This is a genomic window from Bradyrhizobium sp. 482_C4_N1_8 (genome assembly GCF_052075965.1).
Taxonomy (GTDB): domain Bacteria; phylum Pseudomonadota; class Alphaproteobacteria; order Rhizobiales; family Xanthobacteraceae; genus Bradyrhizobium; species Bradyrhizobium barranii.
Window position 1 is genome coordinate 6,290,373 of the sequence record NZ_CP197231.1, and the last position, 57,671, is coordinate 6,348,043.

Sequence of the window (57,671 nt, forward strand, 5' to 3'; positions counted from 1 at the left end):
GACGCCCTCGCCGCCGACGACGGCCATCGGCGCGGCTTCGCCCGCGTTCAGCCCGGTTCGCAACAATCTGCTCATCGCAATCCCCTCACTCCGCGGCCGCGGCGCCATAGCCGCCGCCGCCGCACATCTCGATCGTGACGAGATCGTCTTGCTGCAACACCAGGTTCGACTTGCCGTCGATCGCAACGTTTTCGCCCTTCCGCACCAGCGAGATGCGGCAGGCCTTGCCAGCTTCGCCGCCCTGCATGCCGAACGGCGCAATCACCATGCGCTCGATGCAGGTGGTCAGGTGCATCGAAGGCGCGAGGATGCGATAGGTGCGAACGGAGCCGTCACCGCCGCGATGGGCGCCCGCGCCGCCGGACTGCCGGCGAATGGCCTGCTGCTCCAGGCGGATCGCGTAGCTCGCCTCGATCACCTCGACCGGCGTGTTCGACGTATTGGAGAGATGCACGCGCGTCGCCGACATGCCGGCCCGATCATGCCGCGCGCCCTCACCACCGCCGTGAACCTCGTAGAGCATCTTCCACGAGCCGTTCTGCCGCGGCTCGGCAAAAAACAGCACGCCCGCCGTGGTCGCTCCGCCCGCCGACAGACGCTCAGGGATGGTGTCCTGCATCGCGCGAAAAATCGCATCGACGATGCGCATGGACGTCTCGTGGTTGCCGGCGGCCACGGACGCCATCCAGCCCGGCTCCAGGATCGAGCCCGGGCGCGTGATGATGGTCAAAGGCCGGAGCGCGCCCGCGTTCTGGTGCATGTCGCGCCCGCTCATGATGCGTGCGGCATAGGCGACAGCTGAGCGTGCCATGAACGGCGTCGTGTTGCAGAAATTGGAGACGCGATCGCAGCTTCCGGAGAGGTCGAAGGTCGCCTCGTCGCCGCGAATGGTGATTTTCACATGGATGCGCGCAGGTGCATTGTTGACGCTGCCGTCGTCGAGATAATCCTCGCCCTCGTAGACGCCATCAGGCAGGTCGCGGAGCGCCTCCCGCATCTCGATTTCGGAGAGATCGTGCAGCCGCGACTGCGTCGCCGTGAACACCGCCTTGCCGTGCTCGCGGCAAAGCTCGACGATGCGCTTCTCGCCGGCCTTGGTCGCGGCTATCTGGGCGAGCAGATCGCCCTCGCAGGACTCGGGATCGCGGACGTTGGCCTTGAGCAGCTGTACGATCGGCGTGTTGACGCCGGCTGACGTGGCGATCAGCACCGGCGGAATCCGCATCGCCTCCTGGAAAGTGTCGATCGCCTTGGCAAAATAGCTGCCCGGCCAGGTGCCGCCGATGTCGGGCCAGTGCGCGAGGCTCACCGCAAACGCCACGATCTCGCCGTCGACGAAGACGGGACGCACGACCTTGACGTCGTTGAGGTGATTGCCTCCAAGCGCGCCGACATTATAGATCACGACGTCACCGTCGTTCAGGCTGTCGCGCGGCATCACCTTCAGCAACTCGGGGATGGTGTAGGCCATCGCGCCGAGATGGATCGGGATGTCGCGGCCCTGCCCGACCAGGCCGCCGCGGCCATCCGTGATCGCGGATGACAGGTCGCCGGCCTCGCGCAGCAGCGGCGAGCGCGCCGAGCGCGTCATCACCAGGCTCATTTCCTCGGCCGCGGCCGAGAGCCCGTGCCTGATAACCTCGACAACGAACGGATCGAGCTTCATGCCGTCCTCCGCGTCAGGAACAGATTGCCTGATACATCGGGTTTAGCTTGCCAGCCCGGCGGGACCACCACCGTTGACCACGCGTCCTCGATGATCGCGGGGCCGCTGACGACATCGGTCAATTTGGCGCGATCAATGATGGCGGTTGGGATATCGTGGAGGCCGTCGAATGAGCAGGCGCGCTTGCCTGACGACACCGCCCTCACCGCAGTCGCCGGCCGGCTCACCACCGTCGTCGACGGGCGCCGCGCTTGCACGCGCACGGATTCGATGACGCAGGGCTCGCTGGTCGCATAGCCGAACAGTTCGTGATGCCGCGCCAGAAAGTCCTTCTTCAGCTTGGTCACGTCGAGCGGCAACGTGAAGGGCACCGGAATGGCGTCATTCTGCGCCGCGTAGCGCATCAGCGCCACAAGCTCGACCTGGATCTCGGCCCTCGCAACGCCGTTGGCGATCAGCGGCGCCGAAGCATCGTCCATCAGCGTCCCGATCCGCTCCGACACGCGCGCGAGATCGATGCCATCTAGGGCGGCGCGTAGCGTCTGCTGCTGGAGAAAGCTGAAATCAGCGGTGAGACAGCCCAGCGCCGAAAAGGCGCTGGATGCGCTCGGCACCACGACCTCTGCAATCCCGTAGAGATCGGCAAGGCCTGCGGCATGCATCGGGCCGCCGCCGCCGAAGGCGAGCAGCGTGCAGTCGCGTCCGTCGATGCCGCGTTCGACCGTGACGCGGCGAAGCGCGCGGGCCATGGTCGCGTTGGCGACCTTGATGATGCCGAGCGCGGTTTCGGTCAGGCTCAGCCCCAAGGCGCGCGCAATCGGCTCGATGACGCGTTCCGCTGCCTTGATGTCGATGCCGATGCGGTCGCCAAGCTTGGTCTCGGGATTGAGATAGCCGAGCACGGCGTTGGCGTCGGTAATGGTCGGCTCGGTGCCGCCGCGGCCGTAGCAGGCCGGCCCCGGCTCGGAGCCGGCGCTCTCCGGCCCGACCGTCAGGCCGCCGGGACCGTTTCGCACGATCGATCCGCCGCCGGCCCCGATGGAATGGACCGCAAGCATCGGCTGACGCAGCGGCTTGTCGCCTAGCATGCGGCCGTCGGTCATCTCGGCCTGGCCGTCGACGATCAGGCAGACGTCCGTCGTGGTGCCACCCATGTCGAAGGTGAGCATGCGCGATGTACCGAGCTGGCGCGCGATGCTGACCGATGCGGAGACGCCGGCCGCCGGCCCCGACATCGCCATCACCAGCGGCCGCCGCTTCACGGCTGAGATCGGGACCATGGCTCCGGCCGAATGAAACACCTGCAAGCCGGCGCCGATCGGCAACCGCTGCTCCAGCTCGCTGAGATACTCCACCGCGATCGGCATCGCGGCCGCGTTGAACACAGTCGCCGACGTCCGTTCGTATTCGCGCGCCTCGGGATTGACCTCGTGCGACAGCGAGACGTGGGCGACGACGCCCTTGAGCCGTTCGCCGAGCATCTTTTCGTGGACGGGATTGGCATACGCGTGAAGCAGCGCCACGGCGACGCTCTGCACGCCGGTCTGCTTCAGCCAGGCCACCAGGCGCTCGATCTCGGTCTCATCCAGCGCCTTCAGCACCCGGCCTTCGTGATCGAGGCGCTCGGCGAGCCCAAAGCATCGTTCGGGCGGCACCAAAGGCGGTGATTTCGGCGGAATGTCGAGACGATAGAGATCGCGGCGGCGATAGCGCGCGATCTCGAGCACATCGGCGAACCCTTCGGTCGCGACCAGCGCGACCTTCGGCAGCCGGTTCTCGACGATGGCGTTGGTGACGCGCGTTGTGCCGTGCACGAAGCGCTTGACCTCGCTCTTGCGCAGGCCCACCGCCTCGATCGCTTCCAGCATCGCCTGAACCGGCGCGTCGGGGCGCGACGGCACCTTTGCGATCCGCGCCTCCGCGGAGTCGCGCCTGATGGCGATGATGTCGGTGAAGGTGCCGCCGATATCGGTGCCGACTTCCCAGTGATTTTCGGAGGAACTCATGTGCGGGGTCAGTTACGGATGACGTCCGAACCGGACGCCGGGTGCTTGCCGTCCATCGCAACGTCCAATGCCAAACCGAGAGCGCTCATCATCATCCCCTGTCATGCCACCGCCTGCGAGCGTGCGACAGAGCGATGGGCTCGGGATAGGGCCAGAGTTGTCGCAAACCACTAGACCAGCGCAGGACCGGCATCACGCGGTGCAACACCGGCTGCACGTTTTGGTGCAGCCATGCCCGCGCAGAGAGCACACGAACGCCAACCGTTCCGCGCGACAAACGTGCAGTGCACCACGGATTTCTCCGTGCAAATCGTGACGCCCGCTGCACTGCAATCGGAGCACTCAAAAACGTCTGTCTAATTTCCAGGCGGTTGAACGGCGATGCGGGATAGTCGCATGCCTACGAGCTATGCACGACGGTCGGCTCAGCTTCTCTTTATTGTACGAACAGTAAGGGAGGATATTGGCGGGTCCGATGATGCACTGCGGCAGCCGCTGCCGATACAAGCCGCGATTCTCGCAAGCAGCGGCGAGGCATCTTCGACCCGCAGCCGCCCGTAGCCGAACACCAGGCCCTGCCGCGTCGGCTGCTCCAGAAAGTTTTGCGAGAGCGGCTGGACGTGGATGCTGGCCTGCTTCAGGACCGCGGCCGCCTCGCGGTCGCTCATGCGTGCCTGCATTGCTTCAGTGAACAGCGCCACCAGATGCAATCCGGTGACGGCGGAGGATACGGTGAGATCGTCAGGCATCAGCGCTGTGATCGCATCGATCAGTGCCTTCCGGCGTGCGGCGTAGATCCGCCGCATCCCGCGCAGATGCCGCAGCAGGTGCCCTTCCCGCATGAACTCGGCCAGCGCGAGCTGACCGATGCCGGAGGTGTGCACATCGATACGCGCGCGGCCCCTGGAAAAGCCTTCGATGAAATGCCTGTTGGCGACGATGTAGCCAAGCCGCAAATTCGGCATCATGATCTTCGAGAAGGTGCCGAAATAGATCACCCGCCCCTCGCGATCGAGCGAGCGCAACGAGGCGATCATGCTGTCCTGGTGCCTGAACTCCGAATTGTAATCGTCCTCAATCACCCAGACGTCGTTCTTGTTGGCCCAATCGAGCAGCTCGAGCCGCCGCTCCAGCCCCATGCTGACGCCGAGCGGATATTGATGCGACGGCGTGACCACGATCAGCTTCGCGCCCGGCGCGCGCCGGATCCCTTCTGAGACGACGAGGCCCTTGTCATCGACCGGAATGGGAACGAGCTTCGCGCCAGCGGCCGTCAGCGCCCACCGGGCCTCGACGAAGCCGGGCTCCTCGACCCAGACCTCGTCGCCGGGATCGAGGATCATCCGGCTGCAGAAATCAAGCGCGCCCGATGTGCCCGAGGTGACGACGACCTCTTCCGGCGAGCAAACGAGCCCGCGCACCGAGCCGAGGAAATTCGCGATCTCGCTCCGCAAGCGCGGATGGCCTTCCGAGGGAAGATCGAGACACTCCTGCTCCCTTGGATTTTGCCAGGACTGGCGCAGCAGGCGCGACCAGTCCTTGAATGGGAAGGTCGAGATATCAGGCGCGCCCGGGCTGAATTCCGACGGCCAGTTGGTCTCGTAGTCGAAGGCAAGCAGCGAGCGCCAGCGCTCCGACATGTGGGCGGGCTTGGCCGTAGACGAGGTCGCGGACGCAGGCTCGGCATGTGGGGTCGCCACGGACGCCACCATGACACTTCCGCGCGGCATCGATTCAAGATAGCCCTCGGCGTAGAGCAGATCCCAGGCGGTCAACACCACCGTGCGCGAGCAGCCCAATTCGCGCGCGATCTCGCGGGATCCCAAAAATTGCGTTCCAGCCGGAAAGACGCCGCGCAAAATGCCGTCGCGGATGTGCGCCGCGATCTGCAGATGCAGCGGCACCGCCGAATTCCGGTCGATATGCATCCCGGCAAGGGACACGCGCTTGCTCGGGTGACGGCTGTTGTCCATGTCTCGCCCGTCAGGCAACGCAGGTCCTATCCACCGTCATTCCGGGGCGCGCCGCTTGGCGCGAGCCCGGAATCCATTTTCCCTCTTTACGCGCGGCGCGATGGATTCCGGGTTCGCGCTTCGCGCGCCCCGGAATGACAACGCGACTTTTCTTTACGCGCTCGCCTGCGTCACGAACTTCGTGTTGAGATAACCCTCGATCGCCTCGAGGCCGCCTTCGGAGCCGTAACCGGAATCCTTGATGCCGCCGAACGGCACTTCCGGCAGCGCGAGGCCATGGTGGTTGATCGAGACCATGCCGCTCTCGATATCGGAGCCGATCGCCTGCATCGTCTTGGTCGAGGTCGTATAGGCATAGGCCGCAAGGCCGTACGGCAGGCGGTTCGCCTCGGCCACCACCTCGTCATAGCTGCGGAACGAGGTGATCGGGGCAAGCGGTCCGAACGGCTCCTCGTTCATAATGCGGGCATCGCGCGGCACGTCGGTGATGACAGTCGGCTCGAAGAAGAAGCCTTCGTTGCCGATGCGCTTGCCGCCGGCCTGCACCTTGGCCCCGCGCTGCACAGCGTCGGAGACCAGACCCTCCATCGCGTCGACGCGTCGCGGGTTCGCCAGCGGACCCATGCGGGTGTCCTTGTCGAGGCCGTTGCCGACCTTCAGGCTCTTGGCGGCGGCGACGAACTTGTCGACGAAGGGCTGATACACGCTCTCATGCACCAGGAAGCGCGTCGGCGAGACGCAGACCTGGCCGGCATTGCGGAACTTGTTGGCCGAGAGAATCTTGGCGGCGTTGTCGAGGTCCGCGTCCGCGAACACGATTGCCGGCGCGTGGCCGCCGAGCTCCATGGTGACACGCTTCATGTGCAGGCCGGCGAGTGCGGCCAGATGCTTGCCGACCGCGGTCGAGCCCGTAAAACTGATCTTGCGGATGATCGGGTGCGGAATGAGATATTCCGACACTTCCGACGGCACGCCGAACACCAGCTGGACGACGCCGGCCGGAATGCCCGCGTCGGCATAGGCGCGCACCAGCTCCATGCAGCTTGCCGGGGTTTCTTCCGGGCCCTTGACGATGATCGAGCAGCCGGCGGCAAGCGCGGCCGAGATCTTGCGGACCGCCTGGTTGATCGGGAAATTCCAGGGCGTGAATGCGGCGACCGGGCCGACCGGCTCCTTGGTCACGAGCTGGGAGACGTTGCCCATCCGCGGCGGCACGATGCGGCCATAGGCGCGGCGGGCTTCCTCGGAGAACCAGTCGATCAGGTCGCCGGCGAGCATGGTCTCGCCCTGGGCTTCCACGACCGGCTTGCCCTGCTCCATGGTCATCACGGGTGCGATCTCGGCGGCGCGCGAGCGGATGATGTCGGCGGCCTTGCGCATCAGCTTGTAGCGGTCGAACGGCGAGGTCTTGCGCCAGATCTCGAAGCCGGCCTTGGCGGCCTCCAGCGCGCGGTCGAGGTCCTGGCGCGAGGCGTGAGGGGTCTTGCCGATCGGCTGGCCGGTGGCGGGGTTGAGGATGTCCTCCGACTTGCCGGAAGTGCCGTCGGTCCACTCGCCGGCGATGAACATCTGAACTTTCGGGTACATCCCTGGTGTCTCCTGCATGATTTCGGCGGCGATCAGCATTGGCGCCCGGCCGCCTCATAAGTGAGCGCAGAGCTACACCGAAAGGCGGCCGGCGAAAAGAGATCAATGATGCCGCAGCAGCGCGAGGATGGTATGCGCAACAGACGACATGGCGTCGTCCCGATGCGGTTATTTTTCCGTCACACCAGGCTCGACTTGCCGCGGCTGAGCACCTCGCCCGCACCCTTGTCGCCGACGATCCTGCCCTGCTCGTACACCACGCGGCCCCGCGCGATGGTGGTGACAGGCCAGCCGGTGACGTCAAAGCCCTCCCACGGCGTATAGTCCGCGCCGTGGTGCAGGTCGGCCTGCTGAATCGTCTTTGTCAGCTTCGGATCCCACAGCGCGATATCGGCATCGAAGCCGACGCCGATCGAGCCCTTGCGCGGATAGAGCCCGTAGATCCGCGCATGATTGGTCGCGGTCAGCTCGACGAATTTCTGCAAGCTGATACGCCCCTTCGACACGCCCTCCGAGAACAGGATCGGCAGCCGGGTCTCGACGCCGGGGATGCCGTTCGGCACCCAGCGGAACGAGGTGCGGGAATTCGGCGTCAGCTTACCCTTGGGGTCGTCGTAGCGGAACGGGCAGTGATCGGACGAGAAGGTCTGGAACACGCCGGTGGTGATGCCTTCCCAGATCGCCTGCTGGCTTTCGGCATCGCGCGGCGGCGGCGAGCAGACATACTTTGCGCCTGACATGTCCATGTTCAGGCCTTTCATGTCGTCGGCCGTCAGCGTGATGTATTGCGGGCAGGTCTCGGCATGCACCGGCAGTCCGCGCTGCTGGGCCCAGCGCACCTGCTCCATCGCCTCGCGCCCGGAGACGTGCACGATCATGATGGGGACGCCGATCACCTCGGCATGGCTGATGGCGCGATGCGTCGCCTCGCGCTCGACGGCCTGCGGCCGCGAGGTGCCGTGATAATAGGGCGCGATATGGCCCTCGCGTTCGAGCTTCGCGGTGAGGAAGCGGATCGCGTCGTAACCCTCGCAATGGACCATGACCAGCGCCTCCTCGCGGCGCGCGACGTCGAACACTTCCAGCAGCTGCTTGTCGCTGAGCACGAGGTCGTCATAAGTCATGAACACCTTGAACGAGGTGTAGCCATCCTTGACGAGAGCCGGCAGCTCCTGCCCGAGTACGACTGCGGTGGGGTCGGAGATGATGAGGTGGAAGGCGGTATCGATGTAGCATTCGCCCTCGGCGAGCTTGCGGTAGTTCTCGACGCAGGTGCGCAGCGACGTCCCCTTCTCCTGGAGCGCGAAGGGCAGCACCATGGTGTTGCCGCCGGCCGCCGCCGCGCGCGTTGCCGAAGCAAAATCGTCGGCCATCACGACGTCGGGTCCGGAGGCCTGGGAGATGTGGACGTGGCTGTCGATCCCGCCCGGCAGCGCCAGCAGACCCGTCGCGTCGATCTCGCGCGCCGCACCTTCAATGCGGTCGGCGATGCTGACGATGCGCCCGTCGCGAATGCCGATATCGGCGCGAAACTCGTCGCTGGCCGTCACGATGGTGCCGCCGCGAATGGCGAGATCGAGCTGCGTCACAGGTGTCTCCGTCACTTGATGATCGCTGATGTCTGGAAGATCCGGCCCCACGCCGCAAGGGCCGCGATGTCGCCACCGGCGAGCTCGAGCGTCCGCCACAGCGTGACCGCGACCGAGTCCAGCACGGCGATGCCCAACTCCCGTTCGAGTGCGGCAGCCAGCGCGGCGCCGTCGAGATTGGTGCAGAGAATGACGACGGCATCGGCACCGTCCGCCGCGACCGCGCGGATCATGTCGGCGATCGTCGCGGGCGTGACCTCACCGAAGGAAAAATTATCGCGCAGGCCGAGATGCCGCTCGGCGTGAGGGGCGATCCCCTCCTCGGCCCAGCCATCGCCGATCCGCCGTTGCACGTCGTCCGTATAGGGTGAGACCAGGCCGACACGTCCGGCGCCGAGCGCGCGGACCGCGTCGATGCAGGCGAGCGTGGAGGTCGTCGCCGGGACATGGGTCCGCGCCGCGATCGCTTCGCACAGGCTCCGATCGCGGTCGATACCGAGCCAGCTTGCCGATGTGCCGTTCCAGGCAATGGCATCGACCTTGGCGTCCGCCAACAGATCCGCCACCGGCAGCATCACCGAGGCATCGAACTGGTTCAGCGCCGCGGCATCGAGCGCGATCTCGGTAACGCGGAAGCGCGAAAAATGAGCGGTGACGCCGGCCACGCCATGCAGCATGGAATTGGTGACGGGCTCCAGCACCGAGTTTGACGACGGGGTCATCATGCCGAGGCGCTTGCGCTGAATTGACATCGATCACGATCGCCCCATTGAGAGAGCGCACCGCTGCGCCCCCTCGGACGATCATCCGCGCCTGCCATCGCCCGCGCAACCCGCAATTTGCATGGCGCATATGATTTGCTCGATACGCAGCTCAAGCCGCGAACGTCGACCGCAAGCGCCGCCAGCCGATCACGATGCCGGTGACGGAAAATGCCAGCCCGAGCAAGCAGAGCCCGACGACCATGATATCGCGCAGACGCGGATGCGCCATGAGAACGGGAAAATCGAGCGTGTGAAGCGCGCCATAGAACCAGCGATAGGCCCGCCGCGAGGCATCCAGTCTTTGCAGCACGCGGCCGTCGGCACCGTCGATGTCGAACCAGAGGTCGCCGCATCGGGAGCGATAGACGGGCGCTCCGGGGACAGCCGAGTGCGCGGGATAGTCGTCATTGTCGGCAAGAACGGACGGGGCGCCACAGTCCGGCGCAAGGCGCGTCGTCAGGTCATGGACATCCTTCTCGCCGAGGAATGCCACCGGCCCGCTGCGGCTCGCCTCCGCCGTTTTGGTCAAGGTCTGACTGGCGAGGCCGATCCGGTCGCGCCGGTAGACGACACCGCTGACGGCGAACCATTCGACTTCGCGAGCCGACGGCTGACCGACCGGAGAGGCCGTCGTCCAGTCAGGCGTGGCATACACCACGCCCGCTTCGGTCGGGGTCAGCTCCCCACGCGAGAACAGCCGGCCGTGATCCATCGAGAGCCAGCCACTGAAACTCCAGGTCAGCACGAAAACGGTCGCGACGAGACCAATGATGTGATGCAGTGCGTGCCACCCGCGATAAGGCGACGAGACCCGACGCCCTCGAATCCTGATCCTGGTAATTCCGAGCACCGCGCCGAGCGTCGCGGCGATAAAAGCCACCAGCGACAATGTCGAGACCACCTGATCCCAAAGGGACCAGTTGCTCCTCAGGACCGTCGGATAGATCCAGTGCAGGACGCTGCCGGCCCAATTCCACCCGCGCTCGCTGCGGGTCGTATCCAGCACGACTTCGCCGGTGCGCGAGGAGACATAGGCCTCGGTTCCGGCCGCATCGCCAAGAGCGACGCGCAACAGAGGCCGGTGTCGATCAAAGCCGTTGGGTACGCTCCATTGATCATAATCCGCGCCCGAAATCATCGCCGCCCGCGCGGCATCGAGCCCGCGTTGCCGGGCATGATCCCGCGCGATACCGACCGCGACGTCGGCGGACGTCACCGATGCATCCCGTCCGTCGGAGGCATGGACCGCGCCCACACGCGACCGGTCCGACACGACATAGACCGGCCCGTCGCTCCGCTGGACCAGGCGAACGCGCGTGGCGTCCGCGATCTCGCTCGCGGCGACGGCATCCGCGACCGTAATCCTCACCTCTCCGCGATCAACCGGCGTAAGTCCGGAAAAGCGCTCCGCCTCCGTCAATGACGGAAACGGGACAAAGTGCATCACGATTCCGCTCGCGAACCACATCGCGAACAGCAGGCAGAACGCGATCCCGAGCCAGCGATGCAGCAGCACGATCGCGTTCATCATGTGGTCAGCGCCCTACCATTTGAACGCGGCCGAGAGCTCATAGGTCCTGGGCGCACCGAGCAGGATCTGGTCGGGATAGAACGGATCGCCCCAGATCGCGTAGCGCTTGTCGGTGATGTTGCGCACGCGGAAGCCCAGACGGGCCTGGTCGACCGCGTTGAACACCGTCTTCGGGATGTCGACGAAGGCGTAGACGTCGGCGACGGTGTAGGCCTTCATCGTCACGACGTTGGCATCGGTGTTGTAGCGGTCGCCGACATAGCGGCCCGTGATGCCGAGCTCCACCGGCCAGGGCGTGAAGAACCGGTACGACGCACCGGCATTGGCCACGACACGCGGCACGTTCGGCGGCGTGTTGCCGGAGAACGAACCACCGGCAAAATTGTAGTCGGCATAGCGTGCATCGACATAAGCGATGTTGCCCCAGAGCCGCAGGGGATCGATCGGGCGTACGGCCGCGGCGAGCTCGACGCCCTTCGACTCCTGCCGGCCTGCGATGTTGAGCTGCATGCCGCCGGCCGCTGCATAGACGTTCTTGCGCAGGATGTCGTAGGCCGAGAACGACCACTCCGCCCTGTTGTCCCAGAACAGGTGCTTGACGCCGGTCTCATAGGTGCGCGCGGTGGTCAGGTCGAGCGGCTGGGTCGGGCCGAGCAGGAAGATGTTGTTGGCCGAGATATCGGCGCCGGTCGCATACTGGCTGAAGAAGGTCAGGCCCGGAACGGCCTCCCAAGTGTAGCCGATACGCCCCGTCGTCGGGACCCAGGACGTCGAGAACGGGAAGTTCGCCTTTTCCAGCCCGGCGGAGTCGGTCGAGTTGCGGTCAAGCCCGATATGCTCGACGCGCAGGCCGCCGACCAGCGCGAAGGTTCGCGTGAGCTTCAGCCGGTCCTCGAACGACAGCGCTTCGTTGTCGATGCGCGCGGTCTGTTGCTGCGTCGTGAGCAGGCCGTAAAGGCCACGGTCGGGATTGACGAGCGAGACGTAATCGTCCGGGAAGTTGGCCGCGCCTGGCCTGACGAAATCGAGATAGCTGGACGAAAGTGTCGTGACCAGGCGGTTGTCGAAGCCTGCGATATTAGCGTCCCAAATCAGGTCGGTAATGTTGCCGACAAGGCGTTGGCTATGTGCAACATAGAAGCGCTCGCGATCGACCATGTTCGAGTTGGGCAGGCCCGTACTGGCATTGAAAGCCTCGATCTCGTTGTTGAACCAGGTACGCTCCGCGCCATAGGCATAGGCTTGGCTTTTCAGCGTCAGGTCAGGCGCCAGCTTCAGTTCGAAGCCGCCGCGCAGCCACACCTCTTGTGCCACGTTGCGGTTGTCGAGAACGTTGTAATTGGTGTTGAAGGTACGATCGTCGATCGTGATCGCACCGAGCTTCGTTTTGTTGAAGTTCGAGACGTAATTGCCCGAAACAATGCCGCTCGTCGCATGCGAGCCGCTGAAGGCGATCGGTACCAGCGGTGCGCCCCAATAGGCCTTCGAGCGATCTTCCCGGTACTCGATCGCGCCCCAGATCTTGAGGCTGTCGGAGATGCGGTAATTGAGCTGGCCAGACACATCCAACGTCTTGGTATTGGTGTCGTCGGCAAAGCCATTGAGCGAGGCGCGGCTGATGTCGAAGCGGTAGTCGAGCCCCTGCACGTTAGTGCTGCCGCCCGAGCCGTAATGGACGCCGAACGAGTTGAGCGAATCCCAGGAAAAGTCAGCTTCATTCCGGATCGGCCCGGTGTGTGGCTGCTTCGTGATCAAGTTGATTGCGCCACCGGCGGCACCTTCGCCCGACATCAGCGAGGCCGGACCTTTCAAAAATTCCACGGCTGCGAGATTGGCCGTATCCGTGATCCGCGAGGTCATGTTCTGCGGACCGATCTTGATGCCGTTGTAGAGCATGTTGATCTGGCTGTTGGTGAAGCCACGCATGGAGAAAGCCGCGGGCTCGGCCGGATTGTCGCCGGAGGTGACACCGACCGCGCCCTGCGCAACCTCCGACACGGTGCGATAGCCCTGCTCCCGCATGGTCGCGGCCGAGATGACTTCGACGGTCGCGGGTGTCTCCTGCACGGTCAGGCCGAGGCGCGAGGCGCTCTCGGCAACCACATTGGTGTTGAGCGGCGTCTGCGCCGCCGCGGTCGGCACGACGGGCTTGGCCGCGGCCGATGCGGCCGCTGGCCTGCGCGATGCTGCGCGGCGTGGGCTCTGCGCGTCCCGGGCCGCCGGCTTTGCCGGTTTGCGGGATTGGGCGGGCGACACCTCGACCGGCGGCAGCGGCTCGCGGGCCTGCTGCGCCACGGCGGCAGGCAGATCGAGGGTGGCAAATGACGTAAGCGCGGCGGAAGCGAGCAGGAAGCAACGCGGTCGTACAAGACGAATGGAAGACACAGTTCGGGACCTCGGTGTGACGTCAGTGGCACGTCACCGCGAACCAAGGTCCCATCTTCCGGCTTATGAGCCTTCCGATGAAGCCGAATGTCTGTACTCCCCGACCGACATCTTCGCGTGTGACCACGGCTGACGGCAGGTCTCCTGGCTCGCGGGTCAGTACCTTGCATCGCCTTCCCGGGACCGAGATACCCAGTGGCTCGTGACGCAAGATTCGCCGCTTACAGTTGCGGGGGCAGCCGCGGCATTGGGGACAAAATCCCCGCACCGCATTCCCTTTTCATCCCCACTCGGGGAAACCGTCAAAGCCATCTAGGATTACCGACAAGACAGAGTCAATGTGCCGGTGCGACGTTATTACCACAGCGACCAACTTCCCTGGAGATAGGCATGGAAGGCGAGACCTTCCTCTGGCTGATACGGCATGCGCCCGTCGACGGCGCCAAAGGGACGATCCACGCAGCCGACGCGCCCGCCGATCTCGGCGATCGCGTGCAGCTGGAGGCGTTGCGGCAGAGGCTTCCGCCAGATGCTGCGAGCTTGGCGAGCCCGGCGCGACGTACGGTTGAGACGGCGCGCGCGCTGGGACTCGAACCCGCGTTGGTGCCCGAATTCAGTGAGCAGGATTTTGGCGACTGGACCGGCCTGCGGCATGACGAGCTCGCGGCGACCGGCGGCGAGGCCTATGCGCAGTTCTGGAGCAATCCGGCGCGCGGCCGGCCGCCGGGCGGCGAAAGTTTTGAGGATCAGGTCGCGCGCGTCCGGCTGGGTCTCGCGCAAATCGGCGCCGGCTCAGCAACGCTCGTCGTGCACTCCGGCACGATCCGCGCCGCACTCTGCATTGCTCTGGATCTGACACCACAAGCGGCCCTGCGCTTCGTGATCGATCCGTTGTCACTGACCCGGATCGACCGGCTCGCCACCGGCTGGCGCGTCGTCGCGGTCAATCAGCGCGCGGCTTGAGCTGGATCAGGCCGGGCGATCCGGCACGTTGGCCTGCGCGAAGGTCGCCATGCCGTTGTGAAGGCTGCACGCGAGCCGCACCAGCGGCAGCGCGATGGCGGCACCCGATCCTTCGCCGAGCCTGAGATCGAGGCTGATCAACGGCTGCACGTTCAGCGCGCGCAGCACCAGCCGATGCCCCTGCTCCGCCGATTGATGCGACGGCAGCAGGAATGGCTGGCACGACGGGTTCAGCCGCACCGCCGCCAACGCGGCCACGGATACGATGAAGCCATCGATCAACACGGGAATGCGGGCTTGTGCAGCCGCAATGATGGCGCCGCAGATCGCCGAGATTTCGAGGCCGCCGACGGCGCACAGGATCTTTTCCGGCGAAGCACCTGCAACGCCATGCCGCACGATCGCAGCGTCGATCACGCGCGCCTTGTGCGCACGGCCGGCCGCATCGACGCCGGTACCGCTGCCCGCGATCTCCTCGGCACTGATGCCAAGCAGGCTCGCCGCAATCGCCGCCGACGTCGTGGTATTGCCGATGCCCATCTCGCCGAAGATCAGGAGATCGGGCCTGCCGGCGTCTGCGCGCGCGACTGCGCGCTGACCGGCTTCGAAGGCGAATGCCAGCTCCGTGGGGGTGAGCGCGGCTTCCACGCTGAAGTCGCGCGTGCCGCTGCGCGGCTTGTCGGTGACGATTCCTGCCATCTCCTCCTGTGCCAGCGTACCGGCGTCGACGACCTCAAGGTTTGAGCCAAGCTCACGCGCCAGCACCGAGATCGCGGCACCGCCCGAGGCAAAATTCGCCATCATCGCGATGGTCACTCCTTGCGGATAGGCCGACACGCCCTGCGCGACGATGCCGTGATCGCCGGCGAAGACGATGATCGGCACCCGCGCGGCACGCGGCTGCTCGGTCGCCTGCAGGCCCGCAAGCTCGACCGCAAGCTGCTCCAGCCGGCCGAGCGCGCCAGCCGGCTTCGTCAGTTGCGCCTGACGCGCGAGCGCCGCCTCGCGATGGACAGCGGAGACATCGGGGCATTTCCGGGTGACCCATTCAGGGAGCATGCTGCCTCGCTTACGGCCTGCGCTTGAGAATGTAGCTGTCCATGATCCAGCCGTGCCGCTCGCGCGCATCCTGTCGCGCGGCGATGATGTGCGGGCCGATCTCGGCCAGAACGCCCGACATGACGATCTGATCGGGCATGCCGAGATAAGCGCCCCACCAGATGTGCAGCCCCGCAGGATCGAGCGACTGGAACGCCGTGCCGCCGTCGAGCATCACCACCACGGTATCGACGCCTTGCGGCCAGCCGCCCTCGCGCAAGCGGCGCCCCGTCGTGACGAGGAAGGGTTCGCCGATGTCGTTGAGCGGCAGCGCATGCGCCGCGCACAGCGCCTGGATCGAGGTGATGCCGGGCACAACTTCGATATCAGGCAAGGGATCGAGCCGCCGCGCAATGCGCAGCGAGGAATCGTAGAGCGAAGGATCGCCCCAGATCAGCAGCGCGACCTTGCCATCATCACCGAGATGGCTGGCGATCGTCTGCGACCAGGCCGCGGCCACGGCCTCGTGCCAATCGTCCACGCCCTTGTGATAATCCGCTTCACCGGCATCGCGCACGGGAAGATCGAACTCGGCAATGCGCGTCGTTTGATTGGTGAGCACATCCGCGCAGATCGTCCGCCTGAGATCTGCGAGATCGGACTTCGCCGTCCCCTTGCGCGGGATCAGGATGAGATCGGCCGCGTTGATGGCTTGAACGGCGGCGCGCGTGAGCTGCTCGGGATCGCCGCAACCGATGCCTATCAGGGAGAGCGTGAGCATCGTGAGTGCGAAGGGCGGCCATCACGGCCGCCCGTTCGCTTGTCTCTCTCAAGCCGCGTTATGCAAACGCGGGGTAACGAGGCCGGGCGCGGTGACGCCGCGCAGCGACTTCGCCAGCGCCAGCACACCGAGGTCGGCCAGCGGCTCGATCACGATGACGAGCGCGTAGGAGGCCGCGAAGGTCGCGATGTTGACGAGGTTGGTCGCACCGAAGCCCGAGCCATAGAGCGCCCAGAACGCGACCCAGGCGATGACGCCGGCCTGATACGTGGTCGAAAGCGCCAGCGCCTGGCGATACCTGAGATCGACATAGGCGGTGTTGCGGGCAATGATCCGCGCGGCGATCGCCTGGATCCCGAACAGCGGCACCAGCAGCGTGGTGACGTTCATGCCGAATTGCGGCAGATCGGGCGGCTCGAAGAAGATGCCCTGGAACAACAGTCCGAACGCAAGGCCGAAGGCCGCGGGCGCTGCCCCAAACAGCAGGAACAGGGTCGAGCCGAGGATGAAGTGCACCTCGGAGACGCCGACCGGGAAGTGCGGCAGGATCTCGAAGAAGACGAACACGAGGCCCGTGGTGGCGAGCGTCCGCGCCGCGAACGACGTGATGCCCTGCTCGCGCACGGTCTCGACCGCGAGCTTCAGCGCAACGCCGCCGACGGCGATGCCGGTTGCGTAACTCAACACGAGCTTGGCGCCCGATACGACTCCGGGTTCGATATGCATGGTTCAGTTCCTTCCTGCCGTCACACCCGACGGCCTTGGCCACAAGACATGCACGGCCGGTCTCCTGGCTCGCGGTTCACTGGGGTTCTCCGGCCTTCCCGGGCCTTGCGGCCCAGTGGCTGATCGGAGTCCCTCACCGCTTACAGTCGCGGGGGCGGCTGGGGTTTTGGGCGGCGCAACTGTCCGCCCACCCCCATTCCCGATTATGCTCCGGCGGTTTGCGCCGCCTCGAGCACCATGCATCTCCTGTGTGCCCCTTTCGCCAGCCGGGCGTCAAGGGGCGAAGGGCGGCCGGGACGGTCATGACGGATAATCCCCGGCCAGTGCGCCGAACAGGATCACGGCGGCCGTCGAGGCAGCGCCGCCCCGCGCAAGTTGCTCGGCCAGCTCGGCAATGGTGGTGCGGACCAGCCGCTCGTCGGGACGACCGAGGGATTCGGCGAACAGCGCCGGGGTATCAGGCGCGAGGCCGTGCTCGATCAATTTTGCGACAAGCGCCGGAAAGGTGCGCCGGCCCATATAGACCACGGTGGTCGCTTCGGGATCAGCCAGCGCCGCCCAGTTCAAATTCTGCGGCAGCTCGCCGGTGACATCGGCCCCGGTCACGAACTGCACCCGGCGCGAGGTGTGGCGCCGGGTCAGGGGAATGCCGGCTTGCGCAGCGGCGACACAGGCCGAGGTGATTCCGGGAATGATCTCGTAGCCGATGCCAGCTTCGCGCAGCGCCTCCAGCTCCTCCTCGAGCCGGCCAAAGATACCCGCATCGCCCGATTTCAGCCGCACCACACGGACACCAGCCGCGGCATAGTCGACCAGCAGGCGGTTGACGTGGTGCTGCTTGGTCGAGGGCCGCCCTGCCCGCTTCCCGACCGCGACGAGATTGGCGCCGGGCCGGGCCAGATCGAGGATCGCACCGGAGGCGAGGTCGTCATAGAGCACGACGTCGGCATCGCGCAGCCGCGCGGCACCTTTGAGCGTGAGGAGCTCCGGGTCGCCGGGGCCGGCCGAGATGAAAGTGACAAAACCGCTCACCGATCCTCCGCGATCAGATGGAAGAACGTGCCGGTGGCATGACCGCGGCGCGAGCCGGTCTCGGCGATGACCGCGCCTGTTGCATCGTGCACGACCGCCAGCGGCGTATCCGGCTGCGCGATAATCGTCGAATAGTGGAACTCATGACCGCGCAGGCGCGCGCCGGCCTGATGGCCCGGCATCGGCGCGGCGAGCGCAGCGAGACGATAGCCGAGATGCATGCGGCGCTTGGCAAAGCTCGTCTCCAGTCCGAGCAGGCCCGTCATCTCATGACGGACGCCGTCGGCGTCGGTCAGAGCGGTTCCCAGCACCATGTAGCCCCCGCATTCGCCGTGCACCGGCCGTTTGTCAGCGAAGGCACGCAGACCGTCGCGAAAGCGAGCATTGGCCGCGATCTTCCCCGCGTGCAGCTCAGGGTAGCCGCCGGGCAGCCAGCAGACATCGGCACTCGCGTCAGGCGCTTCATCGGCAAGCGGCGAGAAGGTCGATATCTCGGCGCCCGCCGCGCGCCAGGCTTCCAGCATGTGCGGATAGATGAAGGAGAACGCGGCATCGCGGGCCAACGCAATGCGCTGCCCGGGCGGCGTCACATTCATGCCGTTTGCCGCCGGTTGCGGCGACCAGCTCGCTGCCGATCGCAGCACCGCATCGAGATCGACATGCTCGGCGACGAAGCGCGCGGCTTCGTCGATCAGCTTGCCGATCTCGGCCTGCTCCTCGGCCTGCACCAGGCCGAGATGCCGTTTCGGCAGGCTGATCTCGGCATGGCGCGGCAGCGCGCCGAACACGGCGATGCCGGCGTCGTTGAGTGCACGCCGCACGAGATCTTCATGACGTGGGCTGGCGACGCGGTTGAGCACCACGCCGGCAAGGCGCACACCGGCGCGATAGTCACGAAGGCCTGCGGCGATCGCCGCCGCCGTCTGCGCCTGTCCGGAGGGATCGATCACCAGCAGCACCGGCCAGCCCAGCATCTCAGCAATGTCGGCGGTGGCGCCGGTGCCGGAGACGCCGCGCGCGGCGACGCCGTCGAACAGGCCCATCGAGCCCTCCGCGAGCACGACATCGGCATCAGTGCCGCGACCGACGAGATGAGCTATCGCCCCGCGATCCATCGCCCAGCTATCGACGTTGACGGAAGCGCGCCCCGTCGCAGCGGCATGGAAGGCGGGATCGATATAATCGGGCCCGCTCTTGAAGCACTGCACGTTCAATCCGCGATTGCGCCAGGCGCGCGCCAGCGCCAGCGTCAGCGTGGTCTTGCCGACGCCGGAGGCCGGCGCGGAGATGACGAGCCCTGCCGGCATCACGATGCCTCCGGAAAGCGCGGATCGGCACCGACCGGCCGATAGCGGCGGTCGTAGTCGACGGCATAGAGACGGCTCTCGTCAAAATCCGCAGCACCAAGCGTCTTGCCGACCAGGATCAGCGCCGTGCGCTCCATCTCGGTGCCGACGGCGGCATCGAGCGTCGCCAGCGTGGCGCGAACGATGCGCTGGTCCGGCCAGCTCGCACGCCAGACGATCGCGACGGGGCAATCCGCGCCGTAATGCGGCGTGAGCTCTGCGACGACCTTGTCGAGCAGATGGATCGACAGATGGATCGCGAGCACCGCTCCGGTGGCGGCGAACGCTGCGAGCTTTTCGCCCTCAGGCATCGCGCTGGCGCGGCCCGGCGTGCGCGTCAGCACCACTGACTGGGCAAGACCGGGCAGCGTCAGCTCAGCCTCTAGTGCAGCTGCTGCAGCCGAGAAGGACGGCACGCCCGGCGTGACCGTGTAGGGAATACCGAGCGCGCGCAGGCGGCGAAGCTGCTCGCCCATCGCCGACCAGATCGCGAGATCGCCCGAATGCAAGCGGGCAACATCCTTGCCGTCCGAATGCGCGGCAGCGATCTCCGCGATGATCTCGTCGAGCGACAGCGGTGCGGTGTTGACGATGCGGGCGCCGGGCGGGCAATGCGCCAGCACGCCCTCGGGCACCAGCGAGCCCGCATAGAGGCAGACCGGACAGGCCGCGATCAAGTCGCGTCCGCGCAACGTCAGCAAATCCGGAGCGCCCGGCCCGGCACCGATGAAGTGCACCGTCATGCGCCGTCTCCTTCCGCGATCGCGGCGGTCGCGGTGCGATCCCGCGAGACCGCCCGCGTCGCAATCAATCGCGCGCGAGGGCCAGCCGCAACGAGCGCAGCGGCTTCAGCGACCGAGCCCGTGCCGAACTTTTCCGCGACGAGTTTTGACTGCGTCGGCGTGTGGATGTTAGCCAACGCTTCAGCCGAGACTGCCTTGATCGGCACGCCGCATTCGCGCGCGAGCTGTTTGAGCGGCTCCGCTTCCGCCTTGTCGCTAACAGTCGCGACCGCCGCAAGGCCCTCGGGACCACCGGCCGCCAGCAGCGCCTCGCGCAGCGAAGCCAGCGTGACATCCTTCTTGAATCCGAGTCCGGCGACTTTCATCGAACCGCACTCCATTGCACCACGGGCCGCGACGCTTCCCAGGACCGGTAGCGGCCGAGCGGCGCGGCATGGGCAATCTCGACCCGCATCAACTCGCCGCCATGGCGCTGGTGCAGCTCGCCGAGCAGCGCTTCCGTTTCCAGCGTCACCGCATGCGCGACGAGCCGAGCACCCGGCACAAGCCGTGACCAGATGGCATCGAACATCTCGATATCGAGACCGCCACCGATGAAGACCGCGTCCGGCGCTTCCAGTCCGGCAAGAGCTTCGGGCGCGCTCCCCGTGATGACGGTGATCCGATGCGCCAATCCGAACGCTGTTGCATTGCTGCGGATATTCGCGGCACGATCCTCGCGCGCCTCGATGGCGCTCGCCGTCCCGCCGCACAGCGCCCATTCGACCGAGATCGAGCCAGAACCCGCGCCGATATCCCACAGCCGCTCGCCGGGACGCGGCGCCAGCGCCGAGAGCGCCAGCGCGCGCACCGGCCGTTTGGTGATCTGGCCGTCGTGAGCAAAGAGATCGTCGGACAGGCCGGAGCTGCGGGGAATGCCTTGCCCGCCCCTCGCCTCGACGGCCACTGCGACCAGGTTTTCGGCGAGATCGCCCGCAAAGCCGTCGGCACGATGCTCAGCGATGCTTTCGCGCGCCCCGCCGAGCGCGGCGAGAGTCCAGAACGCCGAGGCGCCCCACCCGCGCTCGCTCAGCCATTTGGCGAGATCACCGGCCGCCTTGCCGTCACGCATGAGGCAAATGATGCGCGCACCGGGCGCCAGATACGGCACGAGACGCTCGAACGGCGCGGCATGAAGCCCGAGACAGGCAATGGCTTCGAGGCGCCAGCCGAGCCGCGCGGCGGCGAGCGAGAAGGTCGATGGCGCCGAATGCGCGATCCACTCGTTGGCATCGAGCTTCTCGGCGAGACTTGCACCGGCACCGTGCCAGAACGGATCGCCGGAGGCGAGTACCACCGTCGGCCGGCCGCGGCAGCTCACCACGATGTCTGCGTCGAACGGCACCGGCCACGGGCGACCGCGCCCCTCCACATCAGCAAGCGCGAGATGACGCTCGCCACCAAAAACAGTTTCTGCCTTGGCAAGCGCCTTTCGGCTTGCCTCGGACAGCCCGGCAAGGCCATCTTCGCCGATACCGATGATGGTCAGCCAGGGATCAGCCATGACGCGCGCCCTCATTCTGGGCGGAACCGCCGATGCGAGCTTGCTCGCCGCGGAAGTCGCACGCGCGCGCATCGACGCCGTGTATTCCTATGGCGGTCGCACTCGCGCGCCCGCCGATCAGCCGCTGCCGACCCGCATCGGCGGCTTCGGCGGCGTGAGCGGGCTTGCGGACTATATTCGCGGTGAGCGCATCACGCATGTGATCGACGCCACACATCCCTTCGCTGCCGAGATGAGCCGCCACGCGGTCCAGGCGTGCGCGCAAACGGGCACGCCGCTGATCGCGCTCGAGCGCGCGCCTTGGACGAAGGCGCCCGGCGACAACTGGATCGAAGTCGCCGACGTCACCGCCGCGGTCGCTGCGCTGCCCGAGACGCCGGCAAAAATGTTCCTCGCCATCGGCCGGCAGCACATCGCGCCATTCGCGAGCAAGCCGCAGCACACCTACACGCTGCGGTTCGTCGATCCGCCCGAAGCACCGCTGCCTTTCGCTGCGGACGTGATCGTGTCGCGCGGGCCGTTCACGTTCGACGGCGAGCTCGAGTTGATGCGCACGCGCGGCATCGCATGGATTGTCGCCCGCAATTCCGGCGGCGACGGCGCACGCGCCAAGATCGACGCGGCCCGCATGCTCGGCCTGCCCGTGATCGTGATCGCGCGGCCCGAGTTGCCCGATCGCCAGCGGGTTGAGAGCGTGGCCGAGATCATGCAGTGGCTCGGTCATCGCGCCTGCCTCGGGGCATAGACCCAGCGGCCGACGCGGCGCGTCTGCGAATTGCCGACGATCACCAGCGTGCGCATGTCGGCCATCTCAGGCGTCGCTTCGTTCAGCGTGACGGTCTCGATCCTTTCATCGGCGGCGCTGATCGCGCGCGCGAAGATCACGAGGCGCTCGCCGCAGCCGGCGTCCTTCAACAACGCAAGCGCGCGGCCAAAACCCTCCGGCCGGCTTGCCGAGCGCGGATTGTACATCGCAATGGCAAAATCGGCTTCCGCGGCCAGCCGCAGGCGCTTCTCGATCACCGCCCACGGCTTGAGATTGTCCGAGAGATTGATCGCGCAGAAATCATGGCCGAGCGGCGCACCAGCGCGCGCGGCTGCCGCCAGCATCGCTGTGATACCAGGCAAAACGCGAATGGGAAGCTCGCGCCATTGCGGCGCCTGTTCGAGCGCCTCGAATACGGCCGACGCCATCGCGAAGACGCCGGGGTCGCCGGAGGAGACGACGACGACCTGCCCGCCTTCGGCCGCAAGCCGCAGGGCCTCGCTTGCGCGCTGCAGCTCTTCGCGATTGTCAGAGGGGTGCAAGGTGAGCCCTGCCCGCGGCGGCACGCGCGCAACATAGGGCGCATAGCCCAGAATGTCGGTGGCGGCGGCAAGGGCGGCGGAGACCTCGGGCGTCACCAGCGCATCGCTGCCCGGCCCGAGGCCCGCGATGGTCAGCGTGCCCGTCATTCGGCGGCGTCCAGATGCCGGCCCTTGCCGTGCACGAGCACGATCGCAAAATATGGACAGTCGGCGGCATCGATCTCGGCGAGCCGCACCACGCGCTCGCCCGGCATGGTGCCGCGCTCGACCAGCCAGGCATCGTCCAGCCGGCCGGCGGAAGCCAGCGCGCGACGCACCTTTGCGAGATTGCGGCCGGTCTTCATGATGACCAGCGCATCGGAATCGCGCATGCGCCGCTCGAGTTCGTCTTCGGCGAGCGTCCCCATCAGCACCGTCGTCACGTCGTCGCCAAGCGCGATCGGCTGTCCGACGCCGTTCCAGCAACCGACCATGCCGGGAATCCCCGCGATCACCTCGATCTCGACACGGCCTTGCAGGCGCGTGTGCAGATGCATGAAGGAGCCGTAAAAGTAAGGATCGCCCTCGCAGAGCACGACGACATCGACCGCCCGCGAAAGCCGCGCCAGCCGTTCCGCCCATTCGTCGTAGAAGCTGGCGAGGAGCTGCACATATTCCGGGCTATCGAAAGCGAGCTCCGTCGTAACAGGATATTCCATTGCGTATTCGGTGACGTCGGAAGCCAACATGCCTTCGACGATCCGCCGCGCCTGGCCGGGCCGGCCCTTCTTGCGAAAATAGGCGACATGCTTCGCAGCCCGCACCGTCCGATCGGCGCGCACGCTCATCATATCAGGATCGCCGGGGCCGAGACCGCAGCAGATGATGCGTCCCATGGCTATTCGCTCCGGCTCGCCAGTGCATTCACGGCGGCGACCGCGATCGCGGAGCCCCCGAGGCGGCCCTCGACTGTCAGCGCCGGCACCGGCGGATCGGCGATCAGCGCAGCCTTGGATTCGGCCGCGCCGACGAAGCCGACGGGACAACCGATGATCGCCGCAGGCCGTGGGCAGCCCGGGTCCTCGAGCATGTTGAGGAGATGAAACAGCGCGGTCGGCGCGTTACCGATCGCAACGATTGCGCCGTCGAGATGCGGTCGCCACAACTCCAGCGCCGCGGCCGAGCGCGTGTTGCGCATGGACTGCGCGAGCGCGGGAACGGCTTCGTCGCCGAGCGTGCAGATCACGGCGTTGGCCGCAGGCAATCTCGCGCGCGTAATTCCTTCCGAGACCATGCGCGCGTCGCACAGGATCGGCGCGCCCTTCTGCAAGGCCGCGCGTGCGGCCGTCACCATGCCTGATGTGAAGCGGATATGCGCCTCGAGGCCCACCATGCCGGCGGCGTGGATCATCCGCACCACGACCTGCTCCTCGTCCGGCGAAAAGCGCGCAAGGTCCGCTTCAGCCCGGATGGTAGCAAAAGACTGCCGATAGATCGCCGCACCGTCGGTCTCGTAGGTGTGCGGCATCAGTGGCCTCCGACCAGGATGGAGGGATCGCTGACGATGTCGGCACCATTGAGGCCGCGCAGAACCGGCTCATCGCGAGTCGAGCCGTCGCGGACGAGATCGAATCCGGCGCTGGTCGCAACCAGCGTCACCGCGGACGCACCGGAACGCGCGCAGCCCTTGGCGCAGCCGGAGACGTGCAGCCGCGTATCGAGGGCGATGCGCGGCGCAAGGGCGGAAGCGAGCGCGCGGGTATCGGCATGCGCCTCGCGGCAGCGCGGAGCGCCGCTACAAGCGATGACGCGCAGCGCCGGATCATACGGCTCGGTGATGAGGCCTGCCCCACTCGGCATCTCGCGCTTGCCCTCGCTCAACACCATCCGCCATGGCGTCATGCGCAGCGCATGTCCGCACCCGGAAAACTGATGGAGCGTCGTGTGCAGCATCTGCCCGAACGCGACGCCGACCAGGGCGCCATGCGGATAATGACCGGGTCGTGACGCCGCCATGACCGGAGCAGGCTCGGTTTCGCCGCTCAACGACTCCGGCAATTCCGCGCCGGCCGCGACATGAGCTGCCATGCGCCCTCGCCCGCCCTTCGCGCCGCCGGACGTGATGAACCAGTTGGCGAGCGCGAGCGCCGTACTCACGGCCTCACCGCGCGCGACGGAGCGGCCCAGCCTTGCGCCATCGGCCCGCACCACGAGCCGGCCGCCGCGATCGCGTTCGATGCGCACGTCGGCGGAATCGCCGGCGAGTACGCGCGACTTTCCATCGTCGATGGCGAAGCCGAACTTTGTGGGAAGATCGAGCGTGCTGTCCGCGAGCGCTTCCTCAAGCTCCGCGGCGAGCGCCTGTGTCTCGTCACCGCTGTTCCAGAACGGCGTCACCAAAATGTTGCGCCGGGCTTCGATGTCGGAATCGGGGTCGAGCAGCCGCAGCAACGCGAGTCCATCGAGCAGCCGGCGATGGCCCTGCTCGCTGACGCCTCTGATCTGGAGGTTGGCGCGGCTCGTCACATCGATGAGACCATTGCCGTAGCGTTCGGCGAGCTCGGCAAGGCCGGCGACTTGGGCGGCTTCAAGCCTTCCGCCGAACGGGCGCACGCGAACCACGAGCCCATCGCCCGATTGCATCGGGCGCAACGCGCCGGGACACCAGCCCTTGATCGCGGCCGCACTCATGAAGCCTCCTTCAGCGCAGCCGCGATCGAATTGCGGCGCGTTCGCCAGAGCGAGGCTTCGTGCAGGCGTGTGAAGCAGGTCTCCATCGCGGCGAGCGCCGCCGGATTCTCGCGGGCCATGAAGCTGCGGACATCGGCGTCGCCGAGCGTCGCATCGTAGTAGAGATCGAACAGATGCGGCGGTACGGCGCCGGCCAGATGCGCGAAGGCGGCCATGTGCTCCAGCGTCGCGGTAATCTCGGCGGCGCCGCGAAAACCATGCCGCATCATGCCGGCGATCCAGGCCGGATTGGCCGCGCGTGCGCGAACGACACGGGAGATTTCCTCGGTCAGCGTCCGCGCGTGCGGCTGCTCGGGCCGCGTCGTATCGAGGTGATAGAGCGATGGTCCTGCCGCACCGAGATGCGCTGCGGCCGCCGCGATGCCTGCTTCATGCGCGGCGTAATCCGCGGCGAGCAGAAGATCGGTCTCCGGCAAGTCCTGGACGTGCACGAAAGCATCGGCGGCTGCGAGCCGCGTCTCGATGCCGGCACGATCCGGCTGCATCGCACCGTCCGCCGAGAACGCCCAGGACGATGCCGAAAGCCAGGCTTCGCCGGCGGCATCACGCGTCTCGGCCGTGAAGGCATCGGGGATCGCGGACAGGCCGACGCCATATTGTCCGGGACGCGGCGCGAACACGCGCGAGGCGCGGTGGCGATAGGGATTCTCGTCGCCCTCATCCTCGCGCGTTGCGAGCGTCTCGGCGGCGGCCTCGAACAATTGCGCAAGGCCGGAGAAGACATCGCGGAACAGGCCCGACACGCGGAGCGTGACGTCGATACGGGGGCGCCCGAGCTCGGCCGGCGCGATGATGTCGTAGCCGGTGACGCGGCCGGAGGCGTGATCCCAGTGCGGCGCAAGGCCGGCAAGATGCAGCGCCATGGCGAACTCCTCGCCGGCGGTCCGCATCGTCGCCGAGCCCCAGAGATCGACCACGAGGCCTTTCGGCCAGTCGCCGTGATCCTGCAAATGGCGACGCAGCAGCTCTTCCGCAAGCCTGATGCCTTGCGCATGCGCCGACGGCGTCGGCACCGCTCGCGGATCGACGGCAAAGAGATTGCGCCCCGTGGGCAGAACGTCCTGGCGTCCGCGATACGGCGAGCCCGACGGCCCCGGCGCAACGCGCTGCCCCGCGAGGGCGGAACGCAACGCATCGCGCTCCGCGTCGGCGCAAGTGCCGCGGCCGAACACGTGCAACCCGTCGCCGAACTGGCTCTCCTTGAGATCGCAGACGAAGCGATCGATCCGCGGGATCGCTTCCGCCGGTGCAGCCGATGCATCGAGACCGAGATCGTCCTCGAGGCCCGCCGCACGCGCTTCGTCGCGAATCGCGGCGATCAGACGCTGACGTCTGGCGGGGTCGAGGCCATCGGCGGTCGAATATTCGTCCAGCAGACGTTCGAGCCGGCGTAGGCCGTCCGGCACCGCGGATTGTTCCAGCGGCGGCGGCAGATGGCCGATGGTGACGGCACCCAAGCGCCGCTTGGCCTGCGCGGCCTCGCCGGGATCGTTGACGATGAAGGGATAGATGACCGGCAGATCGCCGATCAGGGCTTCCGGCCAGCAATGTGAGGACAGCGCCACGGATTTTCCGGGCAGCCATTCCAGCGTGCCATGGGCGCCCATGTGCACAACGGCATCGATGGCCTGCCCGCGGAACCAGAGATAGAACGCGACATAGGCATGGCGCGGTGTGCGGGCAAGATCGTGATAGTCGGCATCGCGCGTGGTCGCATCGCCGCGCTCGGGCTGAACCGCGATGATCGATCGGCCACTTGCGACGGCTGCGAATTGAAATGCACCGTCGCGACAGCTCGGGTCATCCTCCGGCGCGCCCCAGGCCTGCGCGAGATCATCCTGCAAGGCTTGCGGCAGGCGCGAGAGCGCCGCGCGGTAGTCGGCGACGCTCCAGGTCAGTTGCTGCTTCAGCAACGTTTCGCCACGTGCGGAGACCGGCACAACATCGAAGCCGGCCTCTGTCAGGTCAGACAGCAATGCCTCCACCGACGCCAGCGCATCGAGCCCGACGGCATGCGCGATCTGATGCGGACGGCCCGGGTAGTTCGAGAGCACGAGCGCCACCCGCTTCTCGGCGGCTGGCGTCGCCGCGAGGCGCCGCCAGGCCGCAACGCGCGCGGCGACGGCCTTGACGCGCTCCTCGTCGGGCCGGTGCGCCAGATGCGAAAATTGCAGATCGGGATCACGCTCCGCGGCCGATTTGAAACTCACCACGCCCGCGAACAGGCGGCCGTCGACCTCCGGCAGCACCACATGCATCGCGAGATCGCCGGGCGACAGGCCGCGCAGCGACTCCGCCCAGTCTTCGCGCCGTGCCGATGAGAGCGCGACCTGGAAGACGGGACATGATGCAGCATCGAACGGTGTCGTGCCGTCGTCGCCCATCGCCGAGAACGCCGTCGCGTTGACGATCGCAGCCGGAGGATTCGTCGCGAAATAGGTCCGCAGCCAGTCCGCAACGCCCGGAGCCTTCAGCGAGGTGACGAACGCGCCGTACGCGTCAAAGCCGCGCTCGCGCAGCGCCGCGATCAGGGCGTCGACCGGCCCGGTATCCGCGGCGGTGAGATAGGAGCGATAGAAGGTCACGAACGCGAGCGGCTTTCCCTCGCCTGCCATCGGCGCAGCAATGACGCCACGCGCGGGATCGTAAAAGCCCATCTCAGGCAGGTTCATCTCGCCGACGACCGGGCCTGCGTAAAGGCCCGAGGCCAACGCGAGCTGCGCGATCGCGGCCTGCGCTGCAACAGGACCGCCGGTGTCACAGAGCACCTTGAGCCGGCGCAGCGTCGAAACCGGCAGGGTCGAGTAGGCATCGAGCCGCGTGTCGTCGCGGCCGTCGGCCGGCAGCACGGCCAGCACGATATTGCGGTCCTTCGCCAGCTGCTGCAGGGCCGCGAGCCCGTACGGCCAATAGGATTCACCGCCGATCAGGCGCACCAGGATGCCGCGTGCCTGCGACAGCGTGCGCTCGACATAGGTGTCGACCGACAACGGATGACGCAGCTCCGCGAGATTGGCGAGCCGCAGCGACGGCAGGCTGTTGCGGCCGCGCCGCCAGCCGGCCGCGAACGCGGCAAGGTCGGAATCCGAGTACGAGAGCACCACGAGATCGGCCGGGTCCTGGCCGATGTCCCTTGGCGTCGCAGTCTCCTCGAGACCGCGGCTCTCGCGGAAGACGACGTGCATCAGATACCAGATCCTGAAAGCCCAAGTCCGACCTTGATCGCGGCCTCGTCGATATCGCCGTGCTCGCCGATCACGACGAGCTTCGACTGCCTGAGAGCTGCGCCCCAGGGCTTGTCGAACTGGTGGCGCACGCGCTCGCCGACCGCTTGCAGCAACAGGCGCATCGGCTTGCCCGCGACCGCGATATAGCCCTTGACGCGCAGCACGTTCTGCTCGCGCGAAAGACGCTGCACCGATGCGACCAATGCTTCGATGTCGGTAACCTCCGGAAGATCGATCACGACGGAGGCGAAATCGTCGTGCTCGTGATCCTCCTCGCCGTCGTGATGCGAGGGGCGCGCGGCGAGATCGTTCTCTGCGGCAGCGCCGAGGCCAAGGATGACACGCGCATCGATCGCGCCATCGGTGACGGATAGCATCGGCACGCGGCGCGGCATCTCCGCGGTGATGGCGGCTTTGGCGGCTTCGATCCCTGCGGGCCCCGCAAGATCAGCCTTGGTCAGCAGCACGATGTCGGCGCAGGCGATCTGGTCCTCGAACACTTCCGACAGCGGCGTCTCGTGATCGAGATTTCCATCCGCCGCGCGCTGCGCTTCCACCGCAGCCGGGTCCGGCGCAAAACGGCCGGCGGCGACAGCCTCGGCATCGGCGAGCGCAATCACGCCGTCGACCGTGATCCGCGAGCGGATCTCCGGCCAGTCGAACGCCTTCAACAGCGGCTTCGGCAGCGCCAGGCCCGAGGTCTCGATCAGGATGTGATCGGGCCGCACCGGCCGCGCCAAGAGCTTTTCCATGGTCGGAATGAAATCGTCCGCAACGGTGCAGCAGATGCAGCCATTGGCGAGCTCGACGATGTTCTCCTCCGGGCAGTTGGCATCGGCGCAGGATTTCAGGATCTCGCCGTCGACGCCCTCGCTGCCGAACTCGTTGACGAGCACCGCGAGCTTCTTGCCGTCAGGGTTTGCGAGCAGATGCTGGATCAGCGTCGTCTTGCCTGAGCCGAGAAAACCGGTGACCACCGTCACAGGGACTTTTGCGAGCGAGTTCATTCGGCGGCCTCCGGCAACACGGCAATGGGGGGAATGCGGGCAAGCGACTGCTTGCGGAAGATTTCGGGACGGCTGCGCCAGGGCACGAGGCCATCGGGCGCGGCGGCATAGGCCGCAGCACCCGCGACCACGTCGCTCGCATGGGCCTCTGACAGACGGCCATAGACATAGGACCAGCGGCCGGGCGCGCTGAGCGCAACCGAGCAACCCTGGCTGCATGCCGACAGGCATTCAACGGGAACCACATTGACGCCCTCAGGCACGCCGGCGTCGAGGATCGCACCATGCAGGCGCTTGCCGGGCGTCGTCTCACCCTCGTCGAGCGTCTGGCCGGCACGGCAGGTAATACAGACGTGAAGTGTGACGGTCATCGCCTCTTCCAGGATAAACAGCGGGAGGCGAAGAGGCACACGGACCATTCCCCCGAAGGTCCGTTTCCCCGTCGCGGAACACCCCGTCCGCCGGTCCAAAACTCGTCCGCGCTGGCAGGTCTCCCGGCTTGCGGAGCAGGGCTTTTGGCCCTTCGATCCCCGCCTTCCCGATCCCCTGCGGGGGATCAGTGGCCTCGGGCATCTCTCCGGTCACGGTCGCGGGGGCGGCTGCAGTTTGGAGCCGAATCTTGTCGATTCGGACCCTATCGCATTCCCTCTTCGCCTGTCATAGGACAGGAACCAACGCCGGGCCACCATTTGCCCCCGGCCGCCTCTTGTCAAGCCGAAGGACCCTGTCAGATGACGCCTGAACCGGATACCCAAACGGCCGAGGAAACCGACGCCCGCCACGCCGCGAAAATGGCGAAAATCAAGGTCGCCCGCGACAAGATCATGGCGACCAAGAGCGGCGAGAAGGGCCTCATCATCGTCCACACCGGCGCCGGCAAGGGCAAGTCCTCCTCCGCTTTCGGCATGATCGTCCGCTGTGTCGCCCATGGCTTCCCCTGCGCGGTCGTGCAGTTCATCAAGGGCGCCTGGGACACCGGCGAGCGGCGCCTGCTCACCGGCCATTTCGGCGAGCTCTGCCAGTTCCATGCGATGGGCGAAGGTTTCACCTGGGAGACGCAGGACCGCGCCCGCGACATCGCCGCGGCGCAGGCCGGCTGGGCGAAGGCCAAGGAGCTGATATCAGATTCCAATCTGCGCATGGTCGTGCTCGACGAGATCAACATCGCGCTGCGCTACGACTATCTCGACATCGCCGAGGTCGTCGACTTCCTGAAAACGCACAAGCCGCCGATGACGCATGTCGTGCTCACCGGGCGCAATGCCAAGGACGAGCTGATCGAGATCGCCGATCTCGTCACCGAGATGACGCTGGTCAAGCACCCCTTCCGCTCCGGCATCAAGGCGCAAGCCGGCGTCGAGTTCTGACGACGCCAGATTCTGAAAACACCATGGCGCGCGCATTGATGATCCAGGGGGCCGGCTCGGACGTGGGCAAGTCGCTCATCGTCGCCGGCCTCGCCCGCGCCTTCACGCGGCGCGGCCTGCGCGTGCTGCCCTTCAAGCCGCAGAACATGTCGAACAACGCGGCCGTGACCGTCGACGGCGGCGAGATCGGCCGCGCGCAGGCTCTGCAGGCGCTCGCCGCCGGTGTCGAGCCGCACACCGACATGAATCCGGTGCTGCTCAAGCCCGAGACCGACGTCGGCGCGCAGGTGATCGTGCAGGGAAAGCGCATCGCGGCCGCGCGGGCGCGCGAATATGCGGCGATGAAACCGTCGCTGATGGGCGCGGTGCTGGAAAGTTTCGAGAGGCTGAAAGCGCGCGCCGATCTGGTCCTGGTCGAAGGCGCCGGCAGCCCGGCCGAGGTCAACCTGCGCAAGGCCGACATCGCCAATATGGGCTTTGCGCGCAAGGCCGACGTGCCCGTCGTGCTGGTCGGCGACATCGACCGCGGCGGCGTCATCGCCCAGCTCGTCGGCATCAAGACGGTGATCGACCCCGACGATGCCGCGATGATCGAGGGTTTCGTCATCAACAAGTTCCGCGGCGACCCCTCGCTGTTCGACGACGGCTACAAGCTGATCGAGCAGAAGACCGCGTGGCGCGGCCTCGGCGTACTGCCCTGGTTCGCGCGCGCCGGCGAGCTGCCGGCCGAGGATGCGCTGGGGCTGAGCGACGCGCGCAAGCCAGGCCAGTGCAAGATCGCCTGCCTCGCGCTGTCGCGGATCGCCAATTTCGATGATCTTGATCCGCTGAAACTCGAACCTGGCGTCGATCTCGTGATGGTGCGGCCGGGCGAAGCCATCCCCGGCGACGTCCGCCTCGTCATCATCCCCGGCTCGAAATCCACCCGCGGCGATCTCGCCTTCCTGCGCGCGCAGGGCTGGGACATCGATCTCCTGGCGCATCATCGCCGCGGCGGCCATGTGCTTGGCCTCTGCGGCGGCTATCAGATGCTCGGGCGCAGCGTCGCCGACCCTGACGGCATCGAAGGTCCCGCAGGCGATACGCCGGGTCTCGGACTTCTGGACGTCGCCACAATGATGAGCCCGCAGAAGACGCTGACGCGCGTCGCGGCCGTGCATGCCGCCACGGACCAGCCGATCGACGCCTACGAAATCCACATCGGCCGCACCGACGGACCGGATCGCGCGCGCCCGTTTGCGAAACTGAATGGGGAGCCGGAGGGCGCGATCTCGCGCGATGGCCGCGTGCAGGGCAGCTATTTGCACGGCCTGTTCACGTCGGACGATTTCCGCAAGGCGTATCTCGCAAAGCTCGACATTCCGGCAGGCGACGAGCCTTATCACAGCAGGGTTGAGAGCGCGCTCGATGCCCTCGCCGATCACATCGAACAGCATCTCGACGTCGGCGGCCTGCTCGCGCTAGCGCGCTAGCGCCTCGGCAAGGCGCGTCCATTCGGCTTCGCTGCCGGGAAGCCCGAGGCGCAGCCATGCCGGCTCTTTCGCGAATACGCGCGACCAGATTTGGCTACGCGCCAGTTTCTCCTGCGCAGCAAGCGCATCAGGCGTCTCGTAGAGACGAAACAGCGGCGCACCACCGACGAGCCGCCAGCCTTGCGACTGCACGATGTCGTCGAGGCGGGCACAGTCGCGTGCGAGCCGCGCTGACGTCGCCTCGGCCCAGGCGTCGTCACGCAAGGCGCGGCAGCCGATCGCGATCGCCGCTCCCGACACCGGCCACGGACCTGACGCCGCCGCGAGCTTGGCGATGTCGGCCGCATTGCCGAGCGCAAACCCAAGCCTCAGGCCGGCAAGACCATAGAATTTGCCGAAGGAGCGCAGGACCAGCAGTCCAGGCCGATCCGCCTCGGATGCGAGCGACAGCTGCGGGGCAGCATCGGCAAAACTCTCGTCGATGACGAGACGGCCGACGCGCGGCAGCAGCGCCAGCAAATCCTTTGGCGCAAAACGCCGGCCATCGGGATTGTTGGGATTGACGACGACGGCGAGATCCGCGCCCGCCAGCGCGTCGAGCTCGCCGACCTCCTGGACATCCCAACCCGCAATCGACAAGACCCCGGCATATTCATTGTAGGTCGGCGCAAGGATGCGCGCGCGGCCGGCTGGCGCCAGTTGCGGCAGCAATTGAATGGCGGCCTGCGCACCACCCATCGCGACGAGCGGCGCGCTTGTGCCGTAAGCGTGCTGCGCGGCCTGATGCAGGCTCTCGATCTCGGCCCGCGACGGCAGCGCGTTCCACGCGCGCGCGCTCACCTCGCCCACGGGATAAGGCAGGCGGTTGATCCCGGTCGACAGATCGATCCAGTCCTCCGCGCGCCCGCCAAATCGCTGCTGGGCCAGATCGAGATTTCCACCGTGCTCGCGCATGCCCCGTTCTTTCACGCGAAGGCCAGGATCGCAAGGATGCCGGCGAGCAGCAGCATGGCGCGGCGGTAGATCGTCAACCCCCGGCTGATGTCCGCGGCAAGCGGATCGCGCGCGCCATCGTTGAGCCAGGGTTCGTTGGTGATGCTGCCGTGATAGATGCGGGGGCCGCTGAGCCGCACGCCAAGCCCCCCGGCCATGGCCGCTTCCGGCCAGCCGGCATTGGGCGAGCGGTGACGGCGGGCATCGCGCGTCATGCACGACAGCGCCTCCGAGCGCCGCGACGCCAACAGGACGAACAGAAAGCCGGTCAGCCGCGCCGGAATGAAGTTTGCGACATCGTCGATCCGTGCCGCGGCCCAGCCAAAAGCTTCGTGGCGCTCGTTGCGATGGCCGATCATGGAGTCCAGCGTGTTGATCGCCTTGTAGCCCAAAATGCCGGGCAGTCCGAACAGCGCGCCCCAGAACACCGGCGCCACGATGCCGTCGGAGGCGTTTTCCGCAAGGCTCTCGATAGCCGCGCGCGCGATGCCGGCTTCGTCGAGCGTTGCGGGATCGCGTCCGACGATGCGCGAAACCGCATCGCGCGCAGCAGCGATGTCGCCGGCCAGCAACGGCTTCGCGACGGCAGCGACATGATCATGGAGCGAGCGCAAGGCGACCAGCGGCCAGGCCAGCACACCCACGAGTATGATCTCCATCCATCCCCAGGGGAGCAAGGACTGAAGTACCCAGCCGATTGCGACCGAGATCGCAATCACCAGAAGCGCTCCAGCCACGCCCGCAGCACGGCGAAATGCCGGCGGATCGGAATCGCGATTCCAGGCGGCGTCGATGGCGCCGATCAGCCGGCCCAGCCAGGTCACGGGATGGCCGATCCGCGCGAACAGCCACGACGGCCAGCCCAGCAGGGCATCCACCGCCATCGCCACCGCCATCGCCCCTGCAAAACCCACGCCCACCTCCTGTCCCGCCCCTGTTGCGCAAAGCGAAGGCGGAGCGCAAGCCCCCGGCCGCCTGATTTCGGCTTTGTCTTTGGCCGCGATTGGTGATTAGTCAGGCCCACAGGAGACCTTTATGGCCGTCATCTTGATCACCGGCGGAGCACGATCGGGCAAGAGCGCCCACGCGGAAAAGCGCGCGCGCAGCTTTCCGGGCCAGCCCATCTACATCGCGACGGCCGAGGCGCTCGATGCCGAAATGGAGGTGCGCATCGCCAAGCATCGAGCCAAGCGCGCGGCCGTCGACTGGATCGAGCGAGAGGTACCACTCGATCTCCTGCAAGCTCTGATCGAGACCGATGGCGCCGGCCCAAGGCTGGTGGATTGCCTGACCTTGTGGCTCTCCAACATCATGCATGCGGGGCGTGACTGGGAACACGAACTCATGAAGCTCGCCGCTTTCATGGGCGGCCAGAAGAGCCCCGTCATTTTCGTCACCAACGAGGTCGGCCTCGGTATCGTCCCCGACAACGCGCTGGCGCGCAGCTATCGCGACGCCGCCGGAATCATGAACCAGGTCATCGCGGCGGTTTCCGACGAAGTCGAGTTCGTCGTGGCCGGCCTGCCGATGAAACTGAAATGATGCCGCGCGCCGAGCTTTTCAAAGAGATTATCGCCGATCTCAGGATGGCGGCATCGTTCGTGACGATCCTCCCCGTCGCATCGTCGAAGTCCGCGGCTGACGGCGCCGTCGCGCGCGCAACCTGGGCACTCCCCGTCGCGGGGCTGCTGGTCGGCCTCGCGGGCGCCTTGGTCTACAAGGTCTCCAGCCGGTTCGGACTGACACCGAACCTCGCCGCCCTGCTCACGCTGGCCGCGACCGCGCTCATCACCGGCGCGCTGCATGAGGACGGCCTTGCCGATACCGCCGACGGGCTCGGCGGCGGCCGGACGCGCGAGCGCAAGCTCGAGATCATGCGCGACAGCCGGATCGGCACCTATGGCGTCTGCGCGCTGATCCTGTCGTTCGGTCTGCGCTGGAGCGCGCTCGCGGCGATCGCCAATCCCTGGGCCGTCGCGCTCGCGCTGTGCGCCGCGCACACTGCCGCCCGCGCGGGCGTGCCGGCTTTCATGTCGCTGGTCCCGCCGGCACGATCTGATGGACTGTCGGCAAGCGCGGGATCGCCGCCGGGCCGCAGCGTCGCCATCGCTTTCGCTGCTGGAACGCTCGCCCTCGCCCTCGCGCTCGGGCCTGGCAAGGCGCTGGTCAGCCTGATCCTGCTGTCGCTCGCCGGCTTGATGCTGGCGCGGCTTGCCATCCGCCAGATCGGCGGGCAGACCGGCGACATCCTCGGCGCATTCGAGCAGACCGGCGAGATCCTCATTCTGCTGGTGGCGGCATCCTTCCGGATGGGAGGCTGATCTCATGGTCGAGTTCGACGACACCTTCCGCCAACATTTGCGCGAGCTGTTCGTGTGGCGCCGCGACGTGCGCCGCTTCCGCGCCGATCCGCTGCCGGCCGGCACCATCGATCGCCTGATCGAGACCGCCTGTCTCTCGCCCTCGGTCGGCCTGAGCCAGCCCTGGCGCTTCGTTGTCGTTGAAGATGCCGCACGGCGCCGCGCCGTGATCGACGACTTCAGGGCATGCAACGCCGATGCGCTGAATGCCTATGCCGGTGAGCGCGCCGCGCGCTATGCGACACTAAAGCTGTCCGGTCTCGAACAGGCCCCCGGCCACCTCGCCGTGTTCGCGGACAAGGCGAGCGACATCGGCCACGGGCTCGGCCGCGCGACCATGCCGGAGACGACGGAATATTCCGTGGTGGCCGCGATCACCGCGATGTGGCTCGCGGCGCGCGCCGACGGCATCGGCCTCGGCTGGGTGTCGATCCTCAATCCGCAGCGCGTTCACACCACTCTCGACGTGCCTGAGACCTGGAAGTTCATCGCCTATCTCTGCATCGGCTATCCGGAAGTCGAATGCGACCAGCCGGAGCTCGAGCAGGCGAAATGGGAACACCGGCGCGGCGCGGAGGAATTCACGCTGCGGCGTTGAGGCGCCCCCGCTCCATCCTCCGTCATTGCGAGCGTAGCGAAGCAATCCAGGCTGTCTCCGCGGAGGGATTCTGGATTGCTTCGTCGTACCAGCGCAAAATTGCTTTGCAATTTTGTCGCGGGCTCCTCGCAATGACGACGGAGAGAGAGGCGGCTTGTCGCTACGACCTGCTCTTGCCGGCGGCAGCCGCCACCGGCGCAGGGCTCTCCTGCTTCTGGAACATCAACAACGGTCGGAAGATGACGCGGCCATAGGCCTCGTAATGGTTCTGGGTCGAGACGGCCATCTTCAACGGCGTCGCGTAATTCGCCTCGAACGTCATGAACGACGCATAGGTCCATGAGAAGCCGACGCCGACCGAAGCGAGCTCGGTAACCCCCGGGAATGTCGAATAGACTGCGCCCCAGTCGGTGAAGATGTAGGTGTCGAACCCCTTGAGCCACGACGACCAATTGTAGTGCAGCTCGGCGTTGAAATAATAGCCGCTGTCGCCGGATGCGGAGTTGGAGGGATAGCCGCGCACGGTGGTGGGACCGCCGATCGAGAATATCTGGTCGCCCGGCAGCAGCTTTTCCTGCGTGTACTGCCAGCTCGCCAGCACATTGGCGCTGAAATTCTGCGGCCCCGCCGCGCTGGTCGCGATCAGCGAGCCGGTATAGGTGTTGAACGCGCGGTTGTTGCCGAGCACATAATCATGCCAGGTGATGTAGTTCACCGCCGGCGAGACCGTGATCGAATAGGTGTTGCCGGAATTGGTCACTGACAGCCCGGCGGTGGCCTTGTCGTAATGGTCGTCGGTCACGGAGACCGTGGCGAAGCGGCTGACCGTCTTGCCCTCGGTCTCAGCGGCGTTGAGCAATATCAGCCAGTTCTGCGTCACCCAGACCGGCTGGCTGAAATTGACCGCGGCCTGGCTCGAGCGTCCGGTGACGTCGAGCGCGACGAACGGTCCCTGGATGATCTTGATCTTGCCTTCGGTATAGCTGACGCCGACGCGGCCACCCCAGGGATTGACCGGAATGCTGTAGGCGGCGTTGCCGTTGAGATTGCCGTCGGCGCGGACGCCGTAGAAGGTCAGGCGGTCGTCGACGCCGAACAGGCCGTGGCGCTTGTAGAAGGCTCCGCCCTCCCAGCGCCCGGTGTTCTCCGCGCCCTGGTTGTCGGTGAAGAGTTGCAAGGTGTCGACCGGCGGCTCGATCACGGCGAACTGGAGATCGGTCAGGCCAAAACTCGTGCCAGGCTGGAGCAGCGCCTTGATCTGCACGTCGTTGGTCCGGTTGAACCAGATCACGTCGCGATTGAGTTTTGGAACGTCGAGGACCTCGCCTTCGGGCTCCTTCACGCGCTGAAGGATGTAATCGGTGCGGGTCTGCTTGTTGCCCTCGATGGTCGTCTTCTGGAGCCGGCCCTCGGTCAGCTTGATCTTGACCACACCGCCCTTTGCATCCTGGTCAGGCAGCGTCGCGATGCCCGTGACGATGCCGCGCTCGGTGTAGATGGCGTTGATGTCGGCAACGAGCTGCAATAGCGCAGCGATGTCGACGTTCTTGCCGACATATTTCTTCGCGATCTCGTCCAGCTCTGCCGGCGTGATGAACTTGGATGCGTCGAACTCGACCTTGCGCAGGCGGAATTTCGGCCCCCCCGGCTTCAGCAGCTGGGACTTTTCCCGCTCACCGCCGATCACCGCGGGACCGGTGAGCTTGGGCGGCGCGCTCTGCCGTTCGAGCTGGCGGCGCTGCCGGTCGACGTCGTTCTGGATCACGCCGGGATTGATCGAGGGCACTTGCGCGCGCGAAGGGGCGATGCAGCAAGCTGCAAGCCCCACCCCCAACGCGGCCCCCCAAATCCGCATCCCGAATCTCGTTACCATGCCTGTGCGAGACGGCCAACGGACGGCTTCGCCGTCTCGACCGCCGCATCCTTCCAGCCCGGGCGACCCACGCGCTGCCCCTGACGGCGCAGCTTGCGCAGGTCGCTCAGTCCCTCGATGTTGACGGCGGGACCGGAGCCGATGGTCTCGACCGGACGCGGCGTCAGCAGCGCATCGAGCCGCGCCTGGCCGGAGAGACCGAGCAAATAGAACGTCCCGCCATCCTTCTTCGCGAGCCAGGTCTCGATGCTCTCCTTGCCCTCGCCGTCGACCGGGATGTTGCGCACCATGCTGGCGCCGGTGAAGTCGTAGCAGCAGGTGTGCGTCGGCCCGTAATTGGTGACGCTCGCCGAGACGTCGCCGGTGTAGAACACCACATAGGCGTTGCTGACATTGGCGTTGCCGACCTGGCTCATCGTGAACACGCCGCCCGGCTGGTAGAGCTGGAGCGTCGGCCCGTTGGTCGGCGCCAGCGTCCGGTTGTTCAGGAACACCTGCTGGGTGGCGGTGGTGAGCATGAGCTGGCCCGGGACATAGCCGTTCAGGATCGTGACCGCATGCGCGTCGGTCCAGAAGTTTGCGTCCACCACCCTGAACTGGTTGACGATGATGCTGTCCGGATCGATCGAGATGTTGGCGGATTTCGCGACGCCGCCGTTATAGCCGGTGATGTTCATGATCAGCGGGATCGCGGGATTCGAACGGATCTGCTCGCCCCTGACGTTGATCGTGTCTGCCGCCAGGTCGAGCTCCCTCACGACGCTGACCCAGTTGATCGTCAGGTCACCCGACGACGTCATCTTGACGATGTCGCCACTGATCCGGTCGAACGAGACCGATCCGGCCACATCGAAACGCGTCTCGCCGTTGGCGGTGATCGATCCGCCGCGGAGCGAGCCCGTGTCGGACTTGACGTAGAGGTCGCCGGCATCGCCCGGGATACCGGTCGTGGTAAGCTGGCTGAAGACGATATCGTTGACGGCATGCAGGGTCTGCGTGCCGCCGCTGATGGCGGTGCCAACGGTGATCCCTCCGGCCGTCGCGGTGACGTCGAGCGTGCCGCCCGCGCTAAGATTATCCCAACGAACGACGGTGCCGCTCAGGACTGCGTTGCCGGTCGTGGCCGTGAGGTTATGACCGGTGTTGGTCCCCGCCGCGATCAGCCTCGCCGAGCCATTGGCAGAGACCGAGCCGAGCGTCGGCACGCCGCCTGACATCACCGTCTGCGCGAGGATGAAGCCGTTGTCCGCGTTGACGTTGATGCTGCCGGCGTCGCCGTTGATGCCCGTCGTCGTCAGCGCGTTGAACGTCACGTTGTCATGGGCGTGGATGGTCTGCGTGCCGCCGCTCTGCGCGGTCTGGAACGTGATGCTGCCCTGGCTTGACGTCACGCCCAGCGTCGTGCCGACATTGAGGACATTCCAGTTGACCGGACCGCTCGCGGTCAGCAGGCCCGAGCCGGTCGTGGCGGCGAGCGTGTTACCGGTGATGGTCGTGGCCGCAAGCAGCGTCGCCGAGCCGTTGGCCGAGACCGAGCCCTGGCTCGTCACGCCGCCAGACGTCACCGTCTGCGCCAGGATGAAGCCGTTGTCGGCGGTGACGTTGATGCTGCCGGCATCGCCGGTGATGCCGGTCGTCGTCAGCGCATTGAACGTCACATTGTCATGGGCGCGGATGGTCTGCGTGCCGCCGCTCTGCGCGGTCTTGAAGGTGATGCTGCCCTGGCTTGCCGTCGCGCCCAGCGTCGTCCCGGCGTTGAGCGTGTTCCAGTCGATCGGGCCGGTCGCGGTCAGCACGGCCGAGCCGGTCGTGGTGGCGAGCGTGTTGCCGGTGACGGTCGTCGCCGCGAGCAGCGTCGCCGAGCCGTGGGCCGAGACCGAGCCCAGCGTGGTCACGCCGCCCGACGTCACCGTCTGCGCCAGGATGAAGCCGTTGTCGGCGGTGACGTTGATGTTGCCGACGTCGCCGGCATTTCCGGTCGTCGTCAGCGACTTGAACGTCACATTCTGGGTCGCGTGGACCGTCTGCGAGCCGCTGCTGTCGGCGGTCCCGATGACGATGCTGCCGTTGTTCGCGACGGCAGTGAAGCTGCCGCTCGCGCCGGTCGCCGTGCCCGCCAGCACCTGGTCGAGCGTCAGCGCGCCGGTGCCGATGATGTCCACGTTGCCCTTCACCGCGGAGAGCAGGCTCGCCTCGGTGTCGGTCAGCGCCTTCAGGTGGATGCCCCCGGCGCTCGCGCTCGCCGACAATTGTACGGCGTTGAAGGCGAGCCGGCTCGTGGCACTTCCGATACCGTTCGATGCACTCAGCGACAGCTCGGCGCCCGCGCCGGATGCGACGAACTTGGTCTGGCCGTCGCCATTGTCGATGATCGCGCCCAGCGAAGCCACGCCACCGGCAGTGACGATGATCGAGGGCGCGTTCGAAGCCGCCGCATAGGACAGCGACGAATTCAGCTGGCCGATCGTCGTATCGCCCGTGGTGGTCACCGAGATCAACCCGGCCGCGTTGATGGCCGAATAGGCGCCCATCGTCAGCGTCGCGGCAACCAGGGTGACGCCGTCCGAGCTGCTGGCCGCAACCACCGGCGCAGCGCTGGTGCCAGCCCCGAAATTCATGCCGCGGTTGGCGAGCAGCTGCATCAGGCCGCCGCTGGTGATGTCGGCATTGACGGTGAGCCCGCCGCGCGCAGCGTTGAGGGTCAGCGCGCCGCCGGCCGTCAGCGTCCCATAGGTGCCGCTGGTGCCGACCATGAGATCGCCAGTGACGGCGAGGATGCTGAGGTCGCCGACCGCAGAGCCGGTCACCGCGCCGGAGATATTCACCTGCAGCGGCTGGAAGGTCGAGCCGTTGAAGCCGATGTTGCCGCCGGCGCGCAGATCGAGGTCGGCGCCCAGGATGTGGATCGCCGTACGATCGGTGAAGCCGGCCTCGGCATAGATGCTGCCGGTCGCGGCGAGCTGGATCGCATTGCCGGCGGCGATGTTGCCGAGAATGAGATCGCCGGTGGTCTGCTTCAGGTAGATGCCCTGCGCCGACGAGACCTGGTCGAGCTGGTCGTTGGACGGATCTGCGAACGCGATCTGGAGCGCGTTCGTATTGCTCGCGGGGTTGCTTCCGGCGGTCCCCGAGGGGGCACCGACATTGCCGTGCTCGGCGATCAGGGTCAGGTTGCCGATATCGCCTGATATCACGGCCCCGCTTGCGTTGGCGGAGATGCTGTTGACGGCGTCGAGCTTGACGTCGCCGCGGCCGGTCACCTCGATGCCGTTGGCCTGCGCGGCCGCGATCGGGCCGTAATTCGCGGTGACGCCGCCGAGCGCGAGGCTGTTCTTGCTGCCGAGATAGATATTCGTCAGCGCCTTGGCCGAGATCGCGATCGGGTTGTCGACGACGACGAGGTTCTGCTGCGACAGGCTGACCGTATAGGTCGTGACATGGGTCGTCGGGTCCGTGACCGCGCCGACGGTGAGCTGGCCGGGACCGGCGGTGGCGAGCAATCCCCTCTGCTCCGGCGTCAGCGACGAGGAATCGACGCTGGTGAAGGAGAACGTCTGGGGCGCTGCCGAATTACCGACCGAGCCGCGCGGCGCGTAGAGCATGATCTGGTTGGCGCTGACATTGGCGACGACGTTCTCGTCGATCGGCGGCGGCGCCGCGCCGACGGCCGACGACGACACCGTGTAGGCGAGCTGGCTCTGCGTCCACTGCGAGCCCGCGGTGATGATGCTGTAGACCCGCTCGGTCGATGCGAGCGTGTAGCTGTAATTCACATTATAGGCGCCAAGCGCCGTCTGCAGCGCCGTATTGCTCGGCATGCGCTGATTGGCTGTCGCCACGCCGTCGAACAGCTTGGTGAACAGGGTCGACGACAGCGAGCTGCCGAACACGGTCCCCAGCGGATCTGTGGGCGCGCTGCCCAGCAACGTCGTCAGCGAGGTCCTGAGCTCGTCGGTGCTGATCTTGCCGAGCAGGAACTGGTCCCTCAGGAACCGCGTCGTGGCCTCGGTCTTCATCTGCGTCGTCGTGACGTTCGCGGGATCGATGCCGAGCTTGGCAGCCACCTGCGCCCGCAGCACCGTCTGCCCCACCGAGGTCGGGTTGTAGGTGCTGCCGTTCGGGAAGGCGATGTTCTTGAGCTGGAAGTAGTCGTTGTAGGCCGACGTCACCATCGACTGGTAGCTGTTGACGGCGTTGGTGGCGGCATTGCCGCTGAGCAGGTCGAGGCTCGCCTGAACGTCCTGAAGATGCTGGCTCTGCGCCTGGGTCAGACCAACCGCCGCCCGGCCGTTCAGGATGTTGGCCGGGTTGTTGTCGGAGCCCGCCGCCTCAAGGAAGACCGGGCCACCGGTCGACTGGACCGTGCCGAGGCGCAAATCGCCCTTGGACTGGATGATGTAGGTGCCGGTGGCCGAGGCGCTGTCGAGAACACCACCATCGACGCTGCCGTTGGCCTGAATCGTCCCCGTCGCCTGGATCACCAGCGGATTGATGTTGGTCAGGGTGGATGCACCATTGACGACGGCGCTCTTCGCGCCGATCGCACCGGAGGTGGAGTTGATCTCGATGTTCTTGCCGATCACGACGGGATTGGCGACGTTGTAGGCGGACGCCGAGTTGATGTCGCCGGTCGCCGAGAGGAAGACGCTGCCCTGCGGCGTCGCGCCTCCCGAGTTCACCTTCACCTGGTTGATCGACAGCGCGCCGATGGCCGAGATCGCGATGTCGCGGTCGATCGAGCTCGCGGTCAGGCTGCCGCCATAGAGCTGCACCTGGACGGGCGCCTTGGTGGTGCCGAGCGTGCCGATACCGCCGTCACCCCGAAGCGTCACGCTCGTCCCCGAGATCACCGGGTTGTTGGCATTGGCGGCGACCGTGATGGACGAGTTGGCGCCGGTGGCGGCAAGCGTCGTCGTGCCCTGCTGGTTGTTGATCGACCCGTTGATGACGATGCCCGAGGTCGAATTGACCACGACGTCGCTGCTACTGCCGCCGATGAACTTGATGTTGATCGGGTTCGACGCCTTGACCGTGTTGGTCAGCGTGAGCGTCAGGTGATCATAGATCGCCTGGTACCAGTTGTACTGGGCGTCCGCGCCGCAGCACGCGTTGGAATGGGTGTTGAGTCCAACGGGGCTCCCATCCGGGTTCACGCCTCCCGCCCAGTGATAGCTGCCTGTGGCGGTGGTGACTTTCTGATAGTTGCTGCTCTGCGTGCCTGAAACCAGGTTGGTCGAGCGGGTCCAGTTCTCGCCGGTGACCTGATTGGGCGTGAAGCTCCAGCCGTAGTCGAACTGCGTGCTGGTGGGTAGACGATCCAGCGTCGCGGTGTCGACCCATTGATAGAGCATGTTCTCCTGCGTCCGGTACTGGACGCCCGCCGTACCGGTCCTGGCCGTAAGCATCGACGGGTCGATCGCGGCCGCAGTGACACTGTTGGTCTCGTACCGCGACACCTGCTGACTGCTTGCAGCCTTGGGATCGTAAACCCACCACGTCGTCTTCCCCTTGAGCTGGTCGACGATCTCGACCACGCTCTGGGCAGTGACGCTGGTATTGATGGTGTTGGTGACCAGCTGGAGCCCGCTGGTGTTGTTGACGGTGACCGTGCCGGCGCCGCCTTTGATCTCGATGTTACCCTGGGTCTGGGTGCTGTCGGTCGAGGTCGAGATGATCTTGCCGTTGAGGTAGACGTAGCCGCCGGCGCCCTGCGCCACGCCATTCAGGATGAGCTGGTCGGTGAGAGCGTTGTACCTGACCCCGATCTTGGCGTCGCCGCTGGCCGACGCCGTCACGGAGCCCGAGATGTCGTAATAGACGCCGTTCCGCGCATTGGCCTGGGCCGCGGCAAAATCCGCGCCGCCGTTGCGGTTCTTGAGGCCGTTGCTGCCGTAGATGGCATCGTACGCCGCGGCGCCGATGTCGACCGAGTAATTGCTGCTCGAGCCGGCCTGGATGGTGCCGTTGATGTTGATCACCGACGCCGAGATGATGACCGCCTGGCCGCTGATGGTCCGGGTGGCAGTCGCGGTGGCCGGCGCGTCCGCGGTCTTCGGCGTGATCGCATCCGGCTGGATGTTGATCACCTGGAAGAAGCCCGAGCTGTCGCAGGCTGACGCACAGTTGAACGGCGTCTTGTACGGACCGCTATCGGTGTAGACGTTGCGGCCGTCATAAGTCGTTTTCTTCCACTGCGCGAGCACGACATTGGACGAGTCCTGCGACTGCCCCTCGATGATCTTGAGGGTCGCGATGTCAGGCACGCTGCCGGCATCGGGAGTGCTGGTGTTCCCAGGCGTACCCCTGCCCACCGGCAGGAAGATCGATGAATAGAGCGAGGTGCCGTCGTAATACGTCATCAGCATGCGCGCGGTGAAGATCGTGCTGGCGTCGGCGTTGCCGACGGGTTGATACACGCCGTGGCTGCCGTCGGTGCAGCAGTAATAGAAATAGGGGTGATCGGTTCCCGAAGCGATATGCGGAGCGGTATAGTAGTCGCCGTAGGCGCCGAGATAGGTCGCCGCCGTCATCACCGCGGTCAGCGTGTCTTCCGGCCTGTTTTCAGTGGTGGCCCATTGCGAGGTGACCGCGCTGCCGCTGTCGTAGAAGCTCCCGATACCGCCGAGGAAGGTGAAGGTGCCTTTGGGCACCACGATCTGGACGGTCGCGGCACTGAGCGACTGCGATGCGACGACGCTGCCGAGATTGTTGATGATCTTGAGCAGGCCGTTCGCGTTGTTGACGGCGCCGTTGAAATAGATGTCGGGCGTGCGGGTCAGCACGTTGCCGCTCTGGTCGATGCCTTGACCGGAGTCAGGATCCAGGCGGTTGTAGGTGGCCGAGACGTCGATGACCGGCGTCGCGCTCGGCATCGCGGTGAAGGTCACATTGGAGTGCGAATCCGGGTCGACATGGTCGATCTGGCGGTAGGTGATGTTGCCTCCGGTCACATCTGTGACCGTGAGGTTGGCCAGGCTCATAAAGTCGAGGCCCTTGTTCTCGATCTTGATCAACGGCGAGCTGCGCGCGATGACCGCGGGCGCGGCCGGGTTCGTGCCGCTGTTGCCGGTGAGCTTCTGGGCCAGGATCGAGACGTTGCCGGCGGACACCATGATGTCGCCGAACGCGAAGGCGTTGCCGGGCGCGTCGGAGGTAAACGGCGCCTGCTTGATCAACGTGTCGATCTGGCGCTGCTTGTCGCCGGTCGGGTCGGTGCCGGTCGGCGACATGCTGGCAGGCGCCGTGGGCGTCGCCGCCGCGAGCTGGGAGCGGACCTGCGCCTCGGTCAAGCCGGTCAGCGACGCCAGCTGGTTGACCACCAGCTGGTAAGGATTGAAGTTGCCGACGACGGCATACTGGACCGTCTGATGGTTCCAGCTCATCACCGGGCTCAAGTGATTGACGTCAGAGACGAGCTCGAGGACCGACGAAGAGCCGTTTGTCAGCAGGGAATAGGGACTGGTCGTGCTCAGTGTCGGCGCGGTCGCACCGAGCTCGATCGTAATCGTCAAATCGTTATTGACGCCCGCCACCACCAAGCCGTTGAGCGCGACATCGCCGGTTCCGCTGGTGTGGCTGTGGTTGTCGCTGTTCTTGGCGCTGAAGATGTCCAGATACGGATTGTAGTTGCTGCCGTTTCCGGCCGCCGTGACCTGCCCTTGCGTTGCACCGAGATAGATGTCGCGCGCGCCGAGGATGCTCGAGGTGGGGGCCAGCGTTAGGCTCGTGGTGTCGTCGGCATTGGCCGTGCCGCGATAAAGCGTGGAGATCGGAACGGCGGTATTGTTGTAGACGACCGTCGTCGCCGTCGCCTGCACGCTGCTGAAGACGGTGCCGTCGCCGGCGAGGCCCGCGTAGATGGTGATGTCGCGCCAGGCCGCGATCTTCGCGTTGTCGCCGACATTGACGGACTGGTTGGCGTGGACCCAGCTGTTGGTGCTGGCGCCGACGCCCGCGATCGCGCCGTAGAGGCTGGCATTGGCGTTGTTCGCCGCCGCCATCTTCGCGGCCGTGCCGATATAGATCTTGCCCACGCTGAACAGCTCGCGGGCATTGATGTTGACCGCGAGCGTGGCGTTCGCCGTCATGTTGGATTCGGCGCCGCCGCCGGCGAAGAAGCTGGCCGTGGCGAGGCTCGCCGTATCGTTGGTGTTCAGCGTGTTGTAGGCCTCGATATTGATGAACGCCGCCGACGTCCGCGGATCGCCGTTGAGGCTCAGCACCGTGCCGGCGCCGATATTGGTGGTGACGGTCTGGGTGACGTGGGAGTCACTGAGCGCAGCAGCCCCCGAGAACGAGCCGCCTGAGCCCGAACGTGCGCCGCCGCCGCCCTGGGTGACGATGTCGTTGGAGATGACGACCATGTTGCCGCCCGCCGAATTGATGATCAGGTGGGTTCCGATCTCGGCAGTGGTGGTCGAGTCGACGTCGTTCTGCGCCTTGCCGGCGGAGACACCGGCCGTCGAGGCCTGATAGGCGTCGCCGCTGGCGGCGTAATTCGTGGTGTGCTTGGCATTGATGCGGAGGCCGCCGAAGTAGAGCGTGTCGTCCGTCGCGCCACCGTCGAACCGTGCGTTGGTCACGGCGGTCGAGCTGGTCGTCGCGACCGCCGCCGCGCCGGCATAGGTGCCGCCCGCGCCGACCGTCGCGTTGGACACGTTGGTGTCCGTGCCGGTGGCCGTGATCCGGAGGATGCCCGTGTAATTGCTGTGATTGAGATTATCCATATCGGCGGGCGCACCCAGATAGGCATAGGTGTGCGCGTTCGACGACGTTTGCGCGACCGTCGCACCGAGCGCCAGGAAGCCGCTCGAAAGGCCCGTCCCCTCGGCGTATTGGGCGCTGTCGTTCTCGGCCGCGATGGTGACGTCGGCGTTGGGAAGCCGGATCCCCGTCCCGCCATAGGCGCTCACCGTCGCGTTCTCGGACGCCACGGCAAGGCTGCCCTGTGCGCCGATCAGCGAGCCGCCGCCGCCGGCGAGCGCCTTGGCCCACGTCGTGGTGCCGACGGTCGGAACCAGCGCCATGGCGGTTACCGCGAGCGCACCGCCCGAGAAGCTGACGTTGTCGCCGACATCGGCCGTAACCGTGGCGCCGACCGTGGACTTGGCGATGGCGACGCCGACGGCACCGCCACCGACCGAGACGCCGATTGCCTCGCTCGACAGGTTGGGCGCGATCGACGCCGACACCAGCGTGCCGACGCCGGCCGCCGACGTCGTGATCGAGGCACTGCTGCCGATCTCCGCCAACACGGACGAGTTCTCGTGGGCCTCCGCATCCGCACCGACGCCCGCGACGATGCCGCCGCCAAGTGCTGTGGACGTCGTGGTCAAGGTGCCGGCGCCGCTTGCTCCAACTGCCAGAGTCGTGACGTTGACGGTGGAGCCGTTCAGAACCCTCGCAGCGACCGAGCTCGTTCGGCTTGCCGACGCGACCGAAGCGCCGACAGCCACGGCGCCGCCGGTGACGCCGCCGGTGAAGACCACCTGGGTCGTCGAATCCTGCGCCATGACGGCGGCGCCAGTGCCGGTGCCGCCCGTGCCGGTGATCTGGCCGCCAAGCATCGCCACCACGGAGTTGCTGACATTGCCGACCGCGACAGCCGCATCGGCGCCGAAGTAGAGCGCCGCACCGCCGGCGATCGCCTCGGTGTCGATGGTCTTGCCGGCATAAGGTCCGGTGGTCGCGTCCTTGACCACCGCCGCAACGGTGACAATCGGTGCCGAGATGGCCAAAGGCGTATCTGCGGCCACCAGCACGCCGGAGCCGTTGCGTCCGTAGTCACTCAGATTGGCGAGCACGGTGCTGTTGACGCTGGTGTAGCCAATGCCGGCCCCGATGCCGACATTTTTCGCAAAGCCGGCGCCGAGCAGATACATCTTGGCCGCATTGGCGCTGGTGGCAGTGACATTGACCTGCGTGCCCGTGACGTTGCCGCCAGCGATCTGCGCGACGACGGCGTCGTTGCCGCCGCTCAGCACGCTGCTGACGTCGTAGGTCGAGCTGACGTTGGCATTGTTCGGATTGCCGGCCGTGCCGCTGGCGACCGCGTTGCTGCCTTGCGTGTGGTTGGTGCCGTTGTTCACGGACGCGATGGTGCCGTTGTTGCCCTGATTGAGCTGGCCGGTCTGCTGGCCCTGGGTGTCCGCATCGGCGGTGTTGGTGCCGATGATGATGACTCCGACCGTCGCGCCGATACCGACGCTGCCGCCGATGCCCGCGGTGACCGCGTAGGACAGCACCTCCTTGGTGCTGAGCGCATTGACGTTGATCGCGCCAGCCGAGTTCAGATTACTGTTGCGGCTTTCTGCAATGGTCTGGCTCTTGAAGCTGATGACGTTGGCGGCGGCGCCGATGCCGACCCCTGCCCCGCTGGCGCCAACCGCGAGCGCCCCCGCGATCTCCTTGATCGCCACGTCCTCGGTCGCGTTGATGGTGACCGCGCCGGCCGCACCGCCCGTCACCGATTGTAACGTGGTGTCGTAGACGCCGGCGATGGTGGTGTTGTTGGCGATCTCGATGTTCGCCATGCCGGCGATCGCCGCCGTGCCGGTCGAGAGCGCACCGCCGATCGCATAGGCCTCGAAGCGATTCTTGGTGGTGGCCTCGACGTCGAGCGCGCCGCTCAGATTGAGCGCGGTCGTGTGTGCGGCGCCATTGCCCTGATAGTGGAATTCGTCGCCGACATAGGCCTCGGTCCGGTTCGAAGAGACCTGGACCAGGAACGCCGCGCCGATCGCGGCCTGGCTGCCATAGGCCCCGGAGCCGTTCGCGGAGAAGATGCCGGTGTTGTTGGTGGCGTTCACCGTCAGCGATGCGGCCGTCAGCGCGCCACCATCGACATAGGCTTCCGTCGTCGCCTGGAAGACGTTCAACCCGACCGAGCCAGTGTTGAAGCCGATCGCGATCGAGGACGCGTCCTGCTCGGCATTGGCCTTCACGGTGACGGCGCCGACCGTCGCGCTCGACGACTGCACGCCGCCGACAGTCGAATTGGTGATGTAGGCGAACGTTCCGCGCTGCATCGTGGTGCTGATGATAGTGGCACCGCCGCCGCCGTTGCCGGTCGGAGCCACGATGCCGGCACCGAACGCGCCGGAATAGGAGAAACTCGACGCGGCAACCTCGATCTGCGGCGCCAGCGTCGACGAGGTCAGGCGTGTGTCGATGGAAGCACTGTCGATATAGGCCCTGGTCTCCCCGCTCATCACGTTGGTGATCGGGTTGATCATGATGGCGATGCCGCTGCTCGCGGCGACCGACGCGACGTTGGTCACGACCGCCTGGTGCGAACTCGCGACCACGGCAAGGCCGCGCAGGATGTCCTGGTTCTCGGAGAGATCGGGCGTCGAGTCGGTCGGCGCGTGGGCGGCGCCGAGATCGAAGGCATGCACCAGCGTGCCGTTGTTGACCGACAGCGTATCGGTGGTGCTGGTCCCGAGCGCGTCGACCTTGGTGCTCGCCCCGCTGATATAGGCCGCCGTCGTCCCGGTAATCTGATTGGTGACCAGCGAGCCGGCACCGCCGGCAGCGCCCTTGCTGATCGACACGGCACCCGCAAACACGGCCGCCTTGTCGTTGTTGCCGGCGATCACCGCGACGTTGTTGGTCGCGGTGACGTCGGCGCCGTTGATCCCGTTGGTGCCGGCGGCGGTGATGCTGGCGGTGACGTTGGTGCCCATCAGATTGGTGGCGACCGAACCGGCCAGCCCGACCTGCGAGGACATCGCGATACCGACGGCGACGGTCGAGATGCTGGCGTTCGAGTTCGCACCGACCGCGACATTGCCCGAAGCGGTCAGCTTGGACCCGGTCACGCCAGCGCTGACGTTGTTGGCGATGCTGCTGTAGACGAGCGCAAGGCCCGCCGCGCTGCCCTGCGTCGAGGCGCCCGCGACGGCGGCAGTTCCGATAATGCTGGAATTGTCGGTCGCGTTGACTGAAATGTTGCGGGCCGTGACGGACGATTGCGTCGTGCTGGACAAATTGTTGCCGATGGCCGCCGAAACGGTGTTGGCGATCGAGCTGATCGTGGTGCCGCCGACGCCGGCGAACTGGCCGGTCGCAAGGCCGAAGCCGATCGTGACCGCCTGGATCTTGGAGGAATCCACCGCGCTCACGCTGACATTGCCGTTGCTGCCGGCCGTCATCAGGACGTTGGCGATATAGGCCGAATGCGTGGTCGCGATCGTGTTGTAGACGATCGAGGCGCCGACATTGTTCTTGCCGGCCTGGATGAGGCCCGCAACGGAGACGATGCTGGCGCCCGGACCGTTCCCCGTGCCGTCGTTGAGCGCAGCCGCGCTGAAGTCGATGCAGTTCTGCCCGCCCGTGCCACCGGCGACCGTGCAGGTATCCGACGCGAGAAGATTGTTGTTCGACTTCTTGACGAGGTTGCCGAGCGCAGTGTCGAGCGCCGACACCGCGCCGCTGTCCGCCAGCACCGTCACGCGGCCGACATTGATGCTCACCGTCGAGCCGCTGTTGATATAGGCTGTCGTGGTCGGCGTGATCTCGCTGACGACGATCGCGCCGGCAAGTCCGTTGGCGCTGGCCCCGCCCCCGCCTGAGGCCGCACCGGCCGCAATCACGCTGGCGCTGTCGGCCATCACCAACAGGGTGTCGTAATTCGAGATCGCCGTGCTGCGGATATGCGCATCGGTCGCGTTTCCGCCCGTGGGATCGGCGATCGAGGCATAGGTCAGCCCGATGCCGACGCCGGCCTGACCGCCCGAAATATAGAGCGAGCCGCCGCCGATCGCGATGTTCGTGGTCTGGTAGGCGTCGACCTCGAGCGCGCGATTGACGCCGCTCGCCTGCCCCGTGATCGTCGAGCTCTCGATATAGGCGTTGGCGCTGTCGGTGATGATGCCGACCGAGGCCGACAGCGACGCCGCGTTGGATTTCGATCCCGCCACGCCGATGGCGACGACGGTCTCCGAGCCGCCATTGAGCGCCTGCACCGTCACCGAACTCTGGTTGTTCATGGTGGTGCCGTAGATATAGGCGAGCGTCGCATTGTTCGACATCGCCGCCGCGATCGCGCCGCCGATCGCAGCCCCCGTGGCGGACCCTCCGGCCAGATTGAGCGCCGCCGAGCCCGAACCATTGTTGAGCATGGTGTCGTTCAGCGCCTGAACGATCGTGTTGGTCAGCACGGCGCCGGTCGTGGTGTACTTGTTGACCGTCGTGTTCCTGATATAGGCGCTTGTGCGGAGCGAGACGTCGCTCACCGACGAGCTGCCGGCGAGATCGAGGCTGAAGCCGCTGGTGCTCGATCCCGAGGTCGAACCGATCTTGCCCGCCGCCGTCGTCACGCCGGCTGCGCCTCCGGTCGAGGCGGCGCCGGCAGCGCCTGCCTTGTCGGAGAAGCTGGACGATGCCGGATCGGAGACGGCTGCTGCGACGGCGGCCGCGGTGATGCGTCCCGAAGTGGTCGCGCTGAGTGTCAGATTGTCGACATTGACCGCCCCGCTTCCGCCGCTGGTGCCGGCGAACGGATCGTTGGCGCTGAACACGCCGGGCCGGATGTCGGAATGGTTGTCGCCGATATAGGCGGAGGTGTCGGTGTTTGCGCCGAGATAGGCGACCGACAAGCCGACCGCCGAACCGCCGCTCCCGTTATAGCTCATCGCGCCGGACAGCGTCACGACCGACAGATCCTGCTGCGCCAGAATGCCGACGGTCGGGGCATAGACGGTGGCCTGGCTCGAGATCGACGCGTGCGTCGAGTTGTTCAGGAAACCGAGCGAAGTGATGCCGTTCAGCGCCAGCGTGCCGGCAGCCTTGCCGGACGACGGTGCGACAGCGACGAACCGGTCGGAAGTGATCGCGTTGACGGCGATGTCGTCCGCCGCACGCAGCGTCGCACGGTCCGAAACGCCGGCGATGGTATTGGTGTTGAACTGGACGAGATTGAGCGCGCCGCCGACGGAGGAGCCGCCCGAGGTGTTGCCGAACAGGAAGCCGAGCGTGCCGACATTGCCGGCGGCGTCGATCGACGCCGTGGTCGTGGTGGCCGCGATCTGGAGGCTGGCGTTGTAGGTATGGACGTCGCCATTGTCCATCCCGACCGACCAGCCGGTGCCACTGCCGCAGGCCGCGGTCGCGCAGGTTGTCGTCAGGCTCGCGCTGCCGGCCACCCACGCCGTCGTGTTGTTGTTCACGACGAAATGGTTCAGCGAACCGGCGATGCCGATCGTGTCGCCAGCGTCCGCGGTGGCATTGGCGTAGCTGGTCAGGATGTTGCCGCCGACGCCGAGATTGCCGTTGAGGTGGCTCAGCACCGCGCCCAAACCATCCCACTTCAGCCAGGTGTTGGTGATCGGCAATTCGGTGGTGGCATCGACGGCGATATTCGCCGCGTTGACCAGGGTTCCGCCGCCGATATAGGCGTTCGAATTGTGGGTGAAATTGCCCCAGGCGACGGCCGCGCTGATCGCGGTGCTCTCGCCGGACACCGGGTCCTTCGTGATCGCGCTGGACGTCGCATTGCTGCGAACGCCGCGATCGATGACGTTGCTGGCGACGGCGACGTTGCCGCTGGCATAGATGCTCGGCGCGCCGCCGCTCGGATTCTGCGCGATCGCAGCGGTTGCGCTCTGCGTGCTGTTGGCCAGCGAGAGCGCGCCTGCGACTTTGAAATCGAAGCTCAACGGCATCAGCGAGCCCATATGGTCCCTGATGATCGACGTCGGCGCGGTGACGGCACGCAGTCCTCTTTCGATTGCCGCGATCAGTGCCGGGAGGCCGGCGATGGACGAAGCCATCGTGGAATTGAGCGTGGTATCGGACGTCGCTTCGACCAGAACGGACCCGTTCATTCGGTTGTTGACATCGGTTCCGAGCGATGCGCCGAGCGTTGCGGTCGCGGATGTCGTGATGTCGCTGATGGCGAATGCCCCGCCGACGGCGCCGCTCGCCCCCGTCCCGGGTGCCGCCACCGACGTTGCGCTGGTCGAGAACGAGTTGTTGTTAATCGCGCGCACCTTCAGGGTGCTGCCGCTCGTGTTCACCGTGCCGGCAGCAATATGCGCGCCGGTCGCGACGTTTGCGGTCGTCGTCACCGATCCCGTGGAATAGGCCACCGTCGGGACAATCTGCGCACTCGTCGACGCCGCGAGGGCCGAGATGGCGATGGTCGCATCATTGAGCGCCTTGATCTCGAGGTTGCCGCCGGCGTTGACCGTCGCGCCCGAGGCCACGTTGGTCGTGGCAGTGCCGTCGATCTTGCCGACGACCACGCCGGCCGCGACCGGCGTGAGGCTGCCGAGCAAGGTGGAGGCGACCGCCGGATCCGACGCGGTCTCCGTGGCGTGTGCGGAAATGGTCACATCGCCGCGCCCGTTGATGTCGGCATGGCTGTTGATGTTGATGGTCGCCGTGGCGCTCGCCGCGACATAGCCGCCATTGAGCCCGAGCAGCGAGGCGGCAAGCGTCGAGCCGACAAGCGCGAAATCACCGGCCACCGAACCGTTCAGGAAACTCGACACGGCCGTCGAGGTCGCGCTGATCGAGACGATGCCGCCGGTAATCTTGCCGTCGACCGTGATCGACGTCGCGGCGGTGGCCTGGCCGGACAGCTTGATGTCGCTCGCCGTTGCCCTCAGCGTCACGTTGCCGTCGGCGTAGGTGGTCCCGCCGAAGTTGACCGACTGGGCCAGGATCTGCGCGCCATTCATGATCTCGATGTTCGGCGCGTCGATGATGACGTTGTTGGCGTTGCCGGTCGAATGGCCGGAGCCATCGAGACGGCGGGCATCGATCATCGCATGCGCGGCGAGCGTGATGGAATGATCGGCCTGGATGAGGTAGTCGGCACCGGCGCTGAGCCCGGCGAGCGCATTCACGATGGAGCTGTTCGACAGCGTCACGCCGGTGTCGCCCTGAGCGGCATCACCCACGACCACGTCGGTCGGGTCGATCAGCAGCGTGCCGGCCTTGCCGTTGTCCGCACTGAGGTCGACCTTGATGCCTTTCCCAATGTCGATGATCCCGTTCGCGCTGAAGTCGACGAGACCGGCATTGCCCGTCTTCGCGCTGGCATCGAACCTGGCGCCGCCCGCGACGGTCAGGTTCTGCGCCGCCTTCAGGCGGATCTCTCCGGCATTGCCGTTTGCGCTTGCGATGTTGAGATTGGCCTTCTTGCCGACATCGATGTTGTTGCCGGCCTGAACCGTGATGTTGCTCGGCGTCGCGCTCTTGCTTTGCGCGGTGAGACGCCCGTTGACCCTGGCATTGTTGACGGCGCCGATATGGATCGAGCCGTTGCTCACGGTAATCGCGCTGGCGCTGCGCAGGCCCTTGGAGTTGACGGAGGCTGCGAACTTCGCGGCGTGGTCGAGATTGGCGATGTCGCGCTGGGTGGCGCCGCCGACAAAGACGTTCTGCCCGGTCAGGCGCACGCCGTCGATCGCGTTGATGCGGCCATAGATACGGATGTTGCCGTCGGGCGAGACCGGAAACGACCCGGCCATCAGGTTGCCGACCGCCGACTGGTTGATCGCCCCGCCCGCGCCAATCAGGCTGTCGGTGAACTCGCGCGTCGGCGTCGAGACGTTGAGGCTGCCGACATTCACCGTGCCGCTGCGGCCGACCACGAACCCCTTGGGGTCGGCGAAATAGACGTTACCGCCGATCGCGCCGTTCATGTAGGAGTTCAGCGTGCCATTGACGTAGACCGGGGCGTCGCGAACGATGTTGACGAGGTTCTGCGTGCCGGTCGGCAGCTGCAGATTGACGGTGTTGCCCTGCCCGACGCTGAACTGCGAGAACGAGTTGAAGGCGTTGTTGCCCGAAATCGTCGACGTCGTGACGTTGGTCACGCTGCCGGAGGTTTGCAAGGACGTGCCCGTGCGCCCATCCGGGGTGATGACGTTCGCCGTCTGTGCCTGCAGGCGGACGCTGAACACCGGCAGGAAGACCATCTGCATCGCGCAGAGCAGCGACATCGAACGGAAGCGTGCCAGCCCCCGCAGCGTCGTCAGCCCGTCGTTGTGTCGCGTCGCAGATGGTCCGCGCATGTCATATCCTCTTCATCGGCATTGGCGCCGATCCACAACCGGGTGGGAGAATGTCGTGAGGTCGTCCGGCATCAGAACTGGCCGGGCGGCAGCTTGAAGATGTCGGGGCTCTTGGCGTCGGCCACGTAGAACAGCAGCAGGCTGGTCGGGGTCAGCACACGCTGGTTGTTCTCCTTGTTCTCGAACGTGCCCTGCAGAAGCAGGATCACCGAGCGATCCTTGGCGTCGCTGCCACGGAACATCACGATGCCGCCGGCGACGGGCATGTTCATCGCGATCGAATCGGGCTTGAAGCCTTCGCCCATGAAATGGGCGCGCAGGATGTTGGCGTTGGAGAACAGCTTCTCCGGCGTCATCGCCGTGTCGGTCCCTTTCGACCAGACCGCGCCGATCTGGATCAGCGACTTGGACTTGTAGCCGAACACATAAGAGAGCTCGGCAGTCCCGCCGTTCGGCAGCAGCTCGGGAACGGAGAGCAGCAGGCTGTGCGTCAGCTCGGACGCGTTGTCCTGCGCCCTGATCGCGTCGGGCTTGGCGCTGAAGTCCTTGGTCATCGCCGCGCGCACGTCGGATTCGTTCATGCCGAATTTGGCGGAGCGGAAGCCGTCGATCGCCTTGGCCGTCTTGTCGTCCGCACCGGCGGTCGGCGTCTCGGTCGCAGCAGCGACCGGCGCACCGGCGGCGGCAGCCGGCGGCGCACCGGCAGCGGCGGCTCTGGGTGCCGGCGCAGCCTTCTGCTTCGGCACTACTCCCTGAGCCGCGAGCGGCCCGGCTGCAACTGAGGTCAGCAGGCCCACGAGGGCCGGAAGAAGATAGATTTTGCGCATCGACAACCTTCGAAACAAACCTGAAACAACGCTTCAAAAAATCAGCCGCTCAGAAATCGACTTCTCCGAACCGTCGTCTCAACGAGACGGAAAATGTTGCAACGCCACAATGCGTTGCAGATCGTCACGGAGCAGACAAAGCTCGAAACAGCGACTCTTTGGCGGGGTAGGAATACGGTATCGGACTGCCGAATGCTGCGAATGAACATTCATAAGCGCATTTTTTCATCAATTGTGGACACCGCCCTTTCGCGTTAAGCATCCGGTTGGGACAGACCATCGTGCAAAGAATTCCATGACCGAACGGCCTTCCGCGTTCGCGCTCGATCGCCGCGGCTTCATTCGCCTCGCAGGCACAACCGCTGCAGGCTGGATTGCGCTCGGCGCAACGTCAGATCGCATGCGGATCGTTGCCTCGCTGACGGGATTGCCGCTCGACGACGAACTGACCAGACGGAGCATGACCGACAGCCCGACCTCCCGCCTGGGTGGTCTCATCGTCGGCTTGAGACAGCGAGGCTGGGTCGAGGGCGTCAACTTCCGCCTCGAACTTCGTTCGACCTTCGGCGGACCGGACAAGCTCAAGACCGCGGTCCAGGAGTTGCTCGAGCTCAAGCCGGACGTGATCCTGACCGGCTCGACCATCGAAACCGCCGCAGTCTTTGCCGCCACCAAAACCATCCCGATCGTTTTCGCGACCGCCAACGATCCGGTCGGCAACGGCTTCGTCGAAAGCCTCGCGCATCCCGGCGGCAACGTCACCGGCTTCACCAACAGCACCGCCGAAATGGGCGGCAAATGGCTTCAGCTCATCCGCGAGGCGGTGCCGGATCTCGCGCGCGTCGGCGTCCTCTTCAACCCGACGACCACGCCTCGCGCCGGGCGCTTCTTCCTCGACTCGATCGAGCGGGAGGCCGCGACCTCAGGGGTGTCCGTGACCCCCGCGCCCGTCAACGCGCCAACGGACATCGACGAAACCATCAGGCGCTTTTCCGAACCGCCCAAGGCGGCGCTGGTTGCGCTGGTCGACAGCTTCCTCGTGGTCCACCGTCAGGCGGTCGTGGCGGCGGCGGCCAAGCATCGCGTCCCCACGATCTATCCGTTCCATTATTTCATGGATGCGGGCGGACTGATGAGCTACGGGCCGACGCTGGAGGTGCGCTCGGCCGATTACGTCGATCTCATCCTGCGCGGCACCAAGGCCGGGGATCT

Annotated in this window: 37 protein-coding genes and 3 riboswitches (2 of these 40 cut by a window edge); of the genes, 8 read left to right on the forward strand and 29 right to left on the reverse strand. The window is 66.2% G+C overall.

Translation table 11 applies throughout. The annotated features are described in order from the left end of the window. From AB7Z56_RS30185 to AB7Z56_RS30225, 9 genes are all read right to left on the reverse strand, one after another. A protein-coding gene (locus tag AB7Z56_RS30185; RefSeq protein ID WP_063986532.1) for a class-III pyridoxal-phosphate-dependent aminotransferase crosses the window boundary here: on the reverse strand, positions 1–75 show its beginning. It extends 1,221 nt beyond the left edge of the window; only the first 75 of its 1,296 coding nucleotides appear in the window; it begins with the start codon at positions 73–75; the stop codon falls past the left edge of the window. Between the two features lie 10 nt (positions 76–85). Continuing rightward, positions 86–1,666, reverse strand: coding sequence for a hydantoinase B/oxoprolinase family protein (locus AB7Z56_RS30190; RefSeq protein WP_063984415.1), 1,581 nt, complete (start codon positions 1,664–1,666; stop codon positions 86–88). Next, on the reverse strand, positions 1,663–3,672 hold the full coding sequence (locus AB7Z56_RS30195; protein ID WP_063984416.1) for a hydantoinase/oxoprolinase family protein: 2,010 nt from the start codon (positions 3,670–3,672) through the stop codon (positions 1,663–1,665). Before AB7Z56_RS30195 ends, AB7Z56_RS30190 begins: the two co-directional genes overlap by 4 nt. 425 nt (positions 3,673–4,097) lie before the next feature. Then, the gene (pdxR, locus tag AB7Z56_RS30200; RefSeq protein WP_063984417.1) at positions 4,098–5,645 is read right to left on the reverse strand and encodes a MocR-like pyridoxine biosynthesis transcription factor PdxR; all 1,548 of its coding nucleotides are present in this window, start codon (positions 5,643–5,645) and stop codon (positions 4,098–4,100) included. A 153-nt stretch (positions 5,646–5,798) separates the two neighbouring features. Beyond that, positions 5,799–7,232, reverse strand: a complete 1,434-nt coding sequence (locus tag AB7Z56_RS30205) for an NAD-dependent succinate-semialdehyde dehydrogenase (protein ID WP_038934240.1) — start codon at positions 7,230–7,232, stop codon at positions 5,799–5,801. Between the two features lie 179 nt (positions 7,233–7,411). Then, a complete protein-coding gene (gene hydA / locus AB7Z56_RS30210) occupies positions 7,412–8,821 on the reverse strand; it encodes a dihydropyrimidinase (protein WP_063986533.1) in 1,410 nt (469 codons plus the stop codon). A gap of 11 nt (positions 8,822–8,832) precedes the next feature. Continuing rightward, complete coding sequence (locus AB7Z56_RS30215) at positions 8,833–9,573, reverse strand: maleate cis-trans isomerase family protein (protein ID WP_063984418.1); 741 nt, start codon at positions 9,571–9,573, stop codon at positions 8,833–8,835. A gap of 121 nt (positions 9,574–9,694) precedes the next feature. Next, positions 9,695–11,116 carry a PepSY domain-containing protein gene (locus tag AB7Z56_RS30220; protein WP_231144490.1) on the reverse strand — a complete coding sequence of 474 codons (1,422 nt, stop codon included), beginning with the start codon at positions 11,114–11,116 and terminating at the stop codon, positions 9,695–9,697. Between the two features lie 12 nt (positions 11,117–11,128). Next, entirely contained in the window at positions 11,129–13,501 is a 2,373-nt protein-coding gene (locus AB7Z56_RS30225) for a TonB-dependent receptor (protein WP_231144489.1), read from the reverse strand. A gap of 117 nt (positions 13,502–13,618) precedes the next feature. Then, a riboswitch (cobalamin riboswitch) is annotated at positions 13,619–13,820 on the reverse strand. Between the two features lie 71 nt (positions 13,821–13,891). Between AB7Z56_RS30225 and AB7Z56_RS30230 the strand changes: the two genes are divergently transcribed. Then, the gene (locus AB7Z56_RS30230) at positions 13,892–14,464 is read left to right on the forward strand and encodes a histidine phosphatase family protein (protein ID WP_063984421.1); all 573 of its coding nucleotides are present in this window, start codon (positions 13,892–13,894) and stop codon (positions 14,462–14,464) included. 6 nt (positions 14,465–14,470) lie between these two features. Here AB7Z56_RS30230 and cobT read toward each other — a convergent pair whose 3' ends face one another. From cobT to AB7Z56_RS30270, 8 genes are all read right to left on the reverse strand, one after another. Further along, positions 14,471–15,523, reverse strand: coding sequence for a nicotinate-nucleotide--dimethylbenzimidazole phosphoribosyltransferase (gene cobT, locus AB7Z56_RS30235; protein WP_063984422.1), 1,053 nt, complete (start codon positions 15,521–15,523; stop codon positions 14,471–14,473). A gap of 10 nt (positions 15,524–15,533) precedes the next feature. Continuing rightward, entirely contained in the window at positions 15,534–16,283 is a 750-nt protein-coding gene (gene cobF / locus AB7Z56_RS30240; protein WP_063984423.1) for a precorrin-6A synthase (deacetylating), read from the reverse strand. A gap of 48 nt (positions 16,284–16,331) precedes the next feature. Further along, positions 16,332–17,009, reverse strand: a complete 678-nt coding sequence (locus AB7Z56_RS30245; protein ID WP_063984424.1) for an energy-coupling factor ABC transporter permease — start codon at positions 17,007–17,009, stop codon at positions 16,332–16,334. Between the two features lie 37 nt (positions 17,010–17,046). Then, a riboswitch (cobalamin riboswitch) is annotated at positions 17,047–17,264 on the reverse strand. A gap of 45 nt (positions 17,265–17,309) precedes the next feature. Then, complete coding sequence (cobA, locus tag AB7Z56_RS30250) at positions 17,310–18,041, reverse strand: uroporphyrinogen-III C-methyltransferase (RefSeq protein ID WP_063984425.1); 732 nt, start codon at positions 18,039–18,041, stop codon at positions 17,310–17,312. After that, positions 18,038–19,348, reverse strand: coding sequence for a cobyrinate a,c-diamide synthase (locus AB7Z56_RS30255; RefSeq protein ID WP_063984426.1), 1,311 nt, complete (start codon positions 19,346–19,348; stop codon positions 18,038–18,040). The genes cobA and AB7Z56_RS30255 overlap by 4 nt, the downstream gene beginning before the upstream one ends. Further along, on the reverse strand, positions 19,348–20,130 hold the full coding sequence (gene cobM, locus AB7Z56_RS30260) for a precorrin-4 C(11)-methyltransferase (protein ID WP_063984427.1): 783 nt from the start codon (positions 20,128–20,130) through the stop codon (positions 19,348–19,350). Before cobM ends, AB7Z56_RS30255 begins: the two co-directional genes overlap by 1 nt. Continuing rightward, entirely contained in the window at positions 20,127–20,495 is a 369-nt protein-coding gene (locus AB7Z56_RS30265; RefSeq protein ID WP_063984428.1) for a cobalamin biosynthesis protein, read from the reverse strand. The genes cobM and AB7Z56_RS30265 overlap by 4 nt, the downstream gene beginning before the upstream one ends. Then, positions 20,492–21,673 (reverse strand): bifunctional cobalt-precorrin-7 (C(5))-methyltransferase/cobalt-precorrin-6B (C(15))-methyltransferase, encoded by a 1,182-nt coding sequence (locus AB7Z56_RS30270; protein WP_063984429.1) that lies wholly within the window; start codon positions 21,671–21,673, stop codon positions 20,492–20,494. The genes AB7Z56_RS30265 and AB7Z56_RS30270 overlap by 4 nt, the downstream gene beginning before the upstream one ends. Between AB7Z56_RS30270 and AB7Z56_RS30275 the strand changes: the two genes are divergently transcribed. Then, positions 21,672–22,418 carry a cobalt-precorrin-6A reductase gene (locus AB7Z56_RS30275; RefSeq protein ID WP_063984430.1) on the forward strand — a complete coding sequence of 249 codons (747 nt, stop codon included), beginning with the start codon at positions 21,672–21,674 and terminating at the stop codon, positions 22,416–22,418. The two genes, AB7Z56_RS30270 and AB7Z56_RS30275, sit on opposite strands and share 2 nt — an antisense overlap. Here AB7Z56_RS30275 and cobJ read toward each other — a convergent pair. The 7 genes from cobJ to AB7Z56_RS30310 are packed head-to-tail and all read right to left on the reverse strand — an operon-like array spanning position 22,394 to position 30,316. After that, a complete protein-coding gene (gene cobJ / locus AB7Z56_RS30280; RefSeq protein WP_063984431.1) occupies positions 22,394–23,128 on the reverse strand; it encodes a precorrin-3B C(17)-methyltransferase in 735 nt (244 codons plus the stop codon). The genes AB7Z56_RS30275 and cobJ overlap by 25 nt on opposite strands. After that, positions 23,125–23,856 carry a precorrin-2 C(20)-methyltransferase gene (locus AB7Z56_RS30285; protein ID WP_063984432.1) on the reverse strand — a complete coding sequence of 244 codons (732 nt, stop codon included), beginning with the start codon at positions 23,854–23,856 and terminating at the stop codon, positions 23,125–23,127. Before AB7Z56_RS30285 ends, cobJ begins: the two co-directional genes overlap by 4 nt. 2 nt (positions 23,857–23,858) lie before the next feature. Beyond that, a complete protein-coding gene (locus AB7Z56_RS30290) occupies positions 23,859–24,488 on the reverse strand; it encodes a precorrin-8X methylmutase (RefSeq protein ID WP_063984433.1) in 630 nt (209 codons plus the stop codon). Then, a complete protein-coding gene (gene cobG, locus AB7Z56_RS30295; RefSeq protein ID WP_063984434.1) occupies positions 24,488–25,651 on the reverse strand; it encodes a precorrin-3B synthase in 1,164 nt (387 codons plus the stop codon). Before cobG ends, AB7Z56_RS30290 begins: the two co-directional genes overlap by 1 nt. After that, positions 25,648–28,896: a cobaltochelatase subunit CobN gene (gene cobN / locus AB7Z56_RS30300; protein ID WP_441256707.1), complete on the reverse strand. Its 3,249-nt coding sequence runs from the start codon at positions 28,894–28,896 to the stop codon at positions 25,648–25,650. The genes cobG and cobN overlap by 4 nt, the downstream gene beginning before the upstream one ends. Further along, positions 28,896–29,945: a cobalamin biosynthesis protein CobW gene (gene cobW, locus AB7Z56_RS30305; RefSeq protein ID WP_063984436.1), complete on the reverse strand. Its 1,050-nt coding sequence runs from the start codon at positions 29,943–29,945 to the stop codon at positions 28,896–28,898. The genes cobN and cobW overlap by 1 nt, the downstream gene beginning before the upstream one ends. Further along, on the reverse strand, positions 29,942–30,316 hold the full coding sequence (locus AB7Z56_RS30310; RefSeq protein ID WP_028148471.1) for a DUF1636 family protein: 375 nt from the start codon (positions 30,314–30,316) through the stop codon (positions 29,942–29,944). The genes cobW and AB7Z56_RS30310 overlap by 4 nt, the downstream gene beginning before the upstream one ends. A gap of 96 nt (positions 30,317–30,412) precedes the next feature. Next, positions 30,413–30,636: riboswitch (cobalamin riboswitch) on the reverse strand. Positions 30,637–30,676: 40 nt separating this feature from the next. Between AB7Z56_RS30310 and cobO the strand changes: the two genes are divergently transcribed. Both cobO and AB7Z56_RS30320 read left to right on the forward strand, forming a co-directional pair. Continuing rightward, positions 30,677–31,312, forward strand: a complete 636-nt coding sequence (cobO, locus tag AB7Z56_RS30315; RefSeq protein WP_028148472.1) for a cob(I)yrinic acid a,c-diamide adenosyltransferase — start codon at positions 30,677–30,679, stop codon at positions 31,310–31,312. Between the two features lie 23 nt (positions 31,313–31,335). Beyond that, positions 31,336–32,784: a cobyric acid synthase gene (locus tag AB7Z56_RS30320; protein WP_063984437.1), complete on the forward strand. Its 1,449-nt coding sequence runs from the start codon at positions 31,336–31,338 to the stop codon at positions 32,782–32,784. Here the strand turns inward: AB7Z56_RS30320 and cobD are convergent. Next, a complete protein-coding gene (cobD, locus tag AB7Z56_RS30325) occupies positions 32,773–33,738 on the reverse strand; it encodes a threonine-phosphate decarboxylase CobD (protein WP_063984438.1) in 966 nt (321 codons plus the stop codon). The genes AB7Z56_RS30320 and cobD overlap by 12 nt on opposite strands. An 11-nt stretch (positions 33,739–33,749) precedes the next feature. Next, entirely contained in the window at positions 33,750–34,691 is a 942-nt protein-coding gene (gene cbiB, locus AB7Z56_RS30330; protein WP_063986534.1) for an adenosylcobinamide-phosphate synthase CbiB, read from the reverse strand. 121 nt (positions 34,692–34,812) lie between these two features. Between cbiB and cobU the strand changes: the two genes are divergently transcribed. Genes cobU through bluB form a run of 3 tightly spaced genes read left to right on the forward strand, consistent with a single transcriptional unit; the run spans position 34,813 to position 36,735 of the window. Beyond that, a complete protein-coding gene (cobU, locus tag AB7Z56_RS30335) occupies positions 34,813–35,319 on the forward strand; it encodes a bifunctional adenosylcobinamide kinase/adenosylcobinamide-phosphate guanylyltransferase (protein ID WP_063984439.1) in 507 nt (168 codons plus the stop codon). Continuing rightward, positions 35,316–36,098, forward strand: a complete 783-nt coding sequence (gene cobS, locus AB7Z56_RS30340) for an adenosylcobinamide-GDP ribazoletransferase (RefSeq protein WP_283018574.1) — start codon at positions 35,316–35,318, stop codon at positions 36,096–36,098. Before cobU ends, cobS begins: the two co-directional genes overlap by 4 nt. Before the next feature lie 4 nt (positions 36,099–36,102). Next, complete coding sequence (gene bluB / locus AB7Z56_RS30345; protein WP_063984441.1) at positions 36,103–36,735, forward strand: 5,6-dimethylbenzimidazole synthase; 633 nt, start codon at positions 36,103–36,105, stop codon at positions 36,733–36,735. 160 nt (positions 36,736–36,895) lie between these two features. Here bluB and AB7Z56_RS30350 read toward each other — a convergent pair whose 3' ends face one another. The 3 genes from AB7Z56_RS30350 to AB7Z56_RS30360 all read right to left on the reverse strand — a co-directional run bounded on the left by AB7Z56_RS30350 (position 36,896) and on the right by AB7Z56_RS30360 (position 56,459). Further along, positions 36,896–38,590, reverse strand: coding sequence for a ShlB/FhaC/HecB family hemolysin secretion/activation protein (locus tag AB7Z56_RS30350; RefSeq protein ID WP_063984442.1), 1,695 nt, complete (start codon positions 38,588–38,590; stop codon positions 36,896–36,898). A gap of 11 nt (positions 38,591–38,601) precedes the next feature. Further along, the gene (locus AB7Z56_RS30355; RefSeq protein WP_354233004.1) at positions 38,602–55,632 is read right to left on the reverse strand and encodes a leukotoxin LktA family filamentous adhesin; all 17,031 of its coding nucleotides are present in this window, start codon (positions 55,630–55,632) and stop codon (positions 38,602–38,604) included. Between the two features lie 71 nt (positions 55,633–55,703). Further along, positions 55,704–56,459: a hypothetical protein gene (locus tag AB7Z56_RS30360; RefSeq protein ID WP_063986535.1), complete on the reverse strand. Its 756-nt coding sequence runs from the start codon at positions 56,457–56,459 to the stop codon at positions 55,704–55,706. 295 nt (positions 56,460–56,754) lie between these two features. Between AB7Z56_RS30360 and AB7Z56_RS30365 the strand changes: the two genes are divergently transcribed. Then, positions 56,755–57,671 carry the 5' portion of an ABC transporter substrate-binding protein gene (locus tag AB7Z56_RS30365; protein ID WP_063984444.1) on the forward strand. It continues 115 nt past the right edge of the window, so only the first 917 of its 1,032 coding nucleotides appear in the window; the start codon lies at positions 56,755–56,757; its stop codon lies off the right edge, out of view.

Coding starts and splice junctions, on each gene's coding strand:
- AB7Z56_RS30190 (WP_063984415.1), bottom strand. CDS start 1,666: ATGAAGCTCGATCCGTTCGTTGTCGAGGTTATCAGGCACGGGCTCTCG.
- AB7Z56_RS30195 (WP_063984416.1), bottom strand. CDS start 3,672: ATGAGTTCCTCCGAAAATCACTGGGAAGTCGGCACCGATATCGGCGGC.
- pdxR (WP_063984417.1), bottom strand. CDS start 5,645: ATGGACAACAGCCGTCACCCGAGCAAGCGCGTGTCCCTTGCCGGGATG.
- AB7Z56_RS30205 (WP_038934240.1), bottom strand. CDS start 7,232: ATGTACCCGAAAGTTCAGATGTTCATCGCCGGCGAGTGGACCGACGGC.
- AB7Z56_RS30215 (WP_063984418.1), bottom strand. CDS start 9,573: ATGTCAATTCAGCGCAAGCGCCTCGGCATGATGACCCCGTCGTCAAAC.
- AB7Z56_RS30220 (WP_231144490.1), bottom strand. CDS start 11,116: ATGATGAACGCGATCGTGCTGCTGCATCGCTGGCTCGGGATCGCGTTC.
- AB7Z56_RS30230 (WP_063984421.1), top strand. CDS start 13,892: ATGGAAGGCGAGACCTTCCTCTGGCTGATACGGCATGCGCCCGTCGAC.
- cobT (WP_063984422.1), bottom strand. CDS start 15,523: ATGCTCCCTGAATGGGTCACCCGGAAATGCCCCGATGTCTCCGCTGTC.
- cobF (WP_063984423.1), bottom strand. CDS start 16,283: ATGCTCACGCTCTCCCTGATAGGCATCGGTTGCGGCGATCCCGAGCAG.
- AB7Z56_RS30245 (WP_063984424.1), bottom strand. CDS start 17,009: ATGCATATCGAACCCGGAGTCGTATCGGGCGCCAAGCTCGTGTTGAGT.
- AB7Z56_RS30255 (WP_063984426.1), bottom strand. CDS start 19,348: ATGCCGGCAGGGCTCGTCATCTCCGCGCCGGCCTCCGGCGTCGGCAAG.
- cobM (WP_063984427.1), bottom strand. CDS start 20,130: ATGACGGTGCACTTCATCGGTGCCGGGCCGGGCGCTCCGGATTTGCTG.
- AB7Z56_RS30265 (WP_063984428.1), bottom strand. CDS start 20,495: ATGAAAGTCGCCGGACTCGGATTCAAGAAGGATGTCACGCTGGCTTCG.
- AB7Z56_RS30275 (WP_063984430.1), top strand. CDS start 21,672: ATGACGCGCGCCCTCATTCTGGGCGGAACCGCCGATGCGAGCTTGCTC.
- AB7Z56_RS30270 (WP_063984429.1), bottom strand. CDS start 21,673: ATGGCTGATCCCTGGCTGACCATCATCGGTATCGGCGAAGATGGCCTT.
- cobJ (WP_063984431.1), bottom strand. CDS start 23,128: ATGACGGGCACGCTGACCATCGCGGGCCTCGGGCCGGGCAGCGATGCG.
- AB7Z56_RS30285 (WP_063984432.1), bottom strand. CDS start 23,856: ATGGGACGCATCATCTGCTGCGGTCTCGGCCCCGGCGATCCTGATATG.
- AB7Z56_RS30290 (WP_063984433.1), bottom strand. CDS start 24,488: ATGCCGCACACCTACGAGACCGACGGTGCGGCGATCTATCGGCAGTCT.
- cobG (WP_063984434.1), bottom strand. CDS start 25,651: ATGAGTGCGGCCGCGATCAAGGGCTGGTGTCCCGGCGCGTTGCGCCCG.
- cobN (WP_441256707.1), bottom strand. CDS start 28,896: ATGCACGTCGTCTTCCGCGAGAGCCGCGGTCTCGAGGAGACTGCGACG.
- cobW (WP_063984436.1), bottom strand. CDS start 29,945: ATGAACTCGCTCGCAAAAGTCCCTGTGACGGTGGTCACCGGTTTTCTC.
- AB7Z56_RS30310 (WP_028148471.1), bottom strand. CDS start 30,316: ATGACCGTCACACTTCACGTCTGTATTACCTGCCGTGCCGGCCAGACG.
- cobO (WP_028148472.1), top strand. CDS start 30,677: ATGACGCCTGAACCGGATACCCAAACGGCCGAGGAAACCGACGCCCGC.
- AB7Z56_RS30320 (WP_063984437.1), top strand. CDS start 31,336: ATGGCGCGCGCATTGATGATCCAGGGGGCCGGCTCGGACGTGGGCAAG.
- cobD (WP_063984438.1), bottom strand. CDS start 33,738: ATGCGCGAGCACGGTGGAAATCTCGATCTGGCCCAGCAGCGATTTGGC.
- cobU (WP_063984439.1), top strand. CDS start 34,813: ATGGCCGTCATCTTGATCACCGGCGGAGCACGATCGGGCAAGAGCGCC.
- cobS (WP_283018574.1), top strand. CDS start 35,316: ATGATGCCGCGCGCCGAGCTTTTCAAAGAGATTATCGCCGATCTCAGG.
- bluB (WP_063984441.1), top strand. CDS start 36,103: ATGGTCGAGTTCGACGACACCTTCCGCCAACATTTGCGCGAGCTGTTC.
- AB7Z56_RS30350 (WP_063984442.1), bottom strand. CDS start 38,590: ATGCGGATTTGGGGGGCCGCGTTGGGGGTGGGGCTTGCAGCTTGCTGC.
- AB7Z56_RS30355 (WP_354233004.1), bottom strand. CDS start 55,632: ATGCGCGGACCATCTGCGACGCGACACAACGACGGGCTGACGACGCTG.
- AB7Z56_RS30360 (WP_063986535.1), bottom strand. CDS start 56,459: ATGCGCAAAATCTATCTTCTTCCGGCCCTCGTGGGCCTGCTGACCTCA.